We start from the raw sequence: 50,902 nt of genomic DNA on the forward strand, positions 1-50,902 counted from the left end.
GGCAGGACGCCGGGTTAGCCGCGCTGGGCCAAGGATGGCCCATCGCGGCGGCCCACGGATTCAAGCCGGAGTGAGGGCACACCGAGCCTAGGCGAGGTGCCGAGTGGTGGGGCGAAGACCTTTTGCTTACTTTTGGGTCTTTCCAAAAGTGAGCCGCTGTAAGAGCGGAACCATAAGTGACCGTTACCACAGCAATGGATATGTACTCCGACTCAAGCAATATAGCGCCTGACCCATAGCTTTCGCGAGCAAGTCGAATCGTCGCACCGCCGCTCCCACATTTGGACCGAGTGGCATCAGCCAGATATAGGTTGGCTGCAAGTGCGCCATCGCAGGCAAGCCAGCTCCCACACTTGAATCGCCTTGCGCCAAGCAAATGCCTCATCACAACGCACGCTAAAGAAGCACACGTTACATTTGTGCACACAGATCCCCCCTTCCCAAAAAATTGGTTCAGCTAGCCCCGAACCAATCACTCACCCCCTCCAACACCCCACGCCAATCACCCCATACGCTCACTGCCGCAGGCCCACCCCCCAGCAAAAGCAGATCACCCAGCAAGCGAACCAATTGCAATTGGCATCACGCTTGCAATCTCCCTTCCATCGCAGATCGTGGGTTCACCCCCCTCCCTGCTCCCATTTTCTGGCCAGTCACGAGAAACCATTATGGAAAGGTTCGAGACCGAAGCATCCCCCAACAAGTCCTCCAAAATGGCGCTGGACGTGCTGCGCCAGATGGTCGCCCAACACGCCTCCACCCCCCAGCGGGCACTGCCGACCGAGCGCGAACTCGCCGCCGAATTCGGCGCCAGCCGCCGGGCAATCCGGCATGCCCTCGCCGTACTCGAAGCCGAGGGACGCATCTGGCGGCGCCAGGGAAAAGGCACCTATGTCGGCCCGACCCCGCCCAGCGCCAGCATGACGTTTGCCAAAGTCGCCAGCCGAACCAATTTCAGCGAAGTCATGGAAGCCCGCCTGTACCTGGAGCCCGCACTCGCCTCCCTCGCCGCGATCCGCGCCAGTGGGGAACAAATGGCGATTCTGCGCCGCCTGGTCGAGCGCACCAGCTTTCAACAGGGCGTGGACGAAACCGACGCCGAATCCATCGAGCTCTGGGACAGCGCCCTGCACCGCGCCATCGCCGAAGCCTCCGGCAACCGCTTGATGCTGGACCTGTTCGAAATGCTCGATGCCATCCGCCTCGATCCGGTGTGGCGCGACCTGCGGCACCGGGCGCGCAGTAACGAGCGCCTCGAAATGTACAGCCACGACCACGACGACATTGTCAGCGCCATCGAAAGCCGCGACCCGGTCAAGGCCGCAACCGCCATGCGCGGTCACCTGCGCGCGCTGCAACAAGCCCTGGAAGCCGTTATCCAGCAAGACCTTGAGGCCAGCCTATGAAACCCGACTTTCCCCCGGTGCTGAGCATCGACAACCTGACCGTGCGCTTCCAGGGCGCACCGGCCAATGTGGTCGACGGCGTGTCGTTCGCGGTGCAGGCCGGAAAAACCCTGGCCATTGTCGGCGAGTCCGGCTGTGGCAAAAGCGTGACGTCGATGGCGCTGATGGGTCTGCTGCCCGACACCGCTACCGTTGAAGCCAGTACCTCAAGCCTGTTGGGCGAAGCCTTGTTGCAGATGTCCGACGAGCGCTTGCTGGACGTACGCGGCAATCGCATGGCGATGATCTTTCAAGAACCGATGACCTCGCTAAACCCGGTATTCACGATTGGCGACCAGATCGCCGAAAGCGTGGTGCGTCATCAGGGACTGTCTCAGAAGGACGCCAGGAAACGCGCGCTACAGATGCTCGAAAAGGTCCGCGTGCCCGACGCCGCGCAGCGTCTGGACGCCTATCCCCATGAGCTTTCAGGCGGAATGCGCCAGCGGGCAATGATTGCCATGGCCCTGGCCAACGACCCGAAGCTGATCATTGCCGACGAGCCCACCACGGCGCTGGACGTGACCATTCAAGCGCAAATCCTCGCGCTGGTAAGCACCCTGCAAGCCGAAACAGGCACATCGATGATCCTCATCACCCACGACCTCGGCGTAGTGGCCGAAGTCGCCGATGACGTGATGGTGATGTACGCCGGGCAGGTGGTTGAAAGCGGCTCGGTCAAAGCCCTGTTCGATGACCCGCAACACCCCTACACCATCGGCCTGATGGGCTCGATGCCGTCCATAGGCCCGCGTGAGGGGCGGTTGGCAACCATCAATGGACGCGTGCCAACGCCTGCCGAGATGCCAGGCGGTTGCCGATTCGCCGGGCGTTGCCCATTCGTCCTTGCCGCCTGTCGCGAAGCGCGACCGCCGTTGGTGGAGGTGTCCAGCGGGCATTTCGCCGCCTGCCTGCGCGTGCCACTGGAACAGCATTTGGGAGAGACCGCATGAAGCCCCTCGAACGCAATCCCGAACCGAGCGCCGAGCAACCGATCCTGCAAAGCGTCGCTGTCAGCAAACACTTCAACAGTGAAACCGGCCTGTTCCAGCGCAAAAAACCACCGGTGCAGGCGGTCAATCAGGTTTCACTCTCTGTGCGCAGAGGCGAAACCCTGGCACTGGTGGGCGAGTCGGGCTCCGGCAAATCCACCCTCGGGCGCCTGTTGCTGAACCTGCTCAACCCCACGGCCGGTGAGGTGATCTACGAGGGCGCCAACCTCGCCAGTCTGAAACCGGAAAAGCTGCGCCAGGCGCGCCGCGATCTGCAGATCATCTTTCAAGACCCGTTCGCCTCACTGAACCCGCGCATGAGCGTGGAATCGATCATCGGCGAACCGATCTGGCTGCACACCGACAACAGCCGCAGCGCACGGCAGGACAAGGTCGCCGAGCTGCTGCGCACCGTGGGCCTGGCCCCCGAACATGGCCGGCGTTTTCCCCATGAGTTTTCCGGCGGGCAGCGCCAGCGCATCGGCATCGCGCGGGCGCTGGCGTCCGAACCGCGGTTGATCCTCGGCGATGAACCGGTGTCGGCGCTGGACGTGTCGGTGCAGGCCCAAGTGGTCAACCTGCTCGAAGACCTCAAGCATCAATTTGGCCTGACCCTGGTCATCGTCGCCCATGGCCTAGCGGTGATCCGCCATATGAGCGACCGCGTGGCCGTGATGTACCTGGGCGAGATCGTCGAGCTGGCGCCGGTGGACGCGTTGTTCGAAACGCCACTGCACCCTTACACCCAAGCGCTGGTCGCCGCCGTGCCGGTCAGCCACCCCGACCTGCGCCACCCGCGCCAGGTGCTGGGAGGCGACATGCCGAGCCCGAGCAATCCGCCGTCGGGCTGCCGCTTCCATACCCGCTGCCCCCACGCCAAACCGCTGTGCCGTGACGTGAAGCCGGTGTTTGAAAGCATCGAGGCCGAGCGTCAGGTCGCCTGCCATTACTGGCGCGAAATTGCCAACGCCGGTGCAGATTCGCTGGCAGTGCCCACACCCAGCGCGGCCTACACCCGACGCCTGAGCCTGTTCAAAAGCCATCAAGCCCTATCTCTGGAGAGTCAGCCATGAAGTTCGCCCACCTTATGACGGGAACGCTGTTGCTACTCGCAGCCCATGCCGCTGTTGCCGAATCCACACTGCGCATCGGCATCCAGGATGACCCAGACGTGCTTGATCCGCACCGCTCGCGCACCTATTCAAGCCGGCTGGTCTACGCCGCGTTGTGTGACAAGCTGGTGGACATCAACCCGCACCTCGAATACGTGCCGCAACTGGCCACGGCCTGGAACTGGAGTGAGGACAACAAGACCCTGACCATGACCCTGCGCGACGGCGTGACCTTCCATGACGGCGAAACCTTCGATGCCGCCTCCGTGAAGTTCAACCTCGACCGCGCCCGCACCCTGCCCGACTCGCTGCGCAAAAGCGAATTGTCGTCGATCGACAGCGTCGACGTGATCGATGCCCATACGGTGGCGATCAAGGTCAAACAGCCGGACGCAACGCTGATCTCCCAACTGTCGGACCGCGCCGGGATGATGCTGGCGCCGAAGGCTTCGGCGGCCGAGGTCGGCGCCAAACCGGTCTGCTCCGGGCCGTACAAATTTGTGCAGCGCGTGCAGCAGGATCGCATCGTGCTGGAGCGCTTCGATAACTACTGGAACAAGCAGGCGTACCACTTCGACAAAGTGATTTTCCTGCCCATCCCCGATACTTCGGTGCGCCTGGCCAACCTGCGCTCCGGCGACCTGCAGATGATCGAGCGTGTCGCGCCCACCGACGTGAAAACCGCCAAGGCCGACAGCAAGCTGCAAGTCTTCAACACCCCGGGCCTGGGCTACATGCAGCTGATGTACAACACCAATAATGGCGAGCGCGCCAAGACGCCGATGGGCCAGGACAAACGCGTGCGCAAAGCCTTTGAACTGGCGATCGACCGCGACGCGATCAACCAGGTGGTCTTCGAAGGCCTGTACGCCCCCGGCGCCCAGCCCTTCCCCATGAGCAGCCCGTATTACGACAAGAGCCTGCCGATTCCGGCGCGCGATGTGGAGCAAAGCAAAAAGCTGCTGGCTGAAGCGGGCGTCAAGTTGCCGCTGGTGGTTGAACTGAAAGTCGCCAACAACCCTATCGCGCAGCAAGTGGGCCAGATCATCCAGGCGATGGCCGACGAAGCCGGATTCAAGGTCAATCTGGTCGCCACCGAGTACGCCACGCTGCTCAGCGAGCAACAGTCGGGCAACTTTCAGGTCGGCATGAGCGCCTGGTCGGGCCGCCCGGACCCTGACGGTGACATCTATCAGTTCGTTGCCTGCAAGGGCGGCCAGAACGACGGCCACTTCTGTGACCCGAAACTCGATGCGCTGCTCGACAAGGCCCGCACGGTCAACGACCTGGCGCAACGTCAGGCCCTGTACTTCGAAGCCCTGCGCCTGCTTGCTGACGATGTGCCCGCCAGCTACCTGTATTTCGACCCGCGAATCATCGCCATGCGCAGCGACATCAGCGGCTTCGTGCCAAACCCGGACGGGCTGATCCGTCTGGAAAACGTCGTCATCAAGTGATGTGTTTGCACACCCCGACACTCTTTGAGGGTTCGTCATGCTGATCTATATCGTCAGGCGTTTGCTCAGCGCCATTCCCACGCTGATTCTGGTCTCGCTGTTCGTGTTCACCCTGCAAAAACTGCTTCCGGGTGACCCGGTGCTGGCCATGGCCGGCGAAGAGCGTGACCCGGCGGTGATGGAGTACCTGCGGGAAAAATATCGCCTCAACGACCCACTGCCGGTGCAATACATCCATTGGGTGGGCAACGTCCTGCAAGGTGACTTCGGCACCTCGCTGCGTACCGAACAGCCGGTGACCACGCTGGTGGCCTCCAAGCTGCCGGTGACCCTCGAACTGTCAGTGCTGGCGTTGATCATCGCGCTGCTGATCGGCATCCCCACCGGGGTGATTTCTGCTGTACGCAAAGGCACCGCCGTGGACTACGGCGCCAACATCGTGGCCTTGTCCGGGATCTCGATTCCGCACTTCTGGCTGGGGTTGCTGCTGATCATGATTTTCGCAGTAAAGCTGCAGTGGCTGCCGGCGTCGGGCTTTGTACCGTTGAGTGATGATGTCCTGCAAAACCTTAAAACCCTGATTTTGCCGGCCTTCGTGCTCGGCGCCGGGTTGTCCGGCGTGCTGATGCGCCATACCCGCAGCGCCATGCTCGAAGTACTGCGCGCCGACTATGTGCGCACCGCAAGGGCCAAGGGCTTGTTCCCGCGCACGGTGATTCTCAAGCATGCCCTGCGCAATGCGCTGATGCCCATCGTCACGCTCACCACGCTGTTGTTTGGCGAACTGTTGGGCGGCGCGGTGCTGACCGAGCAAGTGTTCAGCATTCCCGGCTTCGGCAAGATGATCGTCGATGCCGTGTTCAACCGCGACTACGCCGTGGTGCAAGGCGTGGTGCTGTGCGTCGCCATCGGTTTCCTGTTGTTGAACCTGTTGGCCGACGTGCTCTACCGCCTGATCAACCCACGCTTGAGGACGGCTTGATGACCGCTATCGCTTCGGCTGCTGCGCCTGTTGGCGACCGCGTATTGAAACCGCGCACTCGCTCGCCATTCGTACATAAATTCCTCGCCAACAAGGGCGCGGTGATCGGCGCGACGGTGCTGCTGGTGTTTATCGCCGCCGCCCTGCTCGCCCCGTGGATCGCACCGTATGACCCGCTCAAGGCCAACTTCCTCGCGGTGCGCAAGGCGCCGTCGATGCTGTATTGGCTGGGCACCGACGAACTCGGCCGCGACCTGTTCTCACGGCTGCTGTGGGGCGCGCGCAGCTCGCTGGTGGCGGGCGGAGTATCGGTGGCGATTGCCATGGCCATCGGCGTGCCGCTGGGGCTGATCGCCGGGTACTTCGGCGGCAAACTGGACGCAATGATTTCGCGGGTCGTGGATGCACTGCTGTCCTGCCCGTTTCTGGTGTTGGCCATCGCCTTGGGCGCTTTTCTGGGCCCAAGCCTGACCAACGCGATGATCGCCATCGGGCTCTCGGCGATGCCGATTTTTTCCCGCCTCACACGCGGCCAGGTGCTGGCCATTCGTCACGAGGATTACCTGGAAGGTGCGCGCGCCATTGGTTTGCCGGACCGCTGGATCATCCTGCGCTACGTGCTGCCGAACGTGATGTCGCCACTGGTGGTGCAAGCCACGCTGACCATCGCGTCGGCCATCCTCGCCGAAGCCAGTTTGTCGTTCCTGGGCCTGGGCCAGCAACCGCCCTCGCCGTCCTGGGGCTCGATGCTCAATACCGCCAAAAACTTTATGGAGCAGGCACCGTGGATGTCGATCGCGCCGGGTGTGGCGATCTACATCACCGTCCTGTGTTTCAACCTGTTGGGGGACGGTTTACGTGACGCCCTGGACCCCAAACATTAACTACTGCCGAAAGAGAGCCACGCATGTTTGATGATCTGGATTACAGCCAACCCTACCCGTCCGCACGCTCGCCCGTGATGGGCAACAACATGGTCGCCTGCTCGCAGCCGCTGGCTGCGCAGGCCGGGCTGGAGATGCTGCGCAAGGGCGGCAACGCCGTCGACGCCGCCATCGCTGCGGCCATGGTGCTGACGGTGGTCGAACCCACCGGTTGCGGCATCGGCAGCGACGCGTTTGCCATTGTCTGGGACGGCAAAAAGCTGCAGGGCCTGAACGCTTCCGGCCGTTCGCCCCAGGGCTGGACAGCTGATCATTTCGCTGGCCAAGCGCAAATGCCCCAGCGCGGTTGGGGCTCGGTAACCGTGCCGGGGGCGGTATCGGCCTGGGTCGCGTTGTCTGAGCGCTACGGGAAGTTGCCCTTTGCCACGCTGGCCGAACCTGCGATTGCCCATGCGCAAAACGGTTATCAGGTCACGCCCATCATTGCCGAGTTGTGGCGCCTGGGGGCCGAGAAACTGAAGGATCAACCGGGTTTTGCCGAGTGTTTTTTACCCGGCGGTAAAGCACCGACAGCCGGCGAAAAAATCCAGCTGAAGGACCACGCAACCACCCTCAAAAGCATCGCCGCCACCAAGGGCGAGTCGTTCTACCGTGGCGAACTGGCACACGCCATCATTGCCCATGCCAAGGCCAACGGCAGTGTGATGAGCCTTGATGACCTGGCCGCGCACCACGTCGACTGGACCGAAACCCTCTCGGTGCCCTACGCCGGCGCTGTCGTCCACGAACTGCCGCCCAACGGCCAGGGCATCGCCACGCTGGCCGGGCTGAGCATGCTTGAAGCACTCGGTGTCGGTGAGCATCCGGTAGACAGCCCCGAAACGCTGCACCCGGTGCTGGAAGCGATGAAACTGGCGCTGGCCGACCTGCAGCATTACGTGACTGACAGCGACCATATGCGCCTTGATCCCCAACGCTTGCTCGATCCCGCGTACTTGCGCGAACGCGCCGCGCAGGTCAATGAGCACGCCGCTGACCCGGGCCACGGCTCACCCAAAGCCGGCGGGACGGTGTGTTTATCGGCGGCAGACGAAAGCGGCATGATGGTGTCGTTCATCCAGTCCAACTACATGGGTTTCGGCTCGGGCGTGGTGGTGCCGGGCACCGGTATCAGCCTGCAAAACCGTGGGGCGGCGTTCACGCTTGACCCTGAACATGCCAACGCCGTTGCGCCGGGCAAGCGGCCCTTTCACACCATCATTCCGGGTTTTGTGATGAATGCCGACGGTACGCCGTTGATGGCGTTCGGCTTGATGGGCGGGCCGATGCAGGCACAAGGGCATTTGCAGATGATGATGCGCATCCTGCGCTACAAGCAGAACCCGCAAGCCGCCGCCAATGCACCGCGCTGGCGGATCGAGGCCGGCCTGCAGGTGGCGGTGGAGCGTGCATTCGATCAGCACGTGGCGCAGGCACTGCGCGACAAAGGCCACACCATCGACTTTGAGGACCCCAACGGCGTGTTCGCCTTTGGTGGCGCACAGATCATCCAGCGCACCCGGCATGGTTATGTGGGCGGGACTGACCCGCGTAAAGACGGATTGATTGCCGCTTACTGACACACGTCCCAGGCCTGAGCACTGTCGATCGACAGCGTTCAGGCTGCTCTTTCTCTTTTACCTTCCCCCATCGCGGAAAATTCCTCACCTCCCTGCCTCCTCCTCTGGCATCCACCCATTGAAGGCCGCCGTATGGTGGCTGCGTTTTAGGAAAGTTCCCACAACCAGGTCACTTGACCCCGGGTGCGTGGGCCACCAAACTATACGCAGGCTACGTACAGAACATGGATGCTCTATTTATCGAACTGCCGGCCTTCGAGCGGCATCGCAAGGATTATCTGAGTGACGAGCTGTTCCACGGGTTTCAACAGGAATTGATGAAAAACCCGGAAGCAGGCGACGTGATTGAAGGAACAGGCGGGCTGCGGAAGGTTCGCTTCGTCGATGAGCGACGAAACAAAGGCAAGCGCGGTGGCCTGCGGGTCATTTACTACTGGTGGTCGGGCGGCACGCAATTCTGGTTGTTCACCCTGTACGGCAAGCACGAACAGGATGACCTGACGCCGCGCCACAAGACCGCCCTTAAACACCTGCTGGACAGGGAAATCAAAGCGAGAACACACCATGAAACGTGAAATCTTTTCTGAACTGGTCGAAGGCTTCGACGCCCTGGCGGACGAACGCCAAGGCAAAATCACCCTGCGGACCCACAAGGTTCACCTCAACAAACTGGAGCCGCTCACCGCCGAAGAAGTGGTTGCGGTGCGCCAGCAACTCAACCTCTCCCGGTCAGTGTTCGCCATGTACCTGCGCACCAATACGCGCACCCTGGAAAACTGGGAACAAGGCCGGGCCAAGCCCAATGCGCAGGCCGTCACCTTGATTCGTCTGGTGGCGCGGTTCCCGGAGACTGTTGCGCAACTGGCAGCCTTGGGCTGAAAAACAATGCCCTGTGGCGAGCCCGCTCGCCACAACAAGCCGCTCAGCACAAAAAGCTCACTTACAACACAAGCAACTCAGTATCGCCCGCCGAGCATATCGGCAAAGGTTTCAACATCGGGCAACCCCGCGCCCACCCAGATCGACGGTGCCACACGCGGCGAGCCTTCGGTCCAGAACAGTGAGTGCCCGGCCAGCCCCAGCGCATCAATCTGTGCGTTCAATTGCGGCATGCCGTCGCCGATGCGCTCGGGGTCCGGCAAATCCAGCCAACGCGCAGGGGCAGCACCGCCGCTGGAGTAGCTCGCAGGGGTCCAGCATCCGGGCAATGGCAGCGCCAACAGCGCCTCGTCGAACACTTCAAGGGAAAACCCTTCAGTCAATGTCGACAAGGCCAGCCGCTCCAATTGGGAATACCAGAGCACATCACGCTCCAGCCGTGCCAGCAACGGCACATCCTCCCCCGCCGTGGCGAGGGTCAGCGGAAAGTAGCGCCCGACGCGGTCCACGCTGGGGATCATCACCCCCGCCCACCCCTGCTCACCGCACACACCTGCCGCCAGTGCGAAATGCCAGATCGGGCTACACAAATACACATCAAGCCACTGCTCAGCCAGACGCTCACGACTGCACTGCAAACCCGCCTGCATCCATCCATCCCAGGGACTCAAAAATGTCGCAGGCAACCGCCGACTGACAAAATCCCCATGGCTGATCACCTTGCCGAAAAATCCATTCATGGCAGATCCTTAAAAGGTGCTGGGGCAATGAAATGATTCGGAGCCGTCACGCCGGAACGGGTTGATCACACTGCTGGCGCGCAACAGGTAAACCACGCGGTGACCTTCCACGCTGAAGGTCAGTTGCAACTGCTCGCCCTGAGGGCTCACAGAGCCTTTGTCCATCATGCGTAACCAGCCCCACGGGCCGTCGCTGCGCAACGGGCTGACCAACGACGGCGTTGCGTCCAGCCGCACAAGCCCGCCGGATTTGCCACTGGGCAGGGAAATGCCGGTGAAGTCCGGCACCGTACCGGCGTCATACACCACCGGTTGACCGTCGATCTCCAGAGTGACTTTGGTCAGCGCCGGGTCGGCACTCAGAGTTTTCAGATCAAAGCGCATCGACGGCTGGCGCGCACCGGCGACAAAAAACATGTCGCGCAGTTTGGCGCCACGCTGGAACTGGTTGAGCACGTCCTGGGAAATATTCAGCGGCGTCACGCCCGTGGAGCGCCAGCGCCATTGGTTGCCACTCATGTCGACATAAGGCGCGAGGTTCTTGCTGAAAAAGTCGTCCATCAAGCCGCCCGGGCCGAAGAACTTGCCGAAGTCATCGGCGGTGGCGTCGCGGCCGGAACTGCGTACCAGCGGGTAACGCCCGTCAATCGCAACCCGGCAGAACGGTGCGCCGGTGGCTTCCCACAACGCATTCAAACGGGCCTTTTCATTGCCCAGGGTCAGCGCACTGCCGCCGGCTTCCACATCACGCAGCAGCGATGACAACGGCGCCGGCTGCGTATCGCCGGAGCGCTTCAAACGCCCCAACACTTCGTTGGACGGCGCCGGTGCAGCGCTGCGACGGGCGGCGTCGGCGCTGTCGAAAAACTGCCCGGCGTCTTTCAATGACGCCAGTACTTCGTCCAGCGGCTGCGGGCCACTGCCGGTACCCACAAGGCGATGCAGCGCGGCGAAATGCTGGTCGACCGGGTTGGCCGAAGCATCCGCCACCGGCGCCGGGCTGTCGCCGCCCAGCGCCGATTGCAGTTTCTGGGTGGCCGCGGCGATCTTGTCGCGCACGCGCTGGTCGGTGTCCTTGCCTGTCGCCGAGGTCAGGGCGCCGTCCAGCGTGGTTTCCCTGGACACTGCTTGCAGCAAGGCGCGCAACGGCGAATCGGTGGCTGCCAGTGCATTGGTCACCAGTGATGCCTGGCCCAGGCTGGTCAGCGGTGACAGGTGCACGTCCGCCAGAAAGGTGTCCCACTGACGGATGTAGTCGGCGTAATACAACTCCAGCACCGCCGCCTGCATGGCCGGGTTGCCACCGGCAATCTGCGCCGACTCCTGGCGGTCCAGCACCCAGCTGTCCTTGGCCATGTCAGCCACGGCCTGCGGGGTCTTGTCGGTCAACTCACGGTAACCGGCGATGCGATACAAGCCGCTGACCCCACGGGACAACGGCTCACCGCTGGCGCGGGTAAACAGTGACGACACGTCCCGCCCCACCGCGCTGTTCACGCTCAACTCCGGCAAATGCTGCTGGTCCACTTGGCGTTTGACGCGGTTATAAATGCGCTGTGACAACGGCATGCTCGCCAGCGCCAGACGCACCTTGGCGACCAATGCCGTGTCGAGTTGCACCGGCTCGGCCTCGTCATCCGCCTCGAGCAGCGCCGCGACGTGGTCCGACAGCTGCTGCAACTGCGCCGGCGTGGCCTGGGGCAGTTCGCGGCGCCAATCCACATCAACCCAGGCCTGCACCGAGGCGGCGTCGAAGTACTGGCGCTCGCCCAACATCAGGTAGGCACGCAGGGTTTCGTAAAGGAACTCCTGATTGCTCGCATCGCCACGGCGCAGCGCGTTTTCCATGTTGGCGACGATGTGCGGCAGCAACGTGCTGCGCAGCAGGCGGCGATACAGCGTGACCGCGCCGGCACCGAGCTTGTTGCCCTGGTACAGGCCCATGCGGCTAAGCAACGGCACACTGTTGTCGCCGTCGCTGTAGCCGCTGGGCAAGGTCCGCGCGGCGTTAAGCAGCGGCAAGGTCACCAGCACGTCGCCTTCGGCGGGCAGCGCCTTGGCCAATTGCGCGACGTTAGCGGCGGCGCTCGACGCATCGGCGATCAGTTGCAGGTTGCGGTTGTAGCTGATGGTCATCGCCGCCAGCAGCAATACGAACACCGCCGCTGCCGTAATCCGCCCGGCCCGCCCTAGCAAACGCCGACGCCGCTCTTCCTGATGATTGACCCCGGCCAGTCCGGCCTCTTTAAAAATGACTTCACGCAGCAACCGCGTAATGAAGTAGCTGCGCCCGCTGGCCACATTCGGCGCCAGCACCTTGCGACCCAAGCCAAACGAAGCCGCCAGCGACGTCAGCACGCGATCAATCGGGCTGCCTTCCTGGGTGCCGCTGGTGAAATACACGCCGCGCAGCAAGGCCGGTTCCTGATAACGATTGGCTTCAAATACGGTATTGAGGAAACGCGTGAGGCCATCGCCCAGGCTGGCGAACTGCTGCGGAAAGCTGTAGAGCAAGGCACGGCGCGACAGATCGCGCTCCTGTTGCAAACGCTCCAGCACGCGGCGTTGCAGCTGACGCTCGAGGGCATCGAACTCGCCCGGAAAAGACGCCAGCCCGGTATCCGGCTGAGGTGGCTGCGGCAGCGGGAACGTCACACCCCACACTTGCGCGCGCTCGTCGCGACCAAAGTTCTCGAAGAACTCCGAAAAACCTGCCAGTAAATCGCACTTGGTGATGACCACATACACCGGAAAACGCAGGCCCAGGCGCTCATACAGCTCATTGATGCGCGCTCGAATCGCCACGGCCTGAGCCTGGCGCTGGGCTTCGGTCTGTTGCAACAGGTCGCTGACGCTCAGTGCGACGATCACGCCGTTGACCGGACGTTGGCGGCGGTGTTTTTTCAGCAGGTCAAGAAAGCCGCCCCAGGCGGCGCGGTCCACTTCGGTGTAACTGTCCTGGGTGGTGTAGCGCCCGGCGGTGTCGAGCAATACCGCCTCGTCGGTGAACCACCAGTCGCAATGCCGCGTGCCGCCCACACCGCCGATGGCGCCGCTGCCCATGGCTTCACGCAGAGGAAACTGCAGGCCGGAATGGGTCAGCGCGGTGGTCTTGCCGCTGCCCGGCGCGCCGACAAACATGTACCACGGCAGCTGATACAGGTACTGCCCGCTCATCTTCCAGCCGGGGTTGGCCTTGCGCAGCACGGCCATGGCCGAGCGCATGCGCTCGCCCAGTTCGGCCACTTCCGCCTGGGTTTCGCGCACGCCGGGCGCCACCACGGGCGCTTCGGCCACGCCTGCCATCAGCCCACGGTTGGCGCGCCAGGCACGCCACAGGCGCCAGGCAAAATACCCGACCCAAATCAGCACAAACAGCGCGATCAACCCCCAACGCCGCGACTCCGGCGCCAGCGGCTCGCTGCCGTTGAACGCCAGCAACGGGCCTTCGTACCACACCAGCAGCGACAGCAGCGCCACGCCGATCAGCGACAGCAACCACGGCTTGAGCAGCCACAGAATAAAGCGCTCCACCGGGGACCATAACAATGAGAAAAAAGAAGAGAAATTCATGGTTATTGCGCCTGGGAAGGGATCAACACGGTGATATCGACGCGGCGGTTACGCGCGCGATTCGCCGCTGAATCGTTGGGCACCAGCGGCTCGGTTTCGCCACGGCCCTCGCTGCGATAGCGTTCGGCTGGCCCGGCGCGCTGCGCCAGCAAACGCGCAACCGTCTTGGCACGCGCCTGGGACAAGTCGAAGTTGGAGCCCAGCCGCGAGGTCGCCGATGGCCGCACGTTGTCGGTATGCCCGACCACCACCACATTCCCCGGCACCGTGGCCAGGGCGTCGCCAATGCGTGCAAGCAAACCATCAAAGTTGCTCGACACCTCGGCACTGCCGGACGCAAACACGCCGTCACCGCGCAGGGTAATCACCGAGCGATCGGCGCTGTCCTTGACCACAACCAGGCCCTGCGCCACTTCCGGCGCAAGAAAGCCCGACAGACGCACCGGCGCAGGTTCTGCCGGTGCTGCCACTTTGAGCGGCGATGCCACGCGGATTGAGCCGAGCTGGGCAAACACCGGGTCGGACGCGCGGTTGAGCAACCAGCTGTAGGTCAACTGCACGCTCAACAGCAGCACCGCCGCCACCGACGCCAGCACCCACAACGGCACACGCCGCAGCATCGAGGCCTGCGGTGCCTCGGCCCCACGCCAGCGTGGCGAGAGGTCCTGTTCCTGATTGCCGCGCTGCTGGTTGATCAGTTGCAGCAGGCGTTCGCGCAGCAGGCCCAACTGATCGAGGCCGCGATCCAGTACGCGATAACGCCCTTCCAGGCCCAACGCCATGCACAGGTACATCAATTCCAGTACGTCGATATGGGTGCGCAGGTCCTGGCTCAGACGCTGCAGGATCATGAAGAATTTTTCGCCGCCCCACGCCTCGTTGTGGAACGTCACCAACAGGCTGCGACTGCCCCATACACCGGCGCCCCACGGCGTGCTGGCGATGGTTTCATCGACCAACGTACACAGCGCGTAACGCGCGGCGGCGACGGTTTCCACGTCGATTTGGCTGGCGCGGGCCTGAGCCTCGAACGCCTGAACCGCCTGGATCAAACGCTGACGCAGGCTTTCCATATCCGGCATCGCCGTCAGGGTGCGCAGGGGTACCACCAGGTCGAGCAACGGGTTGGCCGCGCGCACCAGCGGGTTGAGGCCCTTGCCGTGCAACACCAGCGCCGCACGCTGCACATCGCCAGCCGGTGCACTCGCCGGCATTGCCCGGCGCCCGCCAGGCGTGGGGATCAGCAAGGTACGGTCAGGGTCCTGGCCGCCATCAAAAGTGTCGTTCACGTCAGTCACCTTGCCTTAGTTCCGAATAGCCCAGAACTGCATGTCCAGCCCCGGGAACACCCCGGCGATATGCATGGCAAAGCCGGCCGACTGGCTGAGCAATTGCCAATATTCGCTGCTGCGATCCAGTTCGAAATAGGTAAAACCGGCGTGGAACGGCAACTGCCGTGGCGCCACCGGCAACGGGCGCAAGCCGATGCCCGGCAGTTGCAGGTTGACCAGGTCGCGGATCTTCTCCACCGAACCGATCTTCACCTGCGGCGGGAAGCCGCTGCGCACGCTTTCGGCGGACATTTGCGCCTGCACGGCGAGGATGAACGTCGCCGAACGCAGCAGTTCCTGATCGGGCAACACCGCCACGCGAATCCCGTATTGGCGCTCTTCCAGCGGGATGGCGATGGCGCGCACATCCATCACCGCCGACAGGGCGCGGCGCAGGTCGAGCATCACCGGGGCGAAGGTTTCCGCCAAGGCACCGTGGCGATACACCGGGTAGCTGGCGGCGCGTTTGTCGTCGCGGGTAAAGGTCGCCAGTTCACCGGCCAGCGACGCGAGGTCGCGGTACAGCTGCTCGGGGTGCAAACCGGTCATTGCTGACAAATGCCGCACCAGCGGCACGCTGCGGTTAAGCACTTGCAACAGCAGAAAGTCGGCGATTTCCGCCGCACCGCTGCCGTCCGGACGGGTCAGGCGTGAGGCCAGCGCTTCGACCCGTTGCTGCACCAGGCCGAGCAATTCATCGTTGAATGCGCGCAGGCGCTCGGCGGCGCGAATATCCAGGCACGGCGGGCAGTAGTCGCGGTCGAGCACCACGCTTTTATCCGCGCGTTTTTCCACCACATGGGCGATGCCCAGCACGGTATGGGTGTCGGCCACATCGCCCTCGAATGCCAGGCGCAGGCGCAGTTTGCCGATGCTCATCAGCGCGCTGCTGTCCAGGCCATTGCTGTCCCAGGCTTCGTATTCGCTGCTGCGATGGCGGGCAAAATTTTCAAAGCTGGGGTTGTCGTCGACCTCGGACACACCGGGGCGCAGGCTCGGCAATGCCAGCACCACTTTCAGGTCACGGGCGTCGTCGGGAATCTCCAGCGGCAGCGGCATTTCATCGTCGAACGGCAAGCCCACGGGCGTGCCGTCAGGCAGTACGCCGCTGTATGAAAGCAGCGACAGCTTGCCCATCGCCAGCTGCTGCGGGTCAATTTCCAGCCTGGAAAAGCCCCAGCCGTAGGCGCGCAAGGTGGCGACCCGCGCTTCCAGTTGGGTGTGCAGGAAGCGGTCGTGCTGCTGCAGGTGCTGAGGCTGCAACAGCATGCCTTCGGACCAGACTACTTTGTTATTCCAGGACATAAATTCTTCTCAAAAGTGGGCGAATGCTGTGGCGAGCGGGCTTGCCCGCGCTGGGCTGCGCAGCAGCCCCCTACTCCCTCATCCGCGCCACCTGCTCCTCATAAGCCTTGGAAAACAGCTCCCCAAACAACCGCTGCAAATCCTCATCCGCATCCCGCGCCAGGTCTTCATAGCGCTCCACCAAACGGTCCCACAGACGGGCCTTGCGCCGTGCCGGCATCCACTTGTCGAGCGCGCCGTGGGTGGTGCGGCGCTGCTCGACCCGCGCCGGGTCAAAACGCTGCACCACCGCCCCCAAGGCCGCGCGCATGCCGGCGATCACCGCCAATTCGTGAGCCTTGAGGTCATCGAAGGACGCATTCATCGCCTTGACCGGGCGCATATAGGCCGGTGAATCGCCGTTGAGCATCTGGGTCAGGGCGCTGTCGGTGTCGGGGAAGAACTTGAGCGGGTTGTTGGAATAGGCACCGATCATGGTCATGTCGATATGGCTTTCGCGCTTGGTCAACGCACGGGCCATGAGCACATCCATGGTGCCGCCGGTGGCGGCGCGGAGCATTTCGCCGACCAGCTGGGCGAGTTCGGTGGGGGTGCGGGAGGTGTGGAGGTCGGGCAGGCCGAGGCCCTGGAGCAGGGCCTTGAGCACAGCATCGGCCGGCTCTTCTGTGGGAGCGGCGGTGCGACGATTCGACTTGCCCGCGATGGCCTCAGGAGCAATGATTTTTTCCGGAATCACCTCAATCTCAGAGGCCGCCATCGCGGGCAAGCCCGCTCCCACATTGGGTTCCGGGATAACTGCGGGTTGGGTGGATAGCCCAAGGAGCGGGTCATAGTCATCCGGAATCACCAGCGGCTCCGCCTGCCAGATCGGCGGGTTGAATGCCTGCATCTGCGGTGCTACGTGGTCACTCTCGGTGCCACGAAACACTGGCGTCAGCGACGGGTTCAAACCCAGCGGATCGGACAACGGCATCGCCCCATCAAACAGTGAATTACCCTCCAGAATCCGCGCGCCTGCCAGGTCGTCGTGCAACACCACCGGCACGACCACTTCCGGGTCGCGCAACAGTGGCTGCGGCACCTCTAACGGCGGCAATGGCGCCGCCACCGGTGGCGGTGGTGGTACAAACAGCGGCGGCAGAATCCGCGTGGCCAGGGCGTCGTCTTCAGGTTCCGGCGCCAGCGGTTGCTCCAGGCGCACTTCAAGTGCGTAGTCGCCGATCACCAGGCGATCGCCCTCCTCCAGCGCGCGCTCGCGGCCATTACCCAACGGCCGCTCGTTGACCAGGCTGGGGTTGCTGCCGGTGTCGGTGATGAAAAACTGTTCGCCGCGCAGCTCAATCCGCGCATGCACCCGGGAGATGTATTTGCCCGGGTCGTCCAGGGTCAGGTCGTTGTCCGGCCCGCGACCAATGGAACCGCCGACCTCGGTAAAGCGGCAGATCACATCGCCGGGCATCGGTTGGTCACGGTAGCTTTTAACCAGCAGGATCAGGTTCATAGCGGGCTCCAGAAAAAGTTACTTGCCATCGTCGGCTTCCTTTGGCGGCAGCGGCGTGCCGGCAGGTCCGGTGGCGGCCGTCAGGGCCAGGGCTTGCGCCGCCGAGGCGGCTTCGGGCAGTGGCAGCGGGATGATCGAGGCCACGATCATGGCCGGGGTGAGGGTCAGGAATGTCGAGCCGACCTTGAGCGTGATGGTCGCCCCCGCCTCGATCACCACGTTCATGCCGCCCTTGATGTAGGTGTCGATGCCGGCGGTGATGCCGGTTTTCAGGCCACCGTTGATGATCATGTTGGCGCCGGCCGCCATCGACACATCGCCCGTGGCTTTTTCATTGCGATGGCCGCCCACCGACGAATGCCGATCGCCACCGACTTTCTCGCGCAGGTCTTTGTCGACCTTGGAGTGGCGGTCACCGCCAACCCAGTCCAGCGAGTCCTTGAGTACGCGCTGGTCGAGGTTTTTCTGGGCGTGCAGGAACACCTGCTCCGAGCCTTTCTTGTCTTCGAAACGCAGCTCGTTATAGCCACCGCCACCTTTGGACGAATTGCTTTTGAGGGTCGAGCGCGTGGCATTTTCCGGCAGTGAATACGGTGGCATGGTGTCGGCGTTGTACACACTGCCGGTCACAATAGGCTGGTCGGGGTCACCTTCAAGAAAGCTGACCACCACCTCCTGGCCGATACGCGGGGTATAGAGCGCGCCCCAACGCTTGCCGGCCCAGCTCTGCGCCACGCGAATCCAGCACGAACTGTTTTCGTCGCGCTTGCCCTCGCGGTCCCAGTGGAACTGCACCTTGATGCGGCCGTATTTGTCGGTCCAGATTTCTTCACCCTGCTTGCCCACCACCATGGCGGTCTGCGGGCCCTGCATCAGCGGCTTGCGCGACACACACGGCGCGCGGAATTGTTGTTGGCGCGACAGCGCAACAAACTCGCAACTGAGTACCGGTGCGGGTTCGGCCGGCGGGGTGGGCTCATAAGTGTCGGACGACAGCGAGTAACGCGCTTCCAGCAACAGGAACTGCGCGTTCTGCTCGCTGCGCGGGTGTTCGGTCAAGGTCAGTAACGCGCCGGGAAACAAGCCACGCGCGCGGGTGGCGCCGGTGACGCGCTGGGTGCCGGTATGCAGGGATTCAATCAGCGTGCGCGCGTAGTTTTCACCGCTTTTGCGCTCGATGTACTTGCCCGGGTAGTCGTACCGCTCATGCCGCGACTGCGGGTAGCTGCCGGCCAGGGTGGATTTGGCCAGCAGGTTGGCGGTGGGTTTTTCGAAGTCGAAATCCTGCAGAGTGTAGCCGCCCGGCTCCACATCGCCGCCCATGCGCCAGTCGTAGATCACTTCGCTTTCGCGCATTGCGTGGTCTTCGGCCGGCATGAAGCGAATTTGCGCATAGCCCGGCGCCGGTGAATGGGCGCCGTAAGAGTCCGCCAGCACCAGGGTGTGACGCCCGGCGGCGCTCTTGAAGTAGTAGTAGATGCCCTCCTGCTCCATCAGGCGGCTGACGAAATTGAAATCGCTCTCGCGATACTGCACGCAGTAGGTCAATGGTTTGTAACTGGCACTCAGGCCCGAAGTGTCGACATCGGCGATGCTGTAGGGCGCAAACACCTGCTTGAGGATGTCCGGCACGCTGAGTTCCTGGAAGATCCGGCAGTCGCTGGCCAGTGTCAAAAACCACAGCCACGGCCGCAGCACGGCTTTGTAAGTGCAGTAACGCCCCTGCCGCGTGCTGAACGAAAAGTGGCTGACATGCCCGCTGAAATAGCGGCTGCCGCCCTTGGGCAAGTCAACCGCCACGGTCATTTGCGTGGCCAGCAGGTCGTCGATTTTCAGGTCAGCGCGCTCGCTGTACAGCTCCAGGTGGTATTCGCTGAGCTGCGACAGACCCTCGCTGGCCTGCATACGCCGAAACAGCAGCACATCGGTGCCGAGTACGCTGGTCACTTGTATTTCGCGGTGCTGTTGAAGAGTCGCCATCGTTGTTGTTCTACCTGCAAGGCAAATGGAAAATGCTGTCCAGGCCGTCCGAGCTACGCGCGATCAGTCCGCTCACCTGGACAGAACAGTCAGGCGAGCGGATTTATTCCACAGAAGGGTTTATCGACCTCGTGACGTGAGGGTGTTAGTGCGCCTCAAACCCGTACGTAAACTCACCGCCCTCAACGCCCACCTGCACCTGGGTCGCCGGCGTACCCAGCAGCAAGCGGTTGAGAAACTCGGTGCTGATTGCCGGCAACATCGAGTTGGTCAGGATCGCGTCGATCATCCGCCCGCCGCTTTCAAGCTCCGTGCAGCGGCTGGCGATCAGGTGCACCACCTCGTCGCTGTAGGTGAACGGGATCTTGTGGTTATCGGCGATGCGTTTTTCGATACGCCCCAGTTGCAGGCGAATGATGCTGCCGAGCATGGCGTCGCTGAGCGGGTAATACGGGATCACCACCAGGCGCCCGAGCAAGGCTGGCGGGAACACTTCCAGCAGCGGCTCGCGCAGCGCCTTGGCAATATCGTCCGGTGCGGGCATGGTCTGCGGGTCACGGCACAGGCGGCTGATCAGCTGGGTGCCGGCGTTGGTGGTGAGCAGGATCAGGGTATTCTTGAAGTCGATGATCCGGCCTTCACCGTCTTCCATCCAGCCCTTGTCGAACACCTGAAAAAACAGCTCGTGCACATCCGGGTGGGCCTTCTCCACTTCGTCCAGCAGCACCACGCTGTAAGGCTTGCGTCGCACCGCTTCGGTGAGCACCCCGCCTTCGCCATACCCCACGTAGCCGGGTGGCGCGCCCTTCAAGGTGGAGACGGTATGCGCCTCCTGGTACTCGCTCATGTTGATGGTGATGACGTTCTGTTCGCCGCCATACAGCGACTCGGCCAGCGCCAATGCCGTCTCGGTCTTGCCCACGCCGGAGGTGCCCGCGAGCATAAACACACCCACCGGTTTGCCGGGGTTGTCGAGCCCGGCGCGGGAGGTCTGGATGCGCCGCGCGATCATCTCCAGCGCGTGGTTCTGGCCGATGATGCGCTGGCCCAGACGGTCGGCCAGGCGCAGCACGTTTTCGATTTCATTCTTGACCATGCGGCCCACCGGGATGCCGGTCCAGTCCTGCACCACCGAGGCGACGGCCTGTTCGTCGACACTGATCAGCACCAGCGGGTGTTCGCCCTGCTGCGCCACAAGTTCGTCCTGCAACTGGCGCAGCTCGACCAGCCCGGCTTCGCGGTCGCTGGAATCGGCCAACTGGCTGCGCAAACGCTGAATCTGCTCCACCAGTGCGAGCTCGTTGTCCCAGCGCCCTTCGACGTCATCCAGACGTTCACGCTCGGCTGCCAGCAAGGTTTCTACCGACACACGACGGCTGGCGGTTTCTACGCCAATGGCGGTTTCGCGCTCGATAATCGCCAGCTCGGTTTCCAGGGACTCAATGCGCCGACGGCTGTCGTCCACCTCGGCTGGCGTAGCGTGCAAGCTGATGGCGACGCGGGCGCAGGCTGTATCAATCAGGCTGACCGCCTTGTCCGGCAACTGGCGCGCCGGAATATAGCGGTTGGACAAGCGCACCGCCGCCTCCAGCGCAGCATCGAGGATGTGCACCTGGTGGTGGTTCTGCATGGTTTCGGCAATGCCGCGCAGCATCAGCAAAGCCCGGGCTTCGTCGGGTTCGTCGACCTGCACGGTCTGGAAACGCCGGGTTAGCGCGGGGTCTTTTTCGATGTGTTTTTTGTACTCGGCAAAGGTGGTCGCGCCCACCGTGCGCAAGGTGCCACGCGCCAGCGCAGGCTTGAGCAGGTTGGCCGCATCACCAGTGCCGGCGGCACCACCCGCGCCGACCAGGGTGTGGGTTTCATCGATAAACAGCACGATCGGTTTGACGCTGGCCTGCACTTCATCAATCACCGAGCGCAGGCGTTGTTCGAACTCGCCCTTCATGCTCGCACCGGCCTGCAACAGGCCGACGTCAAGGGCCAGCAACTGCACATCTTTCAGGCTGGGCGGCACGTCGCCACGGGCAATGCGCTGGGCGAAACCTTCAACCACGGCGGTTTTGCCGACGCCCGCCTCGCCCACCAGAATCGGATTGTTCTGGCGGCGGCGCATGAGGATGTCGATCACCTGACGGATCTCTTCGTCGCGGCCGACGATAGGGTCCATCTTGCTGCTGCGCGCCTGCTCGGTGAGGTCCACCGTGAAGCGTTTGAGGGCTTCCTGCTTGCCCATCGCCGCCGGAGCCAGGGCACCTGCGTCCTCGCCGGGCACCTGGAAGCCATCGCTGGCGGTCATCTGCGCTTCCGGGGAATCGTTGAGCAACGCGCCAAACTGCTCGCTCAAGTCGTCGATGCCGACCTTGTTGAACTCGCGGGACACGCCATACAAGCCATTGCGCAGGCTCGGGGTTTTCAGCAACGCCAGCAGTAAATGGCCGGAGCGTACCTGGGATTCACCGAGCATCAGGGTCGCGTAGACCCAGGCGCGTTCGACGGCTTCTTCCACTTGCGAAGACAGGTCGGTGACCGATGTCGAGCCGCGCGGCAAACGGTCGAGCGCCGCGGTCAAGTCGCGGGCCAATACCGCCGGGTCGATGCCGTAATGGCGGATCAGCCGCAGCAGGTCCGAATCGGTCAGTTGCAGGATCTGCTGCAACCAGTGCACCAACTCCACATAGGGGTTGCCGCGCATCTTGCAGAACACGGTACTGCTTTCGATGGCCCGGTAGCACAGGCTGTTGAGTTTGCCGAAAAGCGCGACGCGACTGATATCAGCCATGGGCAGGTCCTTGAGAAGAAATGCGAGGGTTGATCAGCAATTGCCGATCATCGTTTTCAGGGGCTTTGCTGCTCAGCCAACTGGTCCAGCCCAATGGCGCGGAACCGAGCCGCAAGCCGGGCAGTTGGTCTTTTTTAACGATCAGGTTGACGTCCCAGTCCATCGCCAGGCCGACGTACTGGCGCACCCAGTCCTGCACGCGTTGCAGGCTGTCGCCGCCGGGCAACAGGCGACGGGTTTGCGCGAGGTCCAGCGGGCCGATCAACAAGCGAAATTTGTGCTGGGTGTTCCAGACTTTCTTGCCCATCACGGTGGTCTGGCCCAGCACGGCGGCATCAGGGCCGCTGCGCAAGGCGCACAGGCCATCGGCGGGCAAGGTCATCCAGTGGCCGACAAACTGTTCGACCTGCACCGGCACGCCGAGGTAGTCGGTGAGCAGCGCCGCCAACCCCTCGGCATTGCGCGTCTGCGGCCCGAGGCGCCCGGCAAAGTGCAGCTTGGCCACGTCCGGCACCGCGTTGCGATTGAGCAAGGACGACTGGCCGATGCCAATCAACGAGCCAAGGTATTGCGCAAAGCGATCCGCCCCCGGCCGGTCCAGGCTCACCGCAGGCTGGGCACTGGCCCACGCGCGGTAGAACAGGCTGATCATGCGGTGGTGGAACACGTCGCAGAACGCTGCCAGCGTCGGGTCGTTCAGGTTACGCTGGCGGTCGCGGATGTATTCGGTGAGGTGAATCGGCAGCGGGCCATTGGCACCCATCAGGCCGAAGAAATTCAGCAGCAGCTTGGGTGTAACGCCTGGTTTGAGCGCGGCGATCATCGCCGGCTCGAACGCCAATGACGGCTGCTGGCCGAAACGCACGGCTTCATCCGCCGGGCGCGCGGCCTGGCCGATGCGCGGCAACTGCGGGAAGGCGCACTCCAGCTGACGCAATGCGCCATAGAAATCAAAGCGCCCGGGATGCGCTTCCAGTTCGCTGAGCAGACTCAGAGGATCTCGCATCTGCCCACCCGCGCCGGCCACTGCATGATCACGCCGCGCGCCGTGCTTTTGATCAGCGTTTCGGTGAAAGAATTGAGCGACACGTACTTGGCGAAAAACTGCTCCAGCACCGAGCCCAGCACAAACACCCCGGCGCCTTCAAAGGCCGATTCGTCCAGGGTCACGCTGATCTGCAAGCCACGCCCGTAGGTGATCGGCCCCGGCAGCGGCAGGCGCCGCACAATGCTTTCGGCGCTGACCGAACGCAGGCCTTGAATCTGCTTGTGCGCGGCTTCGTCGTCGATGCGGCAATACAGGCGCAGCAGGTCGCGCAACGCGCTGGCGCCCTGCTCCTTGTCCTGGTCCAGCAGCGACAAATAGTTGAGTGACAAATGGCTGACCAGCCGCCACGCCGTCTCGCCCTCGGCAAACGACGGCGCGGGTACGGTTGGCCCCGCCACGCAGCGCACCGACTGCACCGGGGCGCCGGACTCGACCGTGAAATCGGTCCGGCCGCTGCCCACCGGCATGCTCAATACCAAGTCGCGGTTGCTGCACAGCGTGTCGATGCCCAACTGGCGCAAGTCACTGCGGTGCGGGGCTTCCTGGGCGTCTACCAAAGACAAAAACAATTCGCTGCCGATGTAGCTGGAGCGCGGGCCCTGGCGCCGTTGCTGTTCGGAAAGCACCCGCGCATCGCGGCGCACCTGGTAAAAGGCGTTGGGCGGCGTGCGCGCATGCAAGTCATTGGCACGGTAAAACGATTCAAACGTCTGGCTGGCCTCGGCGCCGCTGCCGTAGCCGGTGACGCCTTCAATCTGGTAGATCTCGTAATCCATCGGCCGCGTGCGGTCAGGGATCACGTGGTATTCCGATTGCTGGTCCGAGAGGTGCACGCGCTCGGTGCGCATCGGAAACAGGTTGATTGCCGGCGTGCAATACAGCCCGAAGTTGGCCGCGCTGAGGCTCTGTTCCAGCACCGGGTCAAGTTTCTTGAACAACACGATGATGTCCAGTTGTTCGGCGGCGCAGCGGCTCACGCTGTTTGCCAACCCCGCTACGTCGGCAAACATGAAGCGCTGGGGCATGGCGAAGTATTCCTGCAACAGCCGATAGCCCTGGAACGAACGCGAACCGCTGGGCAGCAAGGCTTCGCTGTCGCTGTAGCCAACGCTTCGAATCGCGCTTTTGGGCAGGAACTGGTGCCAGTCCACATGCTCTTGCACCGGCATCACCAACACACCCGCCGCTTGGGCCAGCAGTTGTTCGAGGATGCGCGAGGGCATGGCTTCGCCGCCACGAATATGCAGCGGCAGGTTGTCGAGCGCCAGGTCGCTGAAGGTCAGCCCGGCGCCAACGCGTAATCGCAGGCGCAGCGCCGCCTTGACCCCGCCGAGGCGTGACAGGTCGACGCCAGCGACTTGTGCGCCACAGGCAAAATAGCGCGCCTCCACCAGCTCGACCGGCCACAGGGTCACGTCGTGGGCCGTGCGAAATTCGCAGGCGGTCTGATCGCCCTTGCCGAGTTGGCTGTGCAGTGCGGTGTTGCGGGCCACCTTGAAACCGGCGGCGAGGCTGCCTTCGCTCATGTCCGGCTGCAACTGCACCACCGCCATCGATGGCGTGGGCGCGAGGTATTGCGGGTAAACCAGTTCGAGCAGGTGGTTGGTAAAACGCGGAAATTCAGCGTCGATTTTCAGCTGCACCCGCGCCGCCAGAAAGCTGAACCCCTCCAGCAGCCGTTCCACATAAGGGTCGGCGCAGGCGTAGGTTTCCAGCCCCAGGCGACCGGCGACTTTGGGGTAATCGCGGGCGAATTCACCGCCGACTTCGCGCAGGTGAGCCAGTTCACGTTCGTAATAGCGCAGCAGTTTGGCGTTCACCGCACGTCCCTTGTCTCGATATCGAAGACCCTGGCCTCGCCTGCTTCCAGGTCGAGTTCGGTCTTCAGGTACAGGCGCTCGGGCAACGGTTGGCCCCAGAGTTCACCATGAATTTCAAAAGCCATCTGGTTAGGGCTGGCCGCATTGCCTGCAGGGGCAACCGGCACCACCCGGACGCTGTCACGTAAAATCCGCGGTTCGAAATCCCAGATCGCCTGGCGGATGCGCCGCGCAAGCTCTTCACGGTCCAGACCCGCGGCGGTCTTGCCGGCAAGGTCCGGCAAACCAAAATTGATGACCGATTGCCCGGCCAAAGGATGAGCACTGAGGTCGCGAAAGCTGCCCAGGCTGGTGCTGTTGAGCAGCCACCCCAGGTCACGCAACACCGCCTTGCGCAGGCCGCGCATCGACAAAACACGTTTGTCGCGCGGCTCCACGGCGTGTTCGGTGTCGTCATCGCTCAGGCGATCGAGCAAGGACGGTTGCAAGCGTTCGCGACTGGTGAGCTCAGCCATAAAATCAGCACTCCATCATGTTGCGGTGAGCAGGCTTGCTGTGGCGAGCGGGCTTGCCCCGCGTTGGGCTGCGAAGCGGCCCCAATAAGGCCACCGCGCACTTCCAGACAGATTGCGGTGGCAGGTTTGGGGCTGCTGCGCAGCCCAACGCGGGGCAAGCCCGCTCGCCACAAAAGTCCCGGTTGCCACCCGCCACACCAAGCCAGGCCAGAATCAGATCTTCTGGTTCTTCTCCAGGTCCCACTTCTTCGGCGTGCCAGTGATCACGGTGTCGCCGGTGAAGGAGTCGTACTCGTAGCTGATGGTGGTGAAGTTGATGGAGAAGGTTTCGCTCGGGCGCTCGCCGTTACTGCTGGCGGAGTAGGAGCTGATGATCGCTTCGCCAAGGATCAGCTTGAGGAACACCTGTTGCTTCTTGTCCGGGCCGCCGGTCTGGATGAAGTGGATTTCGGCATCGCCCAGGCTCTTGCCGCACACGGCTTGCATGAACAGGTCCGCCGAGGCCAGGTCGGTGGCCTTGGTCATCGAGATTTCCGAGAACGACGGGTTGCTGGTGTCGCGGTCAGTACCCCCACCGCTGATGGAAATGGCACGGCCAACGCCCATCTGGATCGCGTCGATGGTGATCCAGTCCTTGTGCGCGTCGACGGTGGAAGTGCCCTTGATTTGGGTGCCTTTGAAGTTAAGCAGGATCATGGTCGTTACCTTTCAGGTTGATCAGTTGGATTTGGTGGACGGCAGCTTGGAGACCAGGCGCAGGGACACGGTCAGGCCTTCAAGCTGGTAGTGCGGGCGCAGGAAGAACTTGGCGCCGTAGTAGCCGGGGTTGCCTTCGATTTCTTCGACGACCACTTCAGCGCCAGCCAGCGGCTTGCGCGCCTTGTCGGCATCAGTGGCAGTGGCCGGGTTGTGTTCCACGTAACGGCCGATCCAGTTGTTGAGCCACACCTGCATGTCCTCGCGTTCTTTGAACGAGCCGATCTTGTCGCGCACGATGCACTTCAAGTAATGGGCGAAACGGCAGGTGGCAAACAGGTACGGCAGGCGCGCGGCCAGGTTGGCGTTGGCGGTAGCGTCCGGGTCGTCGTATTCGGCCGGTTTGTGCATCGATTGCGCGCCGATAAACGCGGCCAGGTCGCTGTTCTTTTTGTGCACCAGCGGCATGAAACCGTTCTTCGCCAGTTCCGCTTCGCGGCGGTCGCTGATGGCGATTTCGGTCGGGCAGGTCATGTCGACACCGCCGTCATCGGTCGGGAAGGTGTGCACTGGCAGCCCTTCCACCACACCGCCGGATTCGATGCCGCGAATCTGCGAGCACCAGCCGTAGTGTTTGAACGAACGGTTGATGTTCACCGCCATGGCGTACGCGGCGTTGGCCCAGGTGAAATCCTTGGCGCCGGCGGCGTCGGTGGTTTCTTCGAAGTCGAATTCTTCCACCGGGTTGGTCTTGGCGCCGTAAGGGGCACGGGACAGGAAGCGCGGCATGGCCAGGCCCACGTAGCGCGAGTCTTCACTGGCGCGGAAGCTGCGCCAGGCGGCGTGCTCAGGGGTCTGGAAGATCTTGGTCAGGTCGCGCGGGTTCGCCAGTTCCTGCCACGACTCCATCAGCATCACGCTCGGGTCGGCGGCGGTGATCAGCGGGCAGTGCGCCGCAGCGCTGACGCGGGCCATCTGGGTCAGCAGTTCCACATCCGGGGCGCTGTTGTTGAAGTAGTAATCCGCGACGAATGCGCCGTAGGGCTCGCCGCCGAACTGACCGTATTCTTCTTCATAGAGCTTCTTGAAGATCGGGCTCTGGTCCCAGGCCACACCCTTGAACTTGCGCAATGTCTTGTGCACTTCATTCTTGGAAATGTTCATCACGCGGATTTTCAGGGTCTCGTCGGTCTCGGTGTTATTGACCAGGTAATGCAGACCGCGCCAGGCGCTTTCCACGCCCTGGAATTCCTCGTGGTGCAGGATGTGGTTGACCTGCTCGGTGAGCTTTTGGTCAAGCGCCGCGATCAGGCCTTCGATGGTGCCGAGCACGTCGTTGGGCATCAGGTTGGTGCCGTGCAACGCCTGTTCAGCCAGGGTGCGCACCGCCGTTTCTACCGCCTCTTTGGCCTTGTCGGTCTTGGGTTTGAACTCTTTTTGCAGCAGGCTGGCGAAGTCGCCGGCGTCGAAATCCGTGGCGGGGGCAAGCTGCCCTGGCTGTTCAGATTGGGTCGTGGACATGACGGTATCCTCAAAATTTGGGCAAAGCGTCCCCGTACCGGGGCAAACGAGGCGCCGGCGAAGGCAGCGGTTATTCAGTTATTCAGTGGGCTTGGGCGCACTGCTCAAGGCTTGCATCACAGTCGGATCGGCCAGCAGCTTGGCCAGCAATTCCTCGGCGCCGACCTTGCCGTCCATGTAGGTCAGCAGGTTGGACAATTGGCTGCGTGCGATGAGCAGCTGGTTGAGGCTCGGCACCTTGCTGGCGATGGCGGCCGGGGTGAAGTCGTCCATCGATTGAAAGGTGATTTCCACCGGCAGGTTGCCTTCACCGGTCAGGGTGTTGGGCACTTGGAACGCCACGCGCGGTTTCATCGATTTGAGGCGCTCGTCGAAGTTGTCGATATCGACTTCCAGGAACTTGCGCTCGGCCACCGGCGGCAACGGCTCTGCGGGTTTGCCGGAGAGGTCCGAGAACACGCCCATGACGAAGGGCAATTGCACGGTTTTTTCCGCGCCGTAGATTTCTACGTCGTATTCGATCTGCACGCGTGGCGCCCGGTTGCGAGCGATGAACTTCTGACTGCTTTCTTTGGCCACAGGAAAAGCTCCAGTGAGTGGGGTTGATACAAAAAGGGTCAGGTGTCGCTGTTGCGAATACCGCTGACCAGCGCCAGTTGCGCGAGACCGTCGGGAGCAAGGTCTTGCAGCAATTCCATGAAATTCTTGTCGATCAGGCTCTTCGCCCGTTGCAGCAGAAACGGCACCGGGCTTGCGGGTTCGTGTGTCTGGAAATAGGTGCAGAGGCGGTCGATGGTCTGACGCGCGTCTTCGCGGTTGTTGATTTCGCCGCGCGGCGCTTGCGGAACAGTGACAGCGGCAACGCTGGCCACGGAAACCGCGACGGGCGCCGCCTCTGCCGGCGCCTCACCCGGCAAGCGCCGGCGAATCACGTCGCCGGCGCGGCGCAGCAAGGTGGCCAGGCCGCTCAGGTCAATGGCGCGGCCCACGCCGACCTTCTCGGTCAACAGCTGTTCGATGCTCACACTGAGCGCCAAGGCCCGTGCCAGCGCGGCTTCGGTGGCGACTAGCTCAAGCGGATCGGCTTCAACAAATGCGCCTTCGATCATCGCCAGACTGACGTTTTCGCCGTCCCCGCTTCTCTCGCCATTCGCCACTTCAACCTGCCGCAGGCTGACTGACCCCACGCTGCGCGCACTGATCAGCGGCGTATCCAGCACGTCACGCAGCAAACCGGTGGGCTCACAGAGGAACGCCAGGATATTGATGCGCAGCAGCGGGTCGTTATCGTCGTCAGGGTCGAGCTGCGGGTGCAAGCCGTCCCAGCAGTTTTCCAACAAGGCCTGAACCAGTTCAAGACCGGCGGCCAGGCCGGCAATACCGTTTAAATTGAGTTGGGCGCGGGTCAGCCAGATCGCCAGGCGCAGGTCACGGCTGCGCTCCAGCATCGGCTGTGCAAGGACCATCACCCGCTTCCAGTTTGGCTCGATGGCCTGGGTGATGGTGTCGCCGTACTGCACCTCGGGCTTGCCGAGGGCCTCTTCTTCCAGCTCAAGAAACTGGGGGTCGTACTCAAAATTCTGGCCGCACGCGTCAGCCTCGCCCAAAGGCTGGGCCAGCGCGGTGAAATCCAGTGGTTGAGCTTCGGTGGGCAGGCCCATCGTACTTCCCTCGTTCAAGTTGTTCTGGGAATAGAACAAGCGAGGGAAACGATTTATTCCGCGCGGTGGGAAAATTTCTTAATGGGCGCTTTCTTCTTCGACGCGTCGCCGATGGGATTCGGCATAGGCGGCTTCCCGCGCCATCAACAAGGGGTCATCCGAAGGCCCGATGCCGTCCGGCAACTCGAGCGGGTTGAAGTCCACGTCGCGGCACGGCCCTTCTATCTGCGATTGCTGGCTGTCGATGACCAGCGTGCCGGCATCAATCTGCCTGCGCCCTTGCGGCCAACGCAGAGTGGCGTCGGTGGTCACATCGCCAGCGTCGGCCAGGGTGATGATCAAGTGCCAGCGCACGGGCCCCTGCTCGAGCTGCTTGGCGAGGCCATAGGCGAGAAAGTCCGGGTCGCGGGACTGGCCGGTTGTCATGGGCTTGTAAGGTGTTTCAGGCACCATGCTCCAGCGCACGAAGTGCACGTGGCCTTGAGCGTCGGTCATGCGGAAAGCATTGACGCTGTAGAACGTGGAGTTATCAAACCCGGAGGCTTCGGGGTGCTCTGCGAGCCAGGTTTCAAACGCGCGTATTTCGGGATGGGTATTTTTAAACGCCTGCATTTTTTGCGGGTCGGGGCCGCTGCCGCCATATTCGGGCATCGACGCACGCAACTGCTCGTACAAGCCTTCGGGCGTATTGACCGGGAACACCGGCACGGAATTCATCGCCATGTACCAGGTTTCGCCGTCGTCATCGGCCAGGCGCAGGGCCATGCTGCGAATCATGCCGTGTACGTCGGCCTGGGACGGGTCGCCACCGGCGGCGGACAACCGACCGATCAACGGCACGCTGCCACGCTGTAACAGGGACGCGCGAGAAATCTCTACAGCATTACCGTTGCTTTCAAAGTGGCCGCTGATGCACTGGCCCTTGGCGTGGTTACGACGAAACCCGGGATGCGCTCCACCTGACACCGCTTCCATTTCATCGACGATTTGCGTGGCCGTCGGCGAAGGCGAATAAAAGGACGGCAACAGCCAGGCACCGATGCCTGTGATCACCACAGCAGCGACGGCAAGAGACAAGAAATGACGTTTTTTCAGCGAGAAGGTTGTTTTCATCAAGCCATCTGGGATCAAGGCATTGGAAACCAATGCCCGACCCCGGCAATGTTATCTCTGGATAGCGGCGATCCACATCGGTGCAGGTACACCCGCAAACAACTGGGCAGCACTTCGATCGGCGACAAGTCGGGCAACGGCGTTAAGGTCTACACCTTCGGGCTCGCCGATAAGGGCGTAGCCCAGTTCAGACTGACGCCACGTTACTACGTTCATCTGCGCGACGCTCTGTTGTGCGATGGACTGGTCCGGCTTGGGCTCTTTCATTACGCACAAGGCAACCGGCGCACCGTTGGCCGGCAGGTACACCAACTGGATCAACGCCTTGTTGTTGAAACGCAGGCGTTGCACGCGCTTGAAGGTCAGGCCGGCGGAACTCAGGTCGGGAACGCGCAGGGCCAGGCCGTCGATCTGGCGGATATCAGCGAGGGTCTGGGTCACCGCCTCCGGCGGCTGAGCACCGTAGGCCACGGTTTCACGGGTGTAAAGATGCTGGTAGGCGGCGGCTTGTTGCACCCAGGGAGAGGTTTGGGCAACGGCCGGCGCAGCCGTATCGAAACCTGGCTTGAGAGCACCGCTAAATGCACCCACTTGAAGCACGAGGGCGTAACACGCTGCACCGGCAACGAACGTCAATGCAGGCCATGCAAATTTAGGTTGGAAGAACGCGAACAGGCGCGAGAAAACGCTGTCTGCTTTATCGGCAGAGTTCACTCCGCTCGTCGGAACAGTCTGTTGAGCCGGTCGGGCAGCCGAATGCTGCGCTGCCAGGGCCGCGATACTGAGCTTCAGGCTCTCGGGCACCGGTGGCAGATTCTGACGGGCAAACGCTTCCTCATAAGGCAGGCAGGAAGCCATCAACCGGGAGACTCGCTGAGCCAGGTCGGGCGAGGCGTCTATGAGCCGCTCAAGCTCTTGGTTCTGTTGCGACGAAAGCTCGCCGTCAACATAGGCCATTAGCAAGGCATCATCCGCTACCATGGGGTTATCTCTCCGTTTGTATTCATCAATTATTGCAGTGTGATTTCCGGCTTTGTGAGCCGAACTGACCGGTCAGCGGGTAGCGACAAGCCATCATATTGATATCATCTTTAACGTTGCAACAGGTCAAAAAAACTTTAAAGCAACCAACGGATACTCAGTGACACGTGCAAATACTCTAAGAAAACACCCTGGAATCGAAAATATTCCCAGGGCCGAATAAATCTTATATGTTTCACTATGTGTAGGGGTAATTTTCCTGACACGATTGTCAGAATGATTGGCCTACTACCTGCATAAGCTGTCAATAACCTTTCAAATTCGACCGAAATTGATACACTTTGTTAGCGTCTTGATACAATTCACCGTCACCAAAGGAGCCTCAGCACCGCAATAAGGACGCCGCGACACAGGCATCCGCTACGGTATCGACCTCGTAGCCTGACCGCACCATTTTAGGCATCAAGAAATAAAAAGAGGAAATATGTCGATCACCGGTGCTGACTTACCCGCACTGCTTCCAGAACTGCTGCCACGCCTGTGGGCATTCGCGTTGCGCATTTCCGGCGACAAGCACGATGCCGAAGACCTGGTTCAGCTCGCCTGCGTGCGCGCACTGGAACGCTCCCATCAGTTGCAGCCCGACACCTCGGTGCTGAGCTGGATGTTTTCGATTGTCCATTCCACCTGGATCAACGAACTGCGTTCACGCAAAGTGCGCAGCCGCTCGCGCATGGACTGGAATGACGAATTTCTGGAAACCGTCAGTGACCCCGAGGCGCCCAACCCGGAGTCCGATCTGATGCACCGGCAGATTATCGAAGCGGTGGAGAAACTCCCCGATGGCCAGCGCGAAGTCATGCTGCTGGTGGGTGTAGAGCGCTTCAGCTACAAGGAAGCCGCCGAAATGCTCGACTTGCCGATCGGCACGGTCATGAGCCGGCTGTCCCGTGCGCGTCAGGCGATCGGCGCGCTTTTTGATTCGCCGAAAAGCAAACCTTTGCGCGCTCGGTCGTAACCTTTTTCAACCGCCTCCACCGCTCTAAACCGGCGTCCTGAACGGGACCACCCGAAGGACTACGCCACCCCTCCTCCGTCACCGCGAAACGCACTGGGGCTTACCCCCGTCCAGCGTTTGAAAGCCCGCCGAAAACTGCGCACATCGCTATAGCCCACCTCTTCGGTGATGCGCTCGATAGACAACCCCGAGTTACCCAGCAACCCCATGGTCCGTGCGCGCCGAACCTGTTCCAGCAGCGCTTCGAACGTCAGGCCGTGCTCGGTCAGACGCCTGCGCAGGGTGCGCCCGCTCATGTTCAAGTCACCCGCGACCTTCTCCAGCTGGCTACCCTGCAAGTCCCGCGAAATCGCGCGTTCCACTGCCTGGATCAGATCCATTTTCTTGTGCAACTGAGCGCTCTCCAGCTCCAGCAAATCCAGCGCCTGACGCAGCGCCAACGGGTGATGGTTGGGCAAACGAGTGTCCAGCCAGTGCGGCGCCAACACCATGCGATTGTGCCGGCAGCCAAAACGCACATCGGTGCCAAACAGGCGTTGATACTCGGTGACATACGATGGCGCCGCGTGCACGAACTCGACTCGCTGCGGCATAAAATCCGCCCCCACCAGCGCACGGCCATACACCATAAGGCTGGCGAAGAATTCCTCGGCGGCGAACACCTGCACATCCGCATAAGGCAGCAGGCATTCAACGTCCACGTACACTTCCTGCGCGCTTTCATGGGTGCGCGTGGTAGCGATGCCGCCAGAGGTGTGCTGATGCCGCTCGCCAATGGCAAACGCATCGCGCAGGGTTTTACACAGTGAAATGACATGGCCGAGCAGGCCCAGGGTGCCCAGCACGTTTTGATGGCCCACGCACAAACCCAGCCCCTGATCGGGCAACGCTTGCAGTGCACGCTGGATCATCGCCACGGCCTGGCGGTAAGAGATACGTTGGGCCGGATCATCCAGGTCCACCAGGGTAAATCCCAGACCACGGCACAGGGCTTGGGCACTGGCGCCCTTTTGCGCCACCACCTGCCCGAGGGTTTGCAGCAGGAACGGCGACACCAGCGCCAGCTCGAATTGCGGGTCAACGGCTTTCCTTTGCATGTGTCACGGGTTCCTGACTGAGTACTTCAGTTCTTGTTTTAGAAACATTCTGACAATCATAGGCGCTTGCAAGAGCCGCTGCACCCTGAGTGAAACCTGTCCGGCAAAGTCCCCCTATCTGTCCTCCAAAACCCTGCCCCGCTGCGCCCTGAGGGCTTATTTCTAGGGTCAGCAGTGCCCTAACAATAATAACGAGGCCAGACATGAACCCCACCCGTGCACTTCACCCGCTGCAACTCGCGTTGTTGAGCCTGATCAGCCTGTCGGCGCTGGCAACCGAGGGCGGCGTCGACAACATCGGCCCCGGCACCGACGGTTTCTACATCCTGCCCCTGGATGTCAACAACCTGCCGGACCACATGTTCGCCTTCAACCTGTATTACAACCATTACGAAGCCCGCAAGCTGAACATCAGTTCGCTGGGCGGCAAGGTCCCGGACGTGCGCATCAAATCCGACGCGATCATCCCGCGCCTGGATTACCTCAGCCCCGTTCGCATTTTCGGCGGGCGATTGGGCGGTTACGTTGCCCAGCCCTACCTCAAGCAACAGGTCTCGTTGTTCGGCCTGTCGGACACGCGTGAAAGCATGGGCGACACCACCCTGGCGCCGATCATTCTGTGGGACATGGGCCCGAAGCTGACCCTGGCGGCTGCCGTTGAAGTCACCCTGCCCACCGGCGAATACGACGCCACACGTCTGGCCAATACCAGCAACAATTTCTACACCTACAAGCCGCTGGTTTCAGCGACCTGGATGCCAAATGAGCGCACTGAGTTGTCAATCAAGACCACCTACAGCTTCAACGAAGAAAACCACGACACCGACTACCGCTCCGGGCAGATTTTTCACTTCGATTATTCGGCCAGCTACAAAGTGACCGACAACCTGAGCCTGGGGGTCAACGGCTACTACCTCAAGCAAACCACCGACGATAAGCAGTACGGGCGCACCGTGGTGAACATCTATGGCGAAGACGTGAATGACGGCGTACGCGGGCAGGTGTTTGCGATTGGGCCGGCGGTGTACTTCACCTTTCTCAAGTACGCCAGCGCTGAAGTGCGTTGGGCCAAGGAGTTTGATGTGAAGAACCGCCCTGAAGGTGACATGTTGTGGGCCAAGCTCACCATTCCATTCGCCCTGTAAACCCGGTTGAAACAGTGGGAGCTGGCTTGCCAGCTCCTACATTGGACCGAGACAGTCAGTTGTTGATCGTTCCCACGCTCTGCGTGGGAATGCCGCCCTGGACGCTCCGCGTCCCGAAATCGGCGGGTAGTCAAGGTCCGGCGCCAGGTGACGCAGAGCGTCACAGGATGCATTCCCACGCAGAGCGTGGGAACGATCGACAGTTAGTTGTTGTAGACGGGCCAGGTTTCGACGATTTTGCCACCGCGAACGGCCAGCAAATCCCCAAACTGCAGCAACACAAACTCGCTCTGGGTCGGCCGTAAAAACACCTGATCTTCAATGTTCAAACCCACCGCCGACGAGCCGTTGACCATCTCCTGGTTGGAACTGCGCCCGTACAGGTCATTGCTCTGCAGCCCCCGGGGTGACTCGAATTCCGCCATCCAGTTACCCCCATAAATAAAGAACGTCTCCCGCTGGTTCGGGTCCCACCACGAGAACACCCGCGACGTGCCATCCAGCGCCGGAATATTCACCGGCCCGGTACTTTTCAACACCGGCGTGGCAATAAATGCCGCCGGCACATGCTCACTCAACGACGGCAAATCATAGTGCGTAGGCTTGAGCAGCGCCGTACCCACCGACACCTCCGTGCTGAGCTTTTCCTGCTCATGAATGCGATAGCTCGGGCTCCCCGCCGTGTTCAGCGTCAACCCCTCCCGCCACAACCGGCCAAACTGCTGCCGGGTGAAATCCACACAGCCGTTGTAACGCACCATCACTTGATCAAACAGCGCCTGCGGCGAACCGAGAATGCCCGGCACGCCCATGCCCACAAACGGGTCATAGCCCATAAACCCGGCAAACTCCAAATGCTGCGGGTTGGCACCTATCAACGTGAGCATCTGCCCCAGCACCACGTTATCGCTGACGCCGCCGCGATGCAGCCCCACGTCCAGTTCGATATTGACGCGCAACCGCGTCCCCAACCCCTGGGCCAACGCCAGGTACTGTTGCAACCGCTCAGGTGTGTCCAGCAACCATTGCAACTGCCGCGAAGGGTCGAACGCGCCTTTATGCGTCTGATAAAACAGCTCGGCGGACCGCACCGGCAACGGCTTGCCGATCAAAATATCGGCCTGGGGAAACACCTGCGCATCGTGATTCAGAAACGGCTGATGAAACGACATCAACCGCTGCGTTCCCGCCCGCTTGGCGATATACGCGAGCAACCCCGGTGACGGCAGCGACTTCTCGACCAGCCGCAACTGTTTGCCGCCGCGCCTCACTGACTGGTTCACCACGTCGATATTGTGATCCAGCCGGTCCAGGTCAATCAGCATCACCGGGCGCATCGGCCCGTGGGCTTTGAGCTCGGCATTGAGGGTGCGGAAATACTCGGTGTAGGGGCTGCCGCGATCACTCGGGCGCAGCAGCCAGGCACCCGCGGCCAACACCGCGCCGGTGCCCAATACAAAATGTCGGCGATTCATCAGGCCACTCCCAGGATGGATGACAGGTGCGCGTTGAGGAATTTGCCGCTCGGGTCGAGCTCGCGACGCACCCGGGTAAATTCCTCCCAGCGCGGGTACAGCGGCTGCAACGTGCGCGCATTCAGGGTGTGCAATTTGCCCCAGTGCGGGCGCCCGGCGTACTTCCAGAAAATCGGCTCCACAGCGGCGAAGAAGTTGTGATGGTCCATCGCGTAGTGCTGGTGCACCGAGATCGAACAGCTGTCGCGCCCTTCAAACATGCTCAGAGGAATGTTATCGGCCTTGACGTAGCGGTACTCGATGGGAAACCAGGTGCGCAGGTCCTTGTCGGTAATCAGCTTGAGAATTTCACGCAGGCACGCCGGGCCGTGTTCGGCGGGCACTGAGTACTCCATCTCGTTGAAGCGCACATTGCGCACGTTGGCGTAGACCTGAAACGACTCAGCCACACGGTCTTCGAAACTGGCGAAAAAACGCAGGCTATTGAGCAAGGTGCGCCGGGTATCCGGGAAATCGCTGGCGTACTTGTCGAGCTTCTCGATGATCGTCACGAACTCATTGCCGCCCGCCTCGGCCGGGTCCACCGGCGGCGTCTCGGGGTCAGTGGTTTCGTTGAGGGCGATGGACAGCGCATAGTCGGAATGGGTGACAACCAGCATTTCCCAGTGCTGGTTCTCCCGGGTGTTCTTGTCGACGTCTTCCAGCAGTTCTTCGGTCTTGGCGATCCACTGGCGTTCGCGCAGGCGATAAGGCGCGCGGTTCTGCGAGCGTATGCGCGTAGCCACGCCCAGCGCCCCAAGGGACACGCGCGCGGCGCTGAAGATCTCCGGGTGACGTGAGGCGTCGCAGTCCAGCACCTCGCCTTGGGCCGTGACCAATTGCAGCCCGGTTACGCAGCCCGAATACGAGGTAAACCCCACGCCGGTGCCATGGGTGGAGGTGGAAATCGCGCCGGCCAAGGTTTGGTAATCGATGTCTGCCATGTTTGGCAGCGCCTGTCCCACTGCCTTGAGCGCCGGCCCCATGCGTGACATCGGCGTACCCGCGGCGAAGGTGGCTTGCAAGGTTGCGGGATCGTGGTCCAGCAGGCCGTTGAAGTAGCTCAACGACAGCAAGGTGCCGTCAGTCGGCACCAACGCGCTGAACGAATGGGCCGAGCCGACAGGACGGACCTGCCCCGGCGCCTGGCGTATCACCTGAACCAGCTCATCCAGATCCTTGGGTGCCAGGCGTGCCAGCGGCAGGCACGTTTGCGCCCCCGACCAGTTGCGCCACGGGATCAGCCGCGGCGCGCGCACCAGTTGGGCCAGCACCGGGTGACTCGTCACCGCCAAAAAGGCCCCGGCCACGCTCGAACGTTGCAAGAGTTGCCGCCGTGAAAGCGCCATTCACCACCTCTCTTCTTCTTATTATTGGAGTTCAACACCGGCCATAAAGCTGATCAGCGCCAGGAACTGCTCTTCGGAACACTGCATGCACAGCCCCATGGGCGGCATGCCGTTGTAGCCGTTGATGCTGTGATCCAGCAGGGTGTCGGCGCCTCTGGCGACACGCGGGCTCCAGGCCGCACGGTCGCCTCTCAGCGGCGCGCCGGATGCCGGGTTGGCGTGGCACAGCTTGCAACTGGTGTCGTACACCCGGGCAAGCGCAGGGTCAGCGGGCAAGGCCGCCGTCACGCGTTCGGAGGGTGGTTTTGGGGAGTTGTCACAGGCCGTGAGCAGGCCCGTGATCACGAGAAACAGCAGGATGCGGCGCATGGCCACCCTCTCTTTTTATAGTGTGGAACCTGAGTTCCACACTAAGACAGGGGCTACGCGGCGTTGAGGGTTTTGGGGGACACAAAGGGGGCTTGGGCGGACACTCAGGCCCTGACGAGTTGCTCCAGCGCGTCACGCAATGTCGGATGGGTCGGCAGGCGAATGCCGAAGGTGGCTTGCAGCAAAGTCGCCAGCTCATCAGCGCTCTCGATTGCGCGCTTTTCACTGGGTCGGTCCAGGCAGTGCATCGCGTAGTGGGCACCATTCAAGGTGTGCCGTTTACCCGGTGCCAACAAGGCTGCTTTCAACTGGCCCACAAAAGGCGAAGCCGGGTGCGTGGACACGTACCAGTTACCGATTTCGTAGTCGATATCCGCCTGCGGCTGCAAGTCGAACACATAAAGGCCACGCCATTCCTCGCCGACCTGGGCCCAAAGGGTGTAAGTGCCTTCATTGAAGGTCAGCCGATAAGGCTCATGCGCCGTGGGCTGGGTCGCATCGGTGTCCAGCTGCAACGGGCTGCTCGGCACCATGCCGCCAAAGCCTACATCAGTGATATAGCGCACGCCGTCCAGAGTCACCAGGCTCAGCCGATGGGTGCGTCCGGTGCGCACGTCCGGCGGCCCGCCCATCACCACCCAGCCCGTGAGGCCGCGGGCATCGAAGCCCAGCTCCTGCAACAAGGTCAGGAACAGGTGATTCAGCTCAAAACAGTAGCCGCCGCGCCCGTCGAGCAGCACCTTTTGCTCAATGCTTGGCAAGTCGACGGGCACAGGCTGGTGCAGCAAGGTCGACAGGCTTTCAAATGCGAAGGTGCACACATGGCGCAACTGCAGTTCCTGCAAGGTTTGCAGGGTCGGCGCTGGCGGCGAGTCGTAGCCCAGGCGCTGCAGGTACAACTGGCGGTGGGTCAGAGAGGGCATGGCGCGATCCTTGAGCGCGGGACAGAGGCATCACTATGCCGCGCTTGCCGGGGATTTGTCATTTGGAATGAACCTTTTAGAGCGCCCGCCTATCCATCTATAACAAGACAGGGAGGCGACATGAGTACCGCAAAAATCTACACCATTAACTACCAATTGCATGGTCAACCCAAAACGTTTGTGGTGCGTGCCGAAGTGATGAACAACGCCGAGGCCTGGCATTGGGCGGCCGTTGATGCCGACATTGCCCACGTGAGCCGCATCGGCCGCGTCGGTCATGAGCAGGTAAAGAAAACCACCCGGCCCTGGGCGGAAAAGTTCGGCATTACCGACGTCACCTGGATTGCACCCAAATAAACAAAGCCCCGCACAACGGCGGGGCTCAGGTTCATCCCTTCAAGTCGCCCAACGGATCGTAGGGCGGCTTTTTTTTCGCTTCATCCTTGTCTTTTTTGTCCAGTGGCGCGATAGCCGGGCCGATCGGATCGACCTGCGGGTCGGCCACATCGGGCGAATCCGGGTCAAAGCCCAGCTCATCCCGGGTGCTGCCATGCTCGCCTGAACGCGGGCCTTGCGGGGGATTACTCACGGCGTTCTCCTCGCTCACAACGGGCGGGCTTTATCGTGAAGGTTTTCCAGGTCGTCCTCGACCCGTTCCACATCGTTGTCGTGACGCTCCGCCGGGTCGTTGGGGCGTAACGCATCGTTGTCACGCTCCTCTTCGCCGGGTGTGCGGTCAGGGTCCGGGGTGCCGGGCGGCGGCTGTTTGTATTCACTCATGACGAATCACCTCAGTGGGTCTACACCGATTTAGAGAAACCGCCGTGAGCCATCGTTCAACTTGATTGCGCCAAGCATGCGAAGATGCCACCCCGCCCACTCTGAGACCTGACCCGGATGTTCGAGCTCAAACCCTGCGACCCCGTCACCTTTCGCCAACAGACCCGGCGCAGCACCGTCATCCTGGCCGTGCTGTTCGTGGCCCTGGCCATGTCTCTTTCAGGCCTGGCGGTGATGCTGTTCGGCGAACCTGGCGGCGACAACTTGCGCTTCAATGCCGGTGGCGTGTTTGCCGGGGTGTTGATCACTTTCGCGCTGGTACGCGGCCCGTTCTGGACCCAGCCGTGGTTTGCCCCAGCGGTGTATGGCTGGCAGCTCAAGCGCAGCCTGATGAGCGTGACCAATGTGATGCACAAGGTCACCGAGCGCGTGCAGGCCAACGACCCGACGGCCATCAAGCTGCTGCGCTTTTATCATTTGGGGCTCACGCAAATGCACGCGCTGGACGCCAACTCCAGCGCACAGGCGCAACTGGTCGGCGAGATCGAGGCGCACAAGCAGAAGATGCAAGTGCTGGGGATCGACACCGAGCAAACCCGGCTCGACCCCGCATGGCTCGAAAGCCTAAAAAGCGCTTAAGCCAGCACGCCGATGCGCTGCTCTTCCGGCCAGAACAGCGCCGCCTGCCCGCACGGCTGGCCCGCGTCATCGAGCAAGGTCCAGACCACACCGGCGTAGATCATGAACGGCTGATCCTGCGCATCCACCCGCCAGCCGCTGTAGCCGTCGGCAATGCCATTGGCGGTGACCTGCTCCAGCAGCACCTGGCGTGCGGCGCGGTCGAGTTCCGAGGCGCTGAAGCGTGAGGGCATGCCGATAAACCGGTCGCGCGAGTATTTGAAGCAGCGCAGCGCGCAGTCATTCACGTAGGTAAAACGCGGGTCGGCCGCGCCATCATGGGCCAACAGACTGTAGGGCGCCTGGCTGTGCAGCCACGCCAGGCGCTGTGGCGGGTCAAGGTGTTCAGGGGCCGGCAGTCCCTGGCCGGTCCAGTGTCGATACGACTGATCGAGCAGGTGTACGAAGTTTTCTTGAAGGGACACAAACGACCTCATATCCATCAGTGGGAAACCTTTGCGCGCCAGCAGAACACGGCGCTCACGGCAATGGCCGCGCCGGCCACGCCAAATACCCAGGGCGCCGAGGCGACCGGCAGCAACAAACCCGCCAGCAACGGCCCAAGACCCGCACCGACATCGCGCCACACGGAATTGGAGGCCAGCGCCGATACGCGCATCGAGCCGGGGTTGCGCTCGGCCACCAAGGTGGTCACCAGCGGCAGTTGCAGCGCGCGCAGCACCAGCACCGCCGCCGCGCCGGCAATCACCCAGTAACTGCCAAATGCAGTCAGGGCCAGGGCGCTCATAAACGAAAACAGCAGCAGCATCGAAGTGGCGCCAAAATGCTGCGCCGCGCGGCCACCCAACGGGCTCAGCAGCATTTCCGAGGCGTAGCGCAGGGCCATCAGGCCACCGGCGATCAGCACCGCGTCGCCGCCGAGGATCTTCTGCGCCTGGATCGACAGACCAAAGATAAACAGACCGTCCAGTGCCACACCTTCGATAAACGACCAGGTGGCGACGCTGTCGGGCCATTTGAAGCGGCGCCCCGTGCTGTGCAAATCATGGCCGGTTCTGGGCAAACCCTGCGCCGCCCACACGCCCAGCAGGCAGCAGCAGGCGAGAATCATGAAGATCACGCGTGGCCCCGCCCATAACGTCAGCCAGCCACCCAGCGGCAACGCGAGCATGGGCCCGAGGGCGATCACCGCCCGCGAGCGCCCCGCCCGGCGCGCCGACCCGGCGGGCTCGGCGGTTGCCAGCACTTGGGTGGACAGGTTCAACGCGGCAAAACACAGGCCCCAGATCAGGCGTAGCACAAGCAGCGCGGCGAAACCCGAGAGCATTGAGTTGCCCAAGGCACACACCGAGGCGGCAGCGGCGGCGATCATGCAGCTCAGCCGGTCGCCGTTGCGCGCGTAGAAGTTCAGCACATGCCGGTAACCGAAAATCCGCACCAGGCGGTTGGCGGCCAGCAACACCCCGGCCTGGGCCAGGGTGATGCCGAAGGCCTGGGACTCCATCGGCAGCAAAAGGTAGAGCAACACGTCACTGGGCAGGCATAAAGCGAGGGTCAGCGCGGCGCGGCGGGAAGAGACATCAGCAGTGCGTTGGGCCAGGCTGGACATAAATCTGAAACATCCCGAAATACTCAGGTCGCCACGGTAGCCTTCCCGAACAGTGTTTTACAACGCGCAATCACGCCTTTTTGTCATAGGGCAACAGGCGCAACCCGCTGGCCACGGCGCCCACCAGTGCGAACCCGCAACCCAGCCACAGCGCGTACTGTGGGCCGCTGCCCAGGGACAGGTGGAAACAGAACGCGACCAACGACGCCCCGAGCGTCTGCCCCAGCAAACGCGAAATCGCCACGATGCCACTCGCCCCGCCACTGCGGGCCAGCGGTGCACTGGTCATGATGGCCTTGAGATTGGGCGACTGAAAGAAACCAAACCCCGCACCGCACAGCGCCATGCGCCAACCGATATCAAAGGCCGAGGCGCCACTGCCCAGGCTTGCCAGCGCGGCCATGCCCACACTGAGCATCAACAGCCCGATGCCGCACAGCAGGCCCAGCGACACCCGATCCGCCAGGCGCCCCGCCACCAGCGCCATCACCGCCACGACCGCCGGCCACGGTGTCATTAAAAATCCGGTTTCCACCTGGCTGTGCCCCAGCACTGCCTGCAACAAAAACGGCAACGACACAAAGGCCAGGCCCTGGGCGCTGAACGCGCAGATAGCCGTGAGGGACGACAAGGCAAACACCGGGCGCTTGAACAGGTCCACCGCCAACATCGGTGCCGGGTGCCCGGCCTCACGACGCAGCAACAAGGCACCGCACACCAGCGCGACGGCAATCAACCCCAGCGTCAACGCACCTTGAGCACCGTGTACCGCCGTGCCCAACCCCAACACAAGAGAGGCAAACAAGCCGGCACACAACAGCGCGGCAAGGCGGTCAAACGCGTGCCCGGTCAACGGCAGTACCGGCAATGACCGCAGGCCCAGGCCGAGCGCCAACAACCCCAACGGCACGTTGATCAGGTACAGCCAATGCCAGGTCGCCACCGACAGAATCGCCGACGCCGCGGTCGGCCCGAGGGTAAACGCCAGCCCTACCACCAACGAGTTATAGCCCAGGCCCCGCCCCAGCATTTTCGACGGGTAGATATGCCGCAACAGCGCCGTGTTGACGCTCATCAACGCCGCCGCGCCAAGCCCTTGCGCCACCCGCGCCGCCGTCAGGGTCAACAGTGACCCGGCCAGCCCACAGAACAGCGAGGAGACAATAAACAGCAGCAACCCGCCCAGATACACCCGGCGGTGCCCCAATACATCACTCAAGGACGCAAACGGCAGCACCGTGGCAATAATCGCCAGCTGGTAGGCATTGACCACCCAGATCACCGAGGCCGAATCGGTGCCGATGCCTTCGGCCAGCGTCGGCAGCGCCGTGTTGACAATGGCGGTGTCCAGGGTTGCCATGCCGATCCCCAGCGACAGGGCGATCACCGCCGGCAAGCGTTTATTGGAGGGCAACCCATCGGCGACAGAAGACATGAACAATCCACGCAGGTAACAAAGGCCCCTAGAGTACGGGCAGACGGGATTTTTTTCAGTTGCCTATTGCCCTGCTGTCAATATTTTCATCTTTGCTCAAAACTTTTGGTGGCTGACTTCCTGTGGTGAGCAGGTTTTTGTGGCGCGCGGGCTTCTGTGGCGAGCGGGCTTGCCCCGCGTTGGGCTGCGAAGCGGCCCCAGAAATCCGTCAGAGAGACCGAGGTGGCAGGACTGGGAGCGCTGCGCACTCCAACGCGGGGCAAGCCCGCTCACCACAGGAAGCCCACACACCACAGGAAAATCTCAGGTGCCCACAATCAATTCACTGCCCAGCCACCCGGCCAGGAATTCACCCGCCTGCATCACCCCGGCCTCTTCCCCCAGCCGCGCCACGAGAAACTCGCACAACCCGGCAAAACTGCCGTCTGCCTGCACCTGCAACAGGGCCTCAAGTTCCAGCGCATCCACCTGCCGCAAGCGCGAAGTAAACTGGCGCCGCCACACCAGCAAACCGCCCGGCTCTTCCAGCATGAGCGCATCGGGCGCCTCCGTTTGCTGCCAGAGCGCCGACCAGATGGCGTCGGCATTGGTGGTCAGCGCATGACAGCGCAGCGACGGCGCCAACTGCAACACCGCCGTGTCCCAGTCCAGTTCGGTCAACGCGGCCAGCGTCAGTGGCGTGGCATCGGCGGCGACAAAGGCGTCATTCAGAGCCAGTTCGATCCAGGCCAATTCATGCACGTCGGGGTTGTGGGGGAACAGCGTTTTCAAGGTGAGGTGAAAACCTTCGGGATAGGCATCCAGCGTCCAGCCGTGCGGCGGCTGCCGATCAATATGGGTAATACTCGCCGCCTGAAACGCCTCGTCTCCTACCCACCGACGCAGGTTGGGAAAAGCATCCTCCAGGCACCCCACCAGTTGTGCCCGGTAGTTGTTCTGGTACACCGCCAGGCCCGCGTGATGATTGCCCAGGCGTTGTGCGCAGTCATCCGAAGCGTTCACCAGCCAGCTGCAAAACGTGCGCTGCCACTCGGCCAGGTTCATCGTCTGGCTCCCAGCGTCCGCGCCATCGAAAGCTCCTGAAGCAGCTCGGCCAACGGCGGAATCTCATCGTCGCGCTCGATCATGGTCGCCACCGGACCGAGCCTGGCGCGGGCTTTGGCGTACAGTTCCCAAACCCCGTCACACACCGGGCTGTCGTGGCTGTCGATCAGCAAATCACGGCCTTGGCTATGACCGGCGAGGTGAATCTGTCGCACACGCTCGGCAGGCAGACCGTCCAGAAACGCCAGGGCATCGAAGCCATGGTTGCTGGCACTGACAAACACATTGTTGACGTCCAGCAACAATTCACAGCCGGTGCGTTCGGCCATCGCGGCGATAAATTCCCACTCGCTCATCGTTGCGCCGTCGAAGGCCAGGTAGCTGGAGGGGTTTTCAAACAGCATCGTGCGCCCCAGCACGTCCTGGGCTTGATGAATATGGCGACACACAAGGTTCAGCGCCTCCTCGGTGTAGGGCAAGGGCAGCAAGTCGTGGGCGTTGAAACGACCGCTGCGCGACCAGCTCAGGTGGTCGGAAACAAACAGCGGCTCAACCTCATCCACCAGCGACTTGAGGCGCCGCAGGTAATCCGCATCCAGCCCTTCGGCGGTGCCGATGGACAGGGACACCCCATGCAGCGCCACCGGATAACGCTCACGCACCTGGCGCAAGATGTGCCGGGGCTGGCCGCCTTCGACCATAAAGTTTTCGGAAATCACTTCGACGAAATCCACGGGCACCGAGGTCTCCAGGAAGTCGCAATAATGTTCCTTGCGCAGCCCCAGGCCGTAGCCTGAAAAGTGAGGGTTGGCTGGCACCATGACGGCTCTCCGCAAAAAAAGATGGCGGGCGTGGAAGGCGCCCGCCGGGTAGGTTACTTCGGTTCAGTCAACGTGCCGCCAGCCTTGAGGCATTCAGACGGCGTCTTGACGATCACGCCTTCGCCCTTGCAGCTGTTGAGGCCCTTGCAGTCGCTTTTGGCGGTGGCGCACAGGCTGGTGCCCTTGCACGTGTTGACGCCGTAGCAGCGGCCGGGTTTTTCCTGTTGGTCGCCCGCGCTGGCGGCACCGGCGAATGACGCCGAGGCGAGGGCAACCAGTGCGGCAGCGGCGGCAAGGCTCAAGCGGGATTTGAATGCAGTGTTCATGGGTATTTCTCCGGATTGGGGGGGTGTTACTGGATGACGGATGCCGCGTCTTCGATGACCTTCGCCACAGCCTCGGGCTGGGAGATGTACACCGAATGGCTGGCCTTGATTTCGGTGACCGTGGAACCGGCGCGCTTGTACATCCAGCGCTGCAGCTCGGGGCTCAGTGCGCGGTCTTCGGTGGACACCACGGCGTAGGTCGGCTTTTTATGCCAGGCCGCCGCCCACACCGTGCCGCCGAACAACGCCGTGGTGGCCGGCACTTGGGAGGCGGCCATGAAGTCGCTGCGGTTGGTGGTCAGGTCGGCGGCAAAGTCCGCGTTGAATCTGGCCCGGTCGAAAAACAGGTGGCCGTCGCGGCTGGGCTTGATGTCATCGCTGGGCACCGGCATGGAGCCAATCAACTGGGCCATGTTTTCGCCCACTTCCGGCTGCAGCGCCGCCACGTAGACCAGCGACTTGACCTTGTCACGGTCACCGGCAATCGAGATCACCGCGCCGCCTGAACTGTGGCCCACCAGCACCACCGGGCCGACTTGCTGCTCGAGCACTTCACGTGCCTCGGCCACGTCGGCGGCGAGGTTTTCGTGGCCCTGGTGCACCACGGTGACCTTGTAGCCTTTGTGAATCAGGATGTCGTGCACCACACGCCAGCCGGAGCCATCGACAAATGAACCGGGCACGATCACCACACTTTTACCGGTGCCGGGCTGCGCCGCATCGGCCGCATGAGCCAGCATCGGAACGGTCAGGGCCATGGCAATGGCCAGGGAAGAAAGCATGCGCATCAGGAAGTCTCCATCAAGGACGTAAAGGTTTGGAAAACAGCACGCGATCCAGCGACCACGCCCCGCCGCCGACTGCCAGCAACGGCAGCAACAGGCCCGCCCAAGTCAGGTGCACCGGCCAGGCGTCGGGGTACACAAACACCTCGATCACCAGGGTCATGCCCAACAGCGCAGCGGCGGCCGGGCGGGTCAGCAGGCCCAGCACCAGCAGCAGCGGAAACACGTGCTCGGCATACGTCGCCAGGTGCGCGGCCCACTCCGACGGAATCAGCGGCAAGGCGTACTCCGAACGGAACAGCGTGTAGGTGGAGGGTTTCAGGTCCAGAAAACCGCTGACCTTGGTGCGCCCCGAGAGAAAGAACACCGACGCGATGCCCAGGCGCGCCACCAGCAACAGCAGCGCCTCGGGCAGCAGGCGCCGGATCACGGCTGCTCCGTCAGGCTGCCGTAGCCTTTGGGCGTCTTGATCCCGGTGCAGGTGCCTTTGTCCACCAGCACCCAGGCGTTGCCCTGGTAATCGGCAGTGGCGGTACCGGCGCACGAAGTCCCTTTACCGGCGGCGCAGTCGTTGGCGCCGGCCAGGGACACGCCGAAGCATTTTTCCTGGGGCTTGGCGTCATCGGCATGGACCACCGCCGCGAAGGCGCTGAGGGACAGGGCAAGGGTGGCGGCAAGTGCCGCATAAGAGCGCTTCATCGGTGAATCTCCTGGCTTGACTGAGTGTGGCCAGGGCGCGTGGAGCGGTGAGTAACCGCCTGCGCCGGCTGGTGAACAGAGTTAAAGCCAGCCGTGTATCCGCTTTGTGTCGCAAACACGACAGAACGTCATGCAGGTGTATCAGGCTGGTGCGGGGACACATTGCGATACACAGCCAATAAAACCGCGCCAAACCACCGCCGTTTTATTCGGCATCCCGAACGACACAATTGGAATTATTCGCCTTTCCGAACGATCGTTCTGAAAAGCCTTCAACGACCACAAAAATCACCATAAATTTCATGCGGTTGTTGTCATCTTCGTTACATGCCAACTGGCATACATTCTGCTTTATCCATGTTTCTGGTAATAAAATGTTTCAGCTTTGAGACAGTCTCATTCACTGAAACAAGATCCGTGACACGCCTATAAAAACGACATGCCCCAAAGGAGGGCAGCTTTTGCGACGCTTCCGTCGACATCAACTTTCCAAGACTGCTGCTGCACATCTGCACCCAAAAGGGCGAATGGCCTGATCGCCAATAACAAGCCCGACTATAAAAAGGACGAATTGATGAGCTCGAGCAAGCCCCACGCAGTGTCCTATATGGACGCAGACCACCCGGCCCCGGCGTCCACAGAAAACGCCATCGGCTTCGGCCCCTTTCTGTTACTGGCACGCCAGCATGTGTTGTTGCGCAACGGCGAGCCCGTCACCCTGGGTAGTCGCGCTCTGTATTTGTTGATCGCACTGGCCAGCCGTGCCGGTGAATTGCTGGAGAAATCCGAACTGATCTCCTTCGCCTGGCCCAAGGTGGTGGTGGAGGAATGCAACCTGCGGGCGCAGATCGTCGCCCTGCGTCGGGCCTTGGGCGACGATGGCAACTTCAGCTATATCGTCACCGTGCCGGGCCGGGGCTATCGTTTTGTGGCGCCGGTTACCGTGCAGGTGGCCGGCGAAGAGCCGTTGCCGGTGCCCACTGCCAAAGTGGAAGAGCCGAGCCTTCCGGCGCCTGCCGGTGAAGTGATCGGCCGTGGGACGTTGATCGACAACCTTGCCGGTCAGGTCATCAGCCAGCGGTTCGTGACCATCACCGGCCCCGGCGGCATCGGCAAGACTACCGTCGCCATGGCCGTGGCCCATCACTTGGCCAATGAATTCAACCTGGACACCTGCTTCGTCGACCTCGCCCCCGCCACCGGCGGGCAATGGGTGGCCGGCATGCTCGCCAGCGCGCTGGGCATCCAGACCATCAGCGAAGACCCGTTGCACAGCATTGCCGCAACCCTCGCCGAGCGTCGCCTGCTGCTGGTGCTCGACAACTGCGAACACGTGCTGCCCGCCACCGCCGAAGTCGCCGAAACCCTGCTGCGCAGCGCGCCCCACTGTTGCGTGCTGACCACCAGCCGTGAACCCTTGCGGGCCGATGGCGAACGCGTGCACGACCTGGCCCCGCTGCAGGTGCCCGACGAACACGCCGTGCTCAGTGCCTGCGAAGCCCTGGCCTGGTCCGGCGTGCGTCTGTTTGTGGAACGCGTGCGCGCCCTCGACCCCGACTTTGTATTCAAAGACGCCGATGTAGCGGCGGTCAGCGCCATCTGCCGCAAGCTCGACAGCAACGCGCTGGCCATCGAAATTGCCGCCGCGCGGGTGCGCACCTTTGGCATTCAAGACCTGGTCGGCCTGCTCGACGGCAGCTTTCGCCTGCAAATGACCGGCCGCCGCACCGCCCTCGCCCGCCATCGTTCCCTTAGTGCGACGCTGGACTGGACCTATTCCATGCTCAGCGACGACGAGCAAGCGATGCTGCGCCAACTGGCGGTATTCACCGGCTCTTTCACCCTCGACGCCGTCAAGGCGATGACCGCCAGCAGCACCCTCGACCCGCGCAACGCCTTGCCCTTGCTCGAAAGCCTGATGGACAAATCGCTGCTGATTGCCGGTGAGTCGCAGTTGCTCAAGCGCTACCGCCTATTGGAAACCACCCGCGCCTACGCCCTGGAAAAATTGGTTGAGTACGGTGAATCGAACTCCACCGCGCAGCGCCACGCACACTACGCACTCGGCGTGTTGCAGGAAGCCGGCCAGACCCTGGACGGTTTGTCTCCGGACACCTGGATCGCCCTCTACGGCCCCGAGAGCAATACCATTCGTTCGGCCCTGGAATGGGCTTACTCGCCCAATGGCAACCTGGCCCTGGGCATTGAACTGACGCTGGGCGGCGTACCGTTGTGGTTACGTCTGTCGCTGGTCAGCGAGTGCCGTACCTGGGTCGACAAAGGCCTGGCGAGCGACGCCGTCGCCCCCTTGCCGATGCGCCAGCGCATGCTGCTGCAGACGGCCCTGGCCAGTGTGCTGATGCTCACCTACGGCACCGGTGGCCCGATGCGCGAAGCCTGGCGCCAGGTGCGCGAAGACGCCCGCGACCTCGGCGATGCCGAACACAAATTGCGCGCGCTATGGGGCCTGTGGACCGACCGCGTCGGTTGCAACCAATACACCGAAGCCCTGGAACTGGCCGAGCGTTACATCGCCCTGAACGACAGCGGCAACCAGCAATTGCTCGGTAAACGCATGCGTGCCGTGGCGCTGTTCCATATGGGTGACCTGGCCGGCGCACGGCAGAATATCGACGAAGCCCTCGGCTCACCGTCGGCGCCGCGCTCGCACATCATCGACGTGCATTTCGACCAACGCATCGCCGCGCGCAGCCTCAAGGCCAAGGTGCAACTGCTGGAAGGTGACGTCGACCCGGCGCTGCGCCTGATCGGCAACTGCGTCGACGAGGCCATCTCGCTCGATCACCCGGCGACCCTCTGGTACACCCTCTGCATGGGCGCCATTCCCCTCGCGTTACTCGCCTCGAACCTGCCGAAAGCGCGCCACTACCTGGGCCTGCTGCAAGACAGCACCACGCGCCAGGATCTGCATATCTGGCGGCAATTTCGCCTGTGCTTTGAAAGTATCCTGCTGATCCGCCAAGGCTCACCGGAGGAAGGCGTGCCGCAGCTGGGTGAGGCGCTGCATCAACTGCAGGGTCAGGGCGACAGCCAGCTCTACAGCATGCTGCGCTGTGAATACGCGCTGGGGCTGGCGCGCCTGGGCCTGGAAAAACTTGCGCTGGAAGTGTTGGAAGACACTTTGCAATTGGCGCTTGGCCGGCATGAGCGCTGGTTTGTGCCGCAGATGTTGCGAATCAAGGCGCAGCTGACGTTGCGTCAGGGGCTCTATGGCTCGGTGGAGAAGGCCAAGGTGTTGTTGCGTCAGGCGTGGGTGGATGCGCAATTGGCGGGGGCGCACTTTTGGCGGGCGCAGATTGCGACGGATTTGGCGCGGTTGCAGGAGCCCAAGTTGCGGATTGCTTCGTTGCCGCGGTTTCAGCATCGCTGAGTGTATATCCGGTATTTGGGT

At 62.3% G+C, this 50,902-nt stretch carries 46 protein-coding genes; 14 read left to right on the forward strand and 32 right to left on the reverse strand.

Annotated elements, in window-relative coordinates; all coding sequences use genetic code 11:
* Positions 1 to 668: 668 nt before the first annotated feature.
* From BFW87_RS29905 to BFW87_RS29945, 9 genes are all read left to right on the forward strand, one after another.
* A complete protein-coding gene (locus tag BFW87_RS29905) occupies positions 669 to 1,406 on the forward strand; it encodes a FadR/GntR family transcriptional regulator (protein WP_078743313.1) in 738 nt (245 codons plus the stop codon).
* A complete protein-coding gene (locus BFW87_RS29910; protein WP_078743314.1) occupies positions 1,403 to 2,398 on the forward strand; it encodes an ABC transporter ATP-binding protein in 996 nt (331 codons plus the stop codon). The genes BFW87_RS29905 and BFW87_RS29910 overlap by 4 nt, the downstream gene beginning before the upstream one ends.
* Positions 2,395 to 3,510: an ABC transporter ATP-binding protein gene (locus BFW87_RS29915; RefSeq protein WP_078743315.1), complete on the forward strand. Its 1,116-nt coding sequence runs from the start codon at positions 2,395 to 2,397 to the stop codon at positions 3,508 to 3,510. Before BFW87_RS29910 ends, BFW87_RS29915 begins: the two co-directional genes overlap by 4 nt.
* On the forward strand, positions 3,507 to 5,006 hold the full coding sequence (locus BFW87_RS29920; protein ID WP_078743316.1) for an ABC transporter substrate-binding protein: 1,500 nt from the start codon (positions 3,507 to 3,509) through the stop codon (positions 5,004 to 5,006). Before BFW87_RS29915 ends, BFW87_RS29920 begins: the two co-directional genes overlap by 4 nt.
* Positions 5,007 to 5,043: 37 nt before the next feature.
* Positions 5,044 to 5,988, forward strand: coding sequence for an ABC transporter permease (locus BFW87_RS29925; RefSeq protein WP_078743317.1), 945 nt, complete (start codon positions 5,044 to 5,046; stop codon positions 5,986 to 5,988).
* The gene (locus tag BFW87_RS29930) at positions 5,988 to 6,872 is read left to right on the forward strand and encodes an ABC transporter permease (protein WP_078743318.1); all 885 of its coding nucleotides are present in this window, start codon (positions 5,988 to 5,990) and stop codon (positions 6,870 to 6,872) included. Before BFW87_RS29925 ends, BFW87_RS29930 begins: the two co-directional genes overlap by 1 nt.
* 23 nt (positions 6,873 to 6,895) lie before the next feature.
* A complete protein-coding gene (locus BFW87_RS29935; RefSeq protein WP_078743319.1) occupies positions 6,896 to 8,491 on the forward strand; it encodes a gamma-glutamyltransferase family protein in 1,596 nt (531 codons plus the stop codon).
* Between the two features lie 224 nt (positions 8,492 to 8,715).
* A complete protein-coding gene (locus BFW87_RS29940; RefSeq protein ID WP_078743320.1) occupies positions 8,716 to 9,066 on the forward strand; it encodes a toxin in 351 nt (116 codons plus the stop codon).
* Positions 9,056 to 9,370 carry a helix-turn-helix domain-containing protein gene (locus BFW87_RS29945; RefSeq protein ID WP_078743321.1) on the forward strand — a complete coding sequence of 105 codons (315 nt, stop codon included), beginning with the start codon at positions 9,056 to 9,058 and terminating at the stop codon, positions 9,368 to 9,370. The genes BFW87_RS29940 and BFW87_RS29945 overlap by 11 nt, the downstream gene beginning before the upstream one ends.
* A 77-nt stretch (positions 9,371 to 9,447) precedes the next feature.
* On the opposite strand, the gene tagF is transcribed toward BFW87_RS29945, so the two are convergent.
* The 16 genes from tagF to BFW87_RS30025 all read right to left on the reverse strand — a co-directional run bounded on the left by tagF (position 9,448) and on the right by BFW87_RS30025 (position 31,937).
* The gene (gene tagF, locus BFW87_RS29950; RefSeq protein ID WP_078743322.1) at positions 9,448 to 10,110 is read right to left on the reverse strand and encodes a type VI secretion system-associated protein TagF; all 663 of its coding nucleotides are present in this window, start codon (positions 10,108 to 10,110) and stop codon (positions 9,448 to 9,450) included.
* A 9-nt stretch (positions 10,111 to 10,119) separates the two neighbouring features.
* A complete protein-coding gene (gene tssM / locus BFW87_RS29955) occupies positions 10,120 to 13,683 on the reverse strand; it encodes a type VI secretion system membrane subunit TssM (protein WP_078743323.1) in 3,564 nt (1,187 codons plus the stop codon).
* A 2-nt stretch (positions 13,684 to 13,685) separates the two neighbouring features.
* Entirely contained in the window at positions 13,686 to 14,972 is a 1,287-nt protein-coding gene (icmH, locus tag BFW87_RS29960) for a type IVB secretion system protein IcmH/DotU (protein ID WP_078743324.1), read from the reverse strand.
* A 15-nt stretch (positions 14,973 to 14,987) separates the two neighbouring features.
* Complete coding sequence (gene tssK / locus BFW87_RS29965; RefSeq protein WP_078743325.1) at positions 14,988 to 16,319, reverse strand: type VI secretion system baseplate subunit TssK; 1,332 nt, start codon at positions 16,317 to 16,319, stop codon at positions 14,988 to 14,990.
* A 70-nt stretch (positions 16,320 to 16,389) separates the two neighbouring features.
* Positions 16,390 to 17,820: a type VI secretion system-associated FHA domain protein TagH gene (tagH, locus tag BFW87_RS29970; protein ID WP_078743326.1), complete on the reverse strand. Its 1,431-nt coding sequence runs from the start codon at positions 17,818 to 17,820 to the stop codon at positions 16,390 to 16,392.
* 18 nt (positions 17,821 to 17,838) lie between these two features.
* On the reverse strand, positions 17,839 to 19,800 hold the full coding sequence (locus tag BFW87_RS29975) for a type VI secretion system Vgr family protein (protein ID WP_078743327.1): 1,962 nt from the start codon (positions 19,798 to 19,800) through the stop codon (positions 17,839 to 17,841).
* Positions 19,801 to 19,945: 145 nt separating this feature from the next.
* A complete protein-coding gene (gene tssH, locus BFW87_RS29980) occupies positions 19,946 to 22,582 on the reverse strand; it encodes a type VI secretion system ATPase TssH (protein ID WP_078743328.1) in 2,637 nt (878 codons plus the stop codon).
* On the reverse strand, positions 22,575 to 23,588 hold the full coding sequence (gene tssG, locus BFW87_RS29985; RefSeq protein WP_254865974.1) for a type VI secretion system baseplate subunit TssG: 1,014 nt from the start codon (positions 23,586 to 23,588) through the stop codon (positions 22,575 to 22,577). The genes tssH and tssG overlap by 8 nt, the downstream gene beginning before the upstream one ends.
* A complete protein-coding gene (tssF, locus tag BFW87_RS29990; protein WP_078743330.1) occupies positions 23,573 to 25,450 on the reverse strand; it encodes a type VI secretion system baseplate subunit TssF in 1,878 nt (625 codons plus the stop codon). The genes tssG and tssF overlap by 16 nt, the downstream gene beginning before the upstream one ends.
* Positions 25,447 to 25,965: a type VI secretion system baseplate subunit TssE gene (gene tssE, locus BFW87_RS29995; protein WP_078743331.1), complete on the reverse strand. Its 519-nt coding sequence runs from the start codon at positions 25,963 to 25,965 to the stop codon at positions 25,447 to 25,449. The genes tssF and tssE overlap by 4 nt, the downstream gene beginning before the upstream one ends.
* A gap of 213 nt (positions 25,966 to 26,178) precedes the next feature.
* Complete coding sequence (locus BFW87_RS30000) at positions 26,179 to 26,661, reverse strand: type VI secretion system tube protein Hcp (protein ID WP_078743332.1); 483 nt, start codon at positions 26,659 to 26,661, stop codon at positions 26,179 to 26,181.
* Positions 26,662 to 26,682: 21 nt separating this feature from the next.
* Positions 26,683 to 28,182 (reverse strand): type VI secretion system contractile sheath large subunit, encoded by a 1,500-nt coding sequence (gene tssC, locus BFW87_RS30005; protein WP_078743333.1) that lies wholly within the window; start codon positions 28,180 to 28,182, stop codon positions 26,683 to 26,685.
* A gap of 78 nt (positions 28,183 to 28,260) precedes the next feature.
* Positions 28,261 to 28,761 (reverse strand): type VI secretion system contractile sheath small subunit, encoded by a 501-nt coding sequence (gene tssB, locus BFW87_RS30010; protein ID WP_078743334.1) that lies wholly within the window; start codon positions 28,759 to 28,761, stop codon positions 28,261 to 28,263.
* Between the two features lie 38 nt (positions 28,762 to 28,799).
* Positions 28,800 to 29,843 (reverse strand): type VI secretion system protein TssA, encoded by a 1,044-nt coding sequence (tssA, locus tag BFW87_RS30015; RefSeq protein ID WP_078743335.1) that lies wholly within the window; start codon positions 29,841 to 29,843, stop codon positions 28,800 to 28,802.
* A 78-nt stretch (positions 29,844 to 29,921) separates the two neighbouring features.
* Positions 29,922 to 30,956: a catalase family peroxidase gene (locus BFW87_RS30020; protein ID WP_078743336.1), complete on the reverse strand. Its 1,035-nt coding sequence runs from the start codon at positions 30,954 to 30,956 to the stop codon at positions 29,922 to 29,924.
* Positions 30,957 to 31,007: 51 nt separating this feature from the next.
* Positions 31,008 to 31,937 (reverse strand): anti-sigma factor family protein, encoded by a 930-nt coding sequence (locus BFW87_RS30025; protein WP_254865975.1) that lies wholly within the window; start codon positions 31,935 to 31,937, stop codon positions 31,008 to 31,010.
* A 484-nt stretch (positions 31,938 to 32,421) separates the two neighbouring features.
* On the opposite strand from BFW87_RS30025, the gene BFW87_RS30030 reads away from it, so the two are divergent.
* Positions 32,422 to 32,955 (forward strand): RNA polymerase sigma factor, encoded by a 534-nt coding sequence (locus tag BFW87_RS30030; protein WP_078743337.1) that lies wholly within the window; start codon positions 32,422 to 32,424, stop codon positions 32,953 to 32,955.
* Positions 32,956 to 33,014: 59 nt separating this feature from the next.
* Here BFW87_RS30030 and BFW87_RS30035 read toward each other — a convergent pair whose 3' ends face one another.
* Positions 33,015 to 34,052 carry an AraC family transcriptional regulator gene (locus tag BFW87_RS30035; protein ID WP_078743338.1) on the reverse strand — a complete coding sequence of 346 codons (1,038 nt, stop codon included), beginning with the start codon at positions 34,050 to 34,052 and terminating at the stop codon, positions 33,015 to 33,017.
* Positions 34,053 to 34,255: 203 nt separating this feature from the next.
* Here BFW87_RS30035 and BFW87_RS30040 point away from each other — a divergent pair, with 203 nt between their 5' ends.
* Positions 34,256 to 35,197 carry a SphA family protein gene (locus BFW87_RS30040; protein ID WP_078743339.1) on the forward strand — a complete coding sequence of 314 codons (942 nt, stop codon included), beginning with the start codon at positions 34,256 to 34,258 and terminating at the stop codon, positions 35,195 to 35,197.
* Positions 35,198 to 35,400: 203 nt separating this feature from the next.
* Here BFW87_RS30040 and BFW87_RS30050 read toward each other — a convergent pair whose 3' ends face one another.
* From BFW87_RS30050 to BFW87_RS30065, 4 genes are all read right to left on the reverse strand, one after another.
* A complete protein-coding gene (locus BFW87_RS30050; protein ID WP_176159848.1) occupies positions 35,401 to 36,612 on the reverse strand; it encodes a DSD1 family PLP-dependent enzyme in 1,212 nt (403 codons plus the stop codon).
* A 59-nt stretch (positions 36,613 to 36,671) separates the two neighbouring features.
* On the reverse strand, positions 36,672 to 38,060 hold the full coding sequence (locus BFW87_RS30055; protein WP_078743341.1) for a D-arabinono-1,4-lactone oxidase: 1,389 nt from the start codon (positions 38,058 to 38,060) through the stop codon (positions 36,672 to 36,674).
* A gap of 21 nt (positions 38,061 to 38,081) precedes the next feature.
* The gene (locus tag BFW87_RS30060) at positions 38,082 to 38,429 is read right to left on the reverse strand and encodes a c-type cytochrome (RefSeq protein ID WP_078743342.1); all 348 of its coding nucleotides are present in this window, start codon (positions 38,427 to 38,429) and stop codon (positions 38,082 to 38,084) included.
* A 104-nt stretch (positions 38,430 to 38,533) separates the two neighbouring features.
* Positions 38,534 to 39,352: an arylamine N-acetyltransferase family protein gene (locus BFW87_RS30065; protein ID WP_078743343.1), complete on the reverse strand. Its 819-nt coding sequence runs from the start codon at positions 39,350 to 39,352 to the stop codon at positions 38,534 to 38,536.
* 120 nt (positions 39,353 to 39,472) lie between these two features.
* On the opposite strand from BFW87_RS30065, the gene BFW87_RS30070 reads away from it, so the two are divergent.
* The gene (locus BFW87_RS30070) at positions 39,473 to 39,709 is read left to right on the forward strand and encodes a DUF6555 family protein (RefSeq protein ID WP_078743344.1); all 237 of its coding nucleotides are present in this window, start codon (positions 39,473 to 39,475) and stop codon (positions 39,707 to 39,709) included.
* Positions 39,710 to 39,740: 31 nt separating this feature from the next.
* Here BFW87_RS30070 and BFW87_RS30075 read toward each other — a convergent pair whose 3' ends face one another.
* Both BFW87_RS30075 and BFW87_RS32110 read right to left on the reverse strand, forming a co-directional pair.
* Positions 39,741 to 39,941 (reverse strand): DUF6021 family protein, encoded by a 201-nt coding sequence (locus BFW87_RS30075; protein ID WP_078743356.1) that lies wholly within the window; start codon positions 39,939 to 39,941, stop codon positions 39,741 to 39,743.
* Between the two features lie 14 nt (positions 39,942 to 39,955).
* Positions 39,956 to 40,132, reverse strand: a complete 177-nt coding sequence (locus BFW87_RS32110) for a hypothetical protein (protein WP_176159846.1) — start codon at positions 40,130 to 40,132, stop codon at positions 39,956 to 39,958.
* Between the two features lie 117 nt (positions 40,133 to 40,249).
* Between BFW87_RS32110 and BFW87_RS30080 the strand changes: the two genes are divergently transcribed.
* Entirely contained in the window at positions 40,250 to 40,771 is a 522-nt protein-coding gene (locus BFW87_RS30080; protein ID WP_078743345.1) for a DUF3087 domain-containing protein, read from the forward strand.
* On the opposite strand, the gene BFW87_RS30085 is transcribed toward BFW87_RS30080, so the two are convergent.
* The 9 genes from BFW87_RS30085 to BFW87_RS30125 form a co-directional block, all read right to left on the reverse strand.
* Positions 40,768 to 41,208 carry an MEKHLA domain-containing protein gene (locus BFW87_RS30085; RefSeq protein ID WP_139372533.1) on the reverse strand — a complete coding sequence of 147 codons (441 nt, stop codon included), beginning with the start codon at positions 41,206 to 41,208 and terminating at the stop codon, positions 40,768 to 40,770. The genes BFW87_RS30080 and BFW87_RS30085 overlap by 4 nt on opposite strands.
* A gap of 44 nt (positions 41,209 to 41,252) precedes the next feature.
* Positions 41,253 to 42,380 carry an MFS transporter gene (locus tag BFW87_RS30090; RefSeq protein ID WP_078743346.1) on the reverse strand — a complete coding sequence of 376 codons (1,128 nt, stop codon included), beginning with the start codon at positions 42,378 to 42,380 and terminating at the stop codon, positions 41,253 to 41,255.
* A 70-nt stretch (positions 42,381 to 42,450) separates the two neighbouring features.
* Positions 42,451 to 43,815: an MFS transporter gene (locus BFW87_RS30095; RefSeq protein ID WP_078743347.1), complete on the reverse strand. Its 1,365-nt coding sequence runs from the start codon at positions 43,813 to 43,815 to the stop codon at positions 42,451 to 42,453.
* A 303-nt stretch (positions 43,816 to 44,118) separates the two neighbouring features.
* Positions 44,119 to 44,859 carry an HvfC/BufC N-terminal domain-containing protein gene (locus BFW87_RS30100; protein ID WP_078743348.1) on the reverse strand — a complete coding sequence of 247 codons (741 nt, stop codon included), beginning with the start codon at positions 44,857 to 44,859 and terminating at the stop codon, positions 44,119 to 44,121.
* Entirely contained in the window at positions 44,856 to 45,680 is an 825-nt protein-coding gene (bufB, locus tag BFW87_RS30105; protein ID WP_078743349.1) for an MNIO family bufferin maturase, read from the reverse strand. Before bufB ends, BFW87_RS30100 begins: the two co-directional genes overlap by 4 nt.
* A 53-nt stretch (positions 45,681 to 45,733) precedes the next feature.
* Complete coding sequence (bufA2, locus tag BFW87_RS30110; protein WP_078743350.1) at positions 45,734 to 46,006, reverse strand: BufA2 family periplasmic bufferin-type metallophore; 273 nt, start codon at positions 46,004 to 46,006, stop codon at positions 45,734 to 45,736.
* Between the two features lie 26 nt (positions 46,007 to 46,032).
* Positions 46,033 to 46,794, reverse strand: a complete 762-nt coding sequence (locus BFW87_RS30115) for an alpha/beta fold hydrolase (RefSeq protein WP_078743351.1) — start codon at positions 46,792 to 46,794, stop codon at positions 46,033 to 46,035.
* A gap of 13 nt (positions 46,795 to 46,807) precedes the next feature.
* Positions 46,808 to 47,221: a DoxX family protein gene (locus BFW87_RS30120; protein ID WP_078743352.1), complete on the reverse strand. Its 414-nt coding sequence runs from the start codon at positions 47,219 to 47,221 to the stop codon at positions 46,808 to 46,810.
* The gene (locus tag BFW87_RS30125; protein ID WP_078743353.1) at positions 47,218 to 47,490 is read right to left on the reverse strand and encodes a BufA1 family periplasmic bufferin-type metallophore; all 273 of its coding nucleotides are present in this window, start codon (positions 47,488 to 47,490) and stop codon (positions 47,218 to 47,220) included. Before BFW87_RS30125 ends, BFW87_RS30120 begins: the two co-directional genes overlap by 4 nt.
* 574 nt (positions 47,491 to 48,064) lie before the next feature.
* On the opposite strand from BFW87_RS30125, the gene BFW87_RS30135 reads away from it, so the two are divergent.
* Complete coding sequence (locus tag BFW87_RS30135; RefSeq protein ID WP_176159847.1) at positions 48,065 to 50,881, forward strand: ATP-binding protein; 2,817 nt, start codon at positions 48,065 to 48,067, stop codon at positions 50,879 to 50,881.
* The last annotated feature ends 21 nt before the right edge of the window (positions 50,882 to 50,902 follow it).

The organism is Pseudomonas fluorescens, from assembly GCF_002022275.1.
Taxonomy (GTDB): domain Bacteria; phylum Pseudomonadota; class Gammaproteobacteria; order Pseudomonadales; family Pseudomonadaceae; genus Aquipseudomonas; species Aquipseudomonas fluorescens_AJ.

Excerpts from the sequence above, each read along its gene's own strand:
- BFW87_RS29905 (WP_078743313.1), top strand. The coding sequence starts at position 669 with ATGGAAAGGTTCGAGACCGAAGCATCCCCCAACAAGTCCTCCAAAATG.
- BFW87_RS29910 (WP_078743314.1), top strand. The coding sequence starts at position 1,403 with ATGAAACCCGACTTTCCCCCGGTGCTGAGCATCGACAACCTGACCGTG.
- BFW87_RS29915 (WP_078743315.1), top strand. The coding sequence starts at position 2,395 with ATGAAGCCCCTCGAACGCAATCCCGAACCGAGCGCCGAGCAACCGATC.
- BFW87_RS29920 (WP_078743316.1), top strand. The coding sequence starts at position 3,507 with ATGAAGTTCGCCCACCTTATGACGGGAACGCTGTTGCTACTCGCAGCC.
- BFW87_RS29925 (WP_078743317.1), top strand. The coding sequence starts at position 5,044 with ATGCTGATCTATATCGTCAGGCGTTTGCTCAGCGCCATTCCCACGCTG.
- BFW87_RS29930 (WP_078743318.1), top strand. The coding sequence starts at position 5,988 with ATGACCGCTATCGCTTCGGCTGCTGCGCCTGTTGGCGACCGCGTATTG.
- BFW87_RS29935 (WP_078743319.1), top strand. The coding sequence starts at position 6,896 with ATGTTTGATGATCTGGATTACAGCCAACCCTACCCGTCCGCACGCTCG.
- BFW87_RS29940 (WP_078743320.1), top strand. The coding sequence starts at position 8,716 with ATGGATGCTCTATTTATCGAACTGCCGGCCTTCGAGCGGCATCGCAAG.
- BFW87_RS29945 (WP_078743321.1), top strand. The coding sequence starts at position 9,056 with ATGAAACGTGAAATCTTTTCTGAACTGGTCGAAGGCTTCGACGCCCTG.
- tagF (WP_078743322.1), bottom strand. The coding sequence starts at position 10,110 with ATGAATGGATTTTTCGGCAAGGTGATCAGCCATGGGGATTTTGTCAGT.
- tssM (WP_078743323.1), bottom strand. The coding sequence starts at position 13,683 with ATGAATTTCTCTTCTTTTTTCTCATTGTTATGGTCCCCGGTGGAGCGC.
- tssK (WP_078743325.1), bottom strand. The coding sequence starts at position 16,319 with ATGTCCTGGAATAACAAAGTAGTCTGGTCCGAAGGCATGCTGTTGCAG.
- tagH (WP_078743326.1), bottom strand. The coding sequence starts at position 17,820 with ATGAACCTGATCCTGCTGGTTAAAAGCTACCGTGACCAACCGATGCCC.
- BFW87_RS29975 (WP_078743327.1), bottom strand. The coding sequence starts at position 19,800 with ATGGCGACTCTTCAACAGCACCGCGAAATACAAGTGACCAGCGTACTC.
- tssH (WP_078743328.1), bottom strand. The coding sequence starts at position 22,582 with ATGGCTGATATCAGTCGCGTCGCGCTTTTCGGCAAACTCAACAGCCTG.
- tssG (WP_254865974.1), bottom strand. The coding sequence starts at position 23,588 with ATGCGAGATCCTCTGAGTCTGCTCAGCGAACTGGAAGCGCATCCCGGG.
- tssE (WP_078743331.1), bottom strand. The coding sequence starts at position 25,965 with ATGGCTGAGCTCACCAGTCGCGAACGCTTGCAACCGTCCTTGCTCGAT.
- BFW87_RS30000 (WP_078743332.1), bottom strand. The coding sequence starts at position 26,661 with ATGATCCTGCTTAACTTCAAAGGCACCCAAATCAAGGGCACTTCCACC.
- tssC (WP_078743333.1), bottom strand. The coding sequence starts at position 28,182 with ATGTCCACGACCCAATCTGAACAGCCAGGGCAGCTTGCCCCCGCCACG.
- tssA (WP_078743335.1), bottom strand. The coding sequence starts at position 29,843 with ATGGGCCTGCCCACCGAAGCTCAACCACTGGATTTCACCGCGCTGGCC.
- BFW87_RS30020 (WP_078743336.1), bottom strand. The coding sequence starts at position 30,956 with ATGAAAACAACCTTCTCGCTGAAAAAACGTCATTTCTTGTCTCTTGCC.
- BFW87_RS30025 (WP_254865975.1), bottom strand. The coding sequence starts at position 31,937 with ATGGTAGCGGATGATGCCTTGCTAATGGCCTATGTTGACGGCGAGCTT.
- BFW87_RS30030 (WP_078743337.1), top strand. The coding sequence starts at position 32,422 with ATGTCGATCACCGGTGCTGACTTACCCGCACTGCTTCCAGAACTGCTG.
- BFW87_RS30035 (WP_078743338.1), bottom strand. The coding sequence starts at position 34,052 with ATGCAAAGGAAAGCCGTTGACCCGCAATTCGAGCTGGCGCTGGTGTCG.
- BFW87_RS30040 (WP_078743339.1), top strand. The coding sequence starts at position 34,256 with ATGAACCCCACCCGTGCACTTCACCCGCTGCAACTCGCGTTGTTGAGC.
- BFW87_RS30055 (WP_078743341.1), bottom strand. The coding sequence starts at position 38,060 with ATGGCGCTTTCACGGCGGCAACTCTTGCAACGTTCGAGCGTGGCCGGG.
- BFW87_RS30060 (WP_078743342.1), bottom strand. The coding sequence starts at position 38,429 with ATGCGCCGCATCCTGCTGTTTCTCGTGATCACGGGCCTGCTCACGGCC.
- BFW87_RS30065 (WP_078743343.1), bottom strand. The coding sequence starts at position 39,352 with ATGCCCTCTCTGACCCACCGCCAGTTGTACCTGCAGCGCCTGGGCTAC.
- BFW87_RS30070 (WP_078743344.1), top strand. The coding sequence starts at position 39,473 with ATGAGTACCGCAAAAATCTACACCATTAACTACCAATTGCATGGTCAA.
- BFW87_RS32110 (WP_176159846.1), bottom strand. The coding sequence starts at position 40,132 with ATGAGTGAATACAAACAGCCGCCGCCCGGCACCCCGGACCCTGACCGC.
- BFW87_RS30080 (WP_078743345.1), top strand. The coding sequence starts at position 40,250 with ATGTTCGAGCTCAAACCCTGCGACCCCGTCACCTTTCGCCAACAGACC.
- BFW87_RS30090 (WP_078743346.1), bottom strand. The coding sequence starts at position 42,380 with ATGTCCAGCCTGGCCCAACGCACTGCTGATGTCTCTTCCCGCCGCGCC.
- BFW87_RS30095 (WP_078743347.1), bottom strand. The coding sequence starts at position 43,815 with ATGTCTTCTGTCGCCGATGGGTTGCCCTCCAATAAACGCTTGCCGGCG.
- BFW87_RS30100 (WP_078743348.1), bottom strand. The coding sequence starts at position 44,859 with ATGAACCTGGCCGAGTGGCAGCGCACGTTTTGCAGCTGGCTGGTGAAC.
- bufB (WP_078743349.1), bottom strand. The coding sequence starts at position 45,680 with ATGGTGCCAGCCAACCCTCACTTTTCAGGCTACGGCCTGGGGCTGCGC.
- bufA2 (WP_078743350.1), bottom strand. The coding sequence starts at position 46,006 with ATGAACACTGCATTCAAATCCCGCTTGAGCCTTGCCGCCGCTGCCGCA.
- BFW87_RS30115 (WP_078743351.1), bottom strand. The coding sequence starts at position 46,794 with ATGCGCATGCTTTCTTCCCTGGCCATTGCCATGGCCCTGACCGTTCCG.
- BFW87_RS30125 (WP_078743353.1), bottom strand. The coding sequence starts at position 47,490 with ATGAAGCGCTCTTATGCGGCACTTGCCGCCACCCTTGCCCTGTCCCTC.
- BFW87_RS30135 (WP_176159847.1), top strand. The coding sequence starts at position 48,065 with ATGAGCTCGAGCAAGCCCCACGCAGTGTCCTATATGGACGCAGACCAC.